The sequence below is a fragment of the Micromonospora sp. NPDC057141 genome, from assembly GCF_042670805.1.
Classification (GTDB): domain Bacteria; phylum Actinomycetota; class Actinomycetes; order Mycobacteriales; family Micromonosporaceae; genus Micromonospora.
Map to the genome: position 1 here is coordinate 1 of NZ_JBHUVA010000029.1, position 57,671 is coordinate 57,671.

At 75.5% G+C, this 57,671-nt stretch carries 42 protein-coding genes and 1 pseudogene (1 of these 43 running past the window's edge); 25 read left to right on the forward strand and 18 right to left on the reverse strand.

All coding sequences use genetic code 11. The annotated features are described in order from the left end of the window. Nucleotides 1–166: 166 nt before the first annotated feature. The gene (locus ACFT41_RS16930) at nucleotides 167–1,255 is read left to right on the forward strand and encodes a lytic polysaccharide monooxygenase (RefSeq protein WP_377587819.1); all 1,089 of its coding nucleotides are present in this window, start codon (nucleotides 167–169) and stop codon (nucleotides 1,253–1,255) included. Nucleotides 1,256–1,323: 68 nt separating this feature from the next. On the opposite strand, the gene ACFT41_RS16935 is transcribed toward ACFT41_RS16930, so the two are convergent. Next, a complete protein-coding gene (locus tag ACFT41_RS16935; RefSeq protein WP_377587818.1) occupies nucleotides 1,324–2,703 on the reverse strand; it encodes a rhodanese-like domain-containing protein in 1,380 nt (459 codons plus the stop codon). 268 nt (nucleotides 2,704–2,971) lie between these two features. On the opposite strand from ACFT41_RS16935, the gene ACFT41_RS16940 reads away from it, so the two are divergent. From ACFT41_RS16940 to ACFT41_RS16960, 5 genes are all read left to right on the forward strand, one after another. After that, nucleotides 2,972–4,381 (forward strand): rhodanese-like domain-containing protein, encoded by a 1,410-nt coding sequence (locus tag ACFT41_RS16940; RefSeq protein WP_377587817.1) that lies wholly within the window; start codon nucleotides 2,972–2,974, stop codon nucleotides 4,379–4,381. Further along, nucleotides 4,378–5,007: a rhodanese-like domain-containing protein gene (locus ACFT41_RS16945; RefSeq protein WP_377587816.1), complete on the forward strand. Its 630-nt coding sequence runs from the start codon at nucleotides 4,378–4,380 to the stop codon at nucleotides 5,005–5,007. The genes ACFT41_RS16940 and ACFT41_RS16945 overlap by 4 nt, the downstream gene beginning before the upstream one ends. Further along, nucleotides 5,004–5,912, forward strand: a complete 909-nt coding sequence (locus ACFT41_RS16950; protein WP_377587815.1) for a sulfite exporter TauE/SafE family protein — start codon at nucleotides 5,004–5,006, stop codon at nucleotides 5,910–5,912. Before ACFT41_RS16945 ends, ACFT41_RS16950 begins: the two co-directional genes overlap by 4 nt. A 99-nt stretch (nucleotides 5,913–6,011) precedes the next feature. After that, nucleotides 6,012–7,670 (forward strand): FAD-dependent oxidoreductase, encoded by a 1,659-nt coding sequence (locus tag ACFT41_RS16955; protein WP_377587814.1) that lies wholly within the window; start codon nucleotides 6,012–6,014, stop codon nucleotides 7,668–7,670. Next, complete coding sequence (locus ACFT41_RS16960; protein WP_377587813.1) at nucleotides 7,667–9,106, forward strand: ATP-binding protein; 1,440 nt, start codon at nucleotides 7,667–7,669, stop codon at nucleotides 9,104–9,106. Before ACFT41_RS16955 ends, ACFT41_RS16960 begins: the two co-directional genes overlap by 4 nt. Before the next feature lie 116 nt (nucleotides 9,107–9,222). Here the strand turns inward: ACFT41_RS16960 and ACFT41_RS16965 are convergent, their stop codons facing one another. Then, entirely contained in the window at nucleotides 9,223–10,518 is a 1,296-nt protein-coding gene (locus tag ACFT41_RS16965) for an NB-ARC domain-containing protein (protein ID WP_377587812.1), read from the reverse strand. A gap of 210 nt (nucleotides 10,519–10,728) precedes the next feature. Here ACFT41_RS16965 and ACFT41_RS16970 point away from each other — a divergent pair, with 210 nt between their 5' ends. Beyond that, complete coding sequence (locus ACFT41_RS16970) at nucleotides 10,729–11,757, forward strand: trypsin-like serine peptidase (protein ID WP_377587811.1); 1,029 nt, start codon at nucleotides 10,729–10,731, stop codon at nucleotides 11,755–11,757. A 149-nt stretch (nucleotides 11,758–11,906) separates the two neighbouring features. Continuing rightward, complete coding sequence (locus ACFT41_RS16975) at nucleotides 11,907–12,140, forward strand: hypothetical protein (protein ID WP_377587810.1); 234 nt, start codon at nucleotides 11,907–11,909, stop codon at nucleotides 12,138–12,140. Between the two features lie 49 nt (nucleotides 12,141–12,189). Here ACFT41_RS16975 and ACFT41_RS16980 read toward each other — a convergent pair whose 3' ends face one another. From ACFT41_RS16980 to ACFT41_RS16995, 4 genes are all read right to left on the reverse strand, one after another. Beyond that, nucleotides 12,190–12,627 (reverse strand): SRPBCC family protein, encoded by a 438-nt coding sequence (locus ACFT41_RS16980; RefSeq protein ID WP_377587809.1) that lies wholly within the window; start codon nucleotides 12,625–12,627, stop codon nucleotides 12,190–12,192. 5 nt (nucleotides 12,628–12,632) lie between these two features. Further along, a complete protein-coding gene (locus ACFT41_RS16985) occupies nucleotides 12,633–12,851 on the reverse strand; it encodes a hypothetical protein (RefSeq protein ID WP_377587808.1) in 219 nt (72 codons plus the stop codon). A gap of 79 nt (nucleotides 12,852–12,930) precedes the next feature. After that, nucleotides 12,931–13,485 carry a TetR/AcrR family transcriptional regulator gene (locus tag ACFT41_RS16990; protein WP_377587807.1) on the reverse strand — a complete coding sequence of 185 codons (555 nt, stop codon included), beginning with the start codon at nucleotides 13,483–13,485 and terminating at the stop codon, nucleotides 12,931–12,933. Nucleotides 13,486–13,716: 231 nt separating this feature from the next. Beyond that, nucleotides 13,717–14,028, reverse strand: a complete 312-nt coding sequence (locus tag ACFT41_RS16995; protein WP_377587806.1) for a hypothetical protein — start codon at nucleotides 14,026–14,028, stop codon at nucleotides 13,717–13,719. 188 nt (nucleotides 14,029–14,216) lie between these two features. Between ACFT41_RS16995 and ACFT41_RS17000 the strand changes: the two genes are divergently transcribed. After that, nucleotides 14,217–14,486: a hypothetical protein gene (locus tag ACFT41_RS17000; protein WP_377587805.1), complete on the forward strand. Its 270-nt coding sequence runs from the start codon at nucleotides 14,217–14,219 to the stop codon at nucleotides 14,484–14,486. Next, the gene (locus tag ACFT41_RS17005) at nucleotides 14,483–14,626 is read left to right on the forward strand and encodes a hypothetical protein (RefSeq protein WP_377587804.1); all 144 of its coding nucleotides are present in this window, start codon (nucleotides 14,483–14,485) and stop codon (nucleotides 14,624–14,626) included. The genes ACFT41_RS17000 and ACFT41_RS17005 overlap by 4 nt, the downstream gene beginning before the upstream one ends. A 140-nt stretch (nucleotides 14,627–14,766) precedes the next feature. Here ACFT41_RS17005 and ACFT41_RS17010 read toward each other — a convergent pair whose 3' ends face one another. Together ACFT41_RS17010 and ACFT41_RS17015 are read right to left on the reverse strand one after the other, a co-directional pair. Beyond that, nucleotides 14,767–15,210, reverse strand: coding sequence for a phage tail protein (locus tag ACFT41_RS17010; protein WP_377587803.1), 444 nt, complete (start codon nucleotides 15,208–15,210; stop codon nucleotides 14,767–14,769). Nucleotides 15,211–15,234: 24 nt separating this feature from the next. Further along, entirely contained in the window at nucleotides 15,235–15,483 is a 249-nt protein-coding gene (locus ACFT41_RS17015) for a phage tail sheath C-terminal domain-containing protein (RefSeq protein ID WP_377587802.1), read from the reverse strand. Nucleotides 15,484–15,979: 496 nt separating this feature from the next. On the opposite strand from ACFT41_RS17015, the gene ACFT41_RS17020 reads away from it, so the two are divergent. Continuing rightward, the gene (locus ACFT41_RS17020) at nucleotides 15,980–16,429 is read left to right on the forward strand and encodes a hypothetical protein (RefSeq protein ID WP_377587801.1); all 450 of its coding nucleotides are present in this window, start codon (nucleotides 15,980–15,982) and stop codon (nucleotides 16,427–16,429) included. Beyond that, nucleotides 16,426–16,782, forward strand: a complete 357-nt coding sequence (locus ACFT41_RS17025) for a DUF5615 family PIN-like protein (RefSeq protein ID WP_377587800.1) — start codon at nucleotides 16,426–16,428, stop codon at nucleotides 16,780–16,782. The genes ACFT41_RS17020 and ACFT41_RS17025 overlap by 4 nt, the downstream gene beginning before the upstream one ends. Before the next feature lie 27 nt (nucleotides 16,783–16,809). Here the strand turns inward: ACFT41_RS17025 and ACFT41_RS17030 are convergent, their stop codons facing one another. Together ACFT41_RS17030 and ACFT41_RS17035 are read right to left on the reverse strand one after the other, a co-directional pair. After that, a complete protein-coding gene (locus tag ACFT41_RS17030; RefSeq protein ID WP_377587799.1) occupies nucleotides 16,810–17,574 on the reverse strand; it encodes a DUF4157 domain-containing protein in 765 nt (254 codons plus the stop codon). A 446-nt stretch (nucleotides 17,575–18,020) separates the two neighbouring features. Next, a pseudogene (locus tag ACFT41_RS17035) lies at nucleotides 18,021–18,314 on the reverse strand (AAA family ATPase); the annotation flags it as partial. A gap of 71 nt (nucleotides 18,315–18,385) precedes the next feature. Here ACFT41_RS17035 and ACFT41_RS17040 point away from each other — a divergent pair. The 6 genes from ACFT41_RS17040 to ACFT41_RS17065 all read left to right on the forward strand — a co-directional run bounded on the left by ACFT41_RS17040 (nucleotide 18,386) and on the right by ACFT41_RS17065 (nucleotide 26,141). Beyond that, entirely contained in the window at nucleotides 18,386–18,688 is a 303-nt protein-coding gene (locus tag ACFT41_RS17040) for a hypothetical protein (protein WP_377587798.1), read from the forward strand. Between the two features lie 64 nt (nucleotides 18,689–18,752). Continuing rightward, entirely contained in the window at nucleotides 18,753–19,751 is a 999-nt protein-coding gene (gene rfbB / locus ACFT41_RS17045) for a dTDP-glucose 4,6-dehydratase (protein WP_377587797.1), read from the forward strand. A gap of 130 nt (nucleotides 19,752–19,881) precedes the next feature. Beyond that, on the forward strand, nucleotides 19,882–22,671 hold the full coding sequence (locus ACFT41_RS17050) for a DEAD/DEAH box helicase (protein WP_377587796.1): 2,790 nt from the start codon (nucleotides 19,882–19,884) through the stop codon (nucleotides 22,669–22,671). 11 nt (nucleotides 22,672–22,682) lie between these two features. After that, nucleotides 22,683–24,056, forward strand: a complete 1,374-nt coding sequence (locus ACFT41_RS17055; protein ID WP_377587795.1) for an SWIM zinc finger family protein — start codon at nucleotides 22,683–22,685, stop codon at nucleotides 24,054–24,056. Between the two features lie 383 nt (nucleotides 24,057–24,439). Then, on the forward strand, nucleotides 24,440–25,207 hold the full coding sequence (locus ACFT41_RS17060; protein WP_377587794.1) for a TetR/AcrR family transcriptional regulator: 768 nt from the start codon (nucleotides 24,440–24,442) through the stop codon (nucleotides 25,205–25,207). A gap of 61 nt (nucleotides 25,208–25,268) precedes the next feature. Beyond that, nucleotides 25,269–26,141: a S1 family peptidase gene (locus ACFT41_RS17065; protein ID WP_377587793.1), complete on the forward strand. Its 873-nt coding sequence runs from the start codon at nucleotides 25,269–25,271 to the stop codon at nucleotides 26,139–26,141. 162 nt (nucleotides 26,142–26,303) lie between these two features. On the opposite strand, the gene ACFT41_RS17070 is transcribed toward ACFT41_RS17065, so the two are convergent. The 4 genes from ACFT41_RS17070 to ACFT41_RS17085 form a co-directional block, all read right to left on the reverse strand. After that, the gene (locus ACFT41_RS17070; RefSeq protein WP_377587792.1) at nucleotides 26,304–26,864 is read right to left on the reverse strand and encodes an NADPH-dependent FMN reductase; all 561 of its coding nucleotides are present in this window, start codon (nucleotides 26,862–26,864) and stop codon (nucleotides 26,304–26,306) included. Between the two features lie 58 nt (nucleotides 26,865–26,922). After that, the gene (locus ACFT41_RS17075) at nucleotides 26,923–27,936 is read right to left on the reverse strand and encodes an ROK family protein (protein ID WP_377587791.1); all 1,014 of its coding nucleotides are present in this window, start codon (nucleotides 27,934–27,936) and stop codon (nucleotides 26,923–26,925) included. Between the two features lie 6 nt (nucleotides 27,937–27,942). After that, a complete protein-coding gene (locus tag ACFT41_RS17080) occupies nucleotides 27,943–28,296 on the reverse strand; it encodes a DoxX family protein (RefSeq protein WP_377587790.1) in 354 nt (117 codons plus the stop codon). A gap of 96 nt (nucleotides 28,297–28,392) precedes the next feature. Continuing rightward, entirely contained in the window at nucleotides 28,393–28,824 is a 432-nt protein-coding gene (locus tag ACFT41_RS17085) for a type II 3-dehydroquinate dehydratase (protein WP_377587789.1), read from the reverse strand. Between the two features lie 265 nt (nucleotides 28,825–29,089). Here ACFT41_RS17085 and ACFT41_RS17090 point away from each other — a divergent pair, with 265 nt between their 5' ends. Genes ACFT41_RS17090 through ACFT41_RS17100 form a run of 3 tightly spaced genes read left to right on the forward strand, consistent with a single transcriptional unit; the run spans nucleotide 29,090 to nucleotide 32,206 of the window. Continuing rightward, nucleotides 29,090–30,253: a DegT/DnrJ/EryC1/StrS family aminotransferase gene (locus ACFT41_RS17090; protein ID WP_377587788.1), complete on the forward strand. Its 1,164-nt coding sequence runs from the start codon at nucleotides 29,090–29,092 to the stop codon at nucleotides 30,251–30,253. Continuing rightward, nucleotides 30,250–31,470, forward strand: a complete 1,221-nt coding sequence (locus tag ACFT41_RS17095) for a Gfo/Idh/MocA family protein (protein ID WP_377587787.1) — start codon at nucleotides 30,250–30,252, stop codon at nucleotides 31,468–31,470. Before ACFT41_RS17090 ends, ACFT41_RS17095 begins: the two co-directional genes overlap by 4 nt. A gap of 37 nt (nucleotides 31,471–31,507) precedes the next feature. Then, entirely contained in the window at nucleotides 31,508–32,206 is a 699-nt protein-coding gene (locus ACFT41_RS17100) for an HAD-IA family hydrolase (RefSeq protein WP_377587786.1), read from the forward strand. Nucleotides 32,207–32,480: 274 nt separating this feature from the next. Here ACFT41_RS17100 and ACFT41_RS17105 read toward each other — a convergent pair whose 3' ends face one another. The 3 genes from ACFT41_RS17105 to ACFT41_RS17115 all read right to left on the reverse strand — a co-directional run bounded on the left by ACFT41_RS17105 (nucleotide 32,481) and on the right by ACFT41_RS17115 (nucleotide 35,033). After that, complete coding sequence (locus ACFT41_RS17105; protein WP_377587785.1) at nucleotides 32,481–33,089, reverse strand: class I SAM-dependent methyltransferase; 609 nt, start codon at nucleotides 33,087–33,089, stop codon at nucleotides 32,481–32,483. Nucleotides 33,090–33,195: 106 nt separating this feature from the next. Next, nucleotides 33,196–34,209: a 3-dehydroquinate synthase family protein gene (locus ACFT41_RS17110; protein ID WP_377587784.1), complete on the reverse strand. Its 1,014-nt coding sequence runs from the start codon at nucleotides 34,207–34,209 to the stop codon at nucleotides 33,196–33,198. Next, complete coding sequence (locus ACFT41_RS17115; protein ID WP_377587783.1) at nucleotides 34,200–35,033, reverse strand: hypothetical protein; 834 nt, start codon at nucleotides 35,031–35,033, stop codon at nucleotides 34,200–34,202. The genes ACFT41_RS17110 and ACFT41_RS17115 overlap by 10 nt, the downstream gene beginning before the upstream one ends. Nucleotides 35,034–35,265: 232 nt before the next feature. Between ACFT41_RS17115 and ACFT41_RS17120 the strand changes: the two genes are divergently transcribed. From ACFT41_RS17120 to ACFT41_RS17130, 3 genes are read left to right on the forward strand one after another with little or no spacing between them, the layout of a single operon-like run. Beyond that, nucleotides 35,266–49,557 (forward strand): SDR family NAD(P)-dependent oxidoreductase, encoded by a 14,292-nt coding sequence (locus ACFT41_RS17120; RefSeq protein ID WP_377613908.1) that lies wholly within the window; start codon nucleotides 35,266–35,268, stop codon nucleotides 49,555–49,557. A gap of 34 nt (nucleotides 49,558–49,591) precedes the next feature. Then, nucleotides 49,592–51,214: a bifunctional 3-(3-hydroxy-phenyl)propionate/3-hydroxycinnamic acid hydroxylase gene (locus ACFT41_RS17125; RefSeq protein ID WP_377589308.1), complete on the forward strand. Its 1,623-nt coding sequence runs from the start codon at nucleotides 49,592–49,594 to the stop codon at nucleotides 51,212–51,214. 23 nt (nucleotides 51,215–51,237) lie between these two features. Beyond that, nucleotides 51,238–52,125: an SAM-dependent methyltransferase gene (locus tag ACFT41_RS17130; protein WP_377589309.1), complete on the forward strand. Its 888-nt coding sequence runs from the start codon at nucleotides 51,238–51,240 to the stop codon at nucleotides 52,123–52,125. A 54-nt stretch (nucleotides 52,126–52,179) separates the two neighbouring features. Here ACFT41_RS17130 and ACFT41_RS17135 read toward each other — a convergent pair whose 3' ends face one another. After that, nucleotides 52,180–52,938 (reverse strand): thioesterase II family protein, encoded by a 759-nt coding sequence (locus ACFT41_RS17135; protein ID WP_377589310.1) that lies wholly within the window; start codon nucleotides 52,936–52,938, stop codon nucleotides 52,180–52,182. Between the two features lie 286 nt (nucleotides 52,939–53,224). Here ACFT41_RS17135 and ACFT41_RS17140 point away from each other — a divergent pair, with 286 nt between their 5' ends. Next, a protein-coding gene (locus tag ACFT41_RS17140) for an SDR family NAD(P)-dependent oxidoreductase (RefSeq protein WP_377613909.1) crosses the window boundary here: on the forward strand, nucleotides 53,225–57,671 show its 5' portion. It continues 1,058 nt past the right edge of the window; 4,447 of the gene's 5,505 nt are visible here — the first part of the coding sequence; it begins with the start codon at nucleotides 53,225–53,227; its stop codon lies off the right edge, out of view.

Below are 57,671 nucleotides of genomic sequence, written 5' to 3' on the forward strand. Positions count from 1 at the left end.
TCCGTGCCCCGCGCCGCAGCGCGCCGACCCGGTTCATATTGACACTTTTCGATACATGTGGGAGTCTGCCAGGCAGAGCCGCAGTGGGAGCCACCCAACCAGGCGCGGGAGCGGGCAACTCCCGGCCGTCCGGGCGTCGTCGTCCGACCTCTCCCTGGAGGGCTCCGTGTCCCATCTCGTCCGACCACGTCGCATCCCCCTCGTGGCGTGGCTGCTCGCCGTCGGCGCGGCCGCCGCGCTGCTGCTGACCACCGCCCTGGCCAACCCGGCCGCCGCCCACGGCTCCACCGTCGACCCCGCGTCCCGCAACTACGGCTGCTGGGCCCGCTGGGGCAACGACTTCCAGAACCCGGCCATGGCCACCGAGGACCCGATGTGCTGGCAGGCCTGGCAGTACAACAGTTCGGCCATGTGGAACTGGAACGGCCTCTACCGCGAGGGCGTCGCCGGCAACCACCAGGGCGCCATCCCCGACGGTCAGCTGTGCAGCGCCGGCCACACCGGCGACGGCCGCTACAACTCGCTCGACGCGCTCGGCGCGTGGAAGACCACCAACGTCGCCAACAGCTTCCAGGTCAAGCTCTGGGACCAGGCCAGCCACGGCGCCGACTACATCCGGGTGTACGTCACCAAGCAGGGCTTCAACGCCCTTACCAAGCCGCTGGCCTGGAGTGACCTGGAACTGGTCGGCCAGATCGGCAACACCCCGGCATCGCAGTGGCCGACCAAGGAGAGCCAGGGCGTGTCGATCCAGATCCCGGCGAACGCGCCGGGCCGCACCGGCCGGCACATCGTCTACACCATCTGGCAGGCCAGCCACTCGGACCAGTCCTACTACCTGTGCAGCGACGTGAACTTCGGCGGCACGACCACCCCGCCGACGACCGCGCCCCCGACGACGGCCCCGCCCACCACCCCGCCCGCGACCACTGCGCCGCCGACCACGCCGCCGGCCTCCGCCGGTTGCTCGGCCGTCTACAAGTCGACCGGGCAGTGGTCCGGCGGCTTCCAGGGCGAGGTCGAGGTGACCGCCGGCAGCAGCCCGATCCGGGGCTGGACGGTCACCTGGACGTGGCCTGGCGGCCAGCAGATCGCCTCGTCCTGGAGCGCCACGGTCACCACCAGCGGGTCGACCGTGACCGCCAGCAACGCCAGCTACAACGGCGTGCTGGCGGCCGGGGGTAAGGCCAGCTTCGGCTTCACCGGCTCGGGGGCGGCCAGCACCCCGACCCTGAGCTGCACCGCGACGGCCTGACCGACGGCCGGGCCGCCCCGTCTGGACTTTCTTGGGGCGGCCCGGCCCGCGACAGGTCCCGTCGGCGGTCAGACCCCCGCGTGCATGGTCTGCCAGGCGCCGTAGCCGCCGAGCAGGTCGGAGACATCGGTCCGGCCGGTGTTGCGCAGGAGGCTGGCTGCGACGGAGGAGCGGTAGCCGCCGGCGCAGTGCACGACGACGGGCTGGTCGGTGGGCACCTCGTCGAGGCGGCGGGTCAGTTCGGCGAGGGGGATGTGCAGGGAGCCGGTGATGGCGCCCTGTTCCCGCTCGCCGGCGTTGCGTACGTCGAGGACCACCGGTGGCTCGGCTCGCTCCAGCGCCTCGCGGAGTTCGGTGGCGGTGACCCGGCTGGCGTGGGTCATGTCGGTGACCATTTCCAGGAAGGCGCCCTCGGGCTCTCGCAGGTAGCCGAGGACCTGGTCGAAGCCGATGCGGGCGAGGCGTACGACGATCTCCTCCTCGCGGTCCTGTGGGGCGACGACGAGGACCTTACGGTTCGGGGCGACCACGCTGCCGGCGGTCTCGGCGAATCGGCCGTCGGCCGGGATGTTGATGGCTCCGGTGAGGTGTCCGGCGGCGTATTCCTGGGGGTCGCGGGCGTCGATCACTGCCGCGCCGTCGGCGCGGGCCTGGGTGAACTCGGCGGCGGTGAGTGGCCGTGCCGGCTTGTTGTGGTCGAACAGTTCGCGGGCCTTGCGGTTGAGTACGGCGTCGAAGGCGAAGTAGCCGGGCGCCGACGGCTGGCCGCCGGTGACGAGGGTGAGGAACTGCTCCTGGCTCATCGGGGCGCAGGCGTAGTTGGTACGCCGCTGGTCGCCGATGGTGGACTGTCGTTCGGTGGAGAGGTTCTTGCCGCAGGCGGAGCCGGCGCCGTGGGCGGGGAAGACGCGTACCTCGTCGGGGAGGCTCATCAGTTTGCGTTGCACGCTGTCGTAGAGCATGGTGCCGAGTTCTTCGGCGGTGACGCCGAGGGAGGCGAGTAGGTCGGGGCGGCCGACGTCGCCGATGAACAGGGCGTCGCCGGTGAGGACGCCGTGCGGTACGGGGTCGTCGGCGTGCTCGTAGACCAGGATGCTGATCGACTCCGGGGTGTGGCCCGGGGTTTCCATGATTTCCAGGGTGACGTCGCCGAGGCTGATGCGGTCGCCGTCGGTGAGCTTGCGGATCGGGTATTCGGCTTCGGCGCGGTGGCCGTAGCCGATCCAGGCGCCGGTGGCGGCAGCGACTTCGAGGTGGCCGGCGAGGAAGTCGGCGTGGAAGTGGGTGTTGATGACGCCCTCGATGGTCAGGCCGTGGGCCCGTGCGTCGGTGAGGTACTCGTCGATGTCGCGGCGGGGGTCGACCAGCACGGCCCGGCCGGTGCTCTCGTCGGCGATCAGGTAGGACGCCTGGGACAGGCAGTCGAGGTAGTACTGCGTGAACAACATGGGCCGGTCTCCTCTGCGGTGATGGTCGGCGATACACCGACTGTAGCGCATACCCCCCGGGGTATATTCCCGGGCCGAAGGTCCCGTTCTCCGGGGGCTGAGGCCAGGGCCGGGCATTGGCGGAATGGGTACCCCCCGGGGTATGTTGGGACCGGCGGTGCGGGGCCCGCATGGTGACGGCTGGCGCGGGTAAGCCGTGGTCGTGCCCAACCGGGGCGCGATCTGTCGACATCATACCCCTGGGGGTATGAATGGGAGGAGTGTGGCTATGGCGATCGACGTGTCCGTCATCGCGACCTCGTCGCTGGGCGACCGCAGCTACCTGGCCTCGGACGGCCGGGCGGCGATCGTCGTCGACCCGCAACGGGACATCGACCGCGTCATGTACCTCGCCGGGGCGAAGGGGGTGCGGATCACCCACGTGGTCGAGACCCACCTCCACAACGACTACGTCTCCGGCGGCCTGGAACTGGCCCGCCTGACCGGCGCGCACTACCTGGTCGCCGCCGCCGACGACGTCCGGTTCGACCGGATTCCGGTCGCCGACGGCGACACGGTGGAGGTCTCCGACGCGCTGCGGCTGCGGACGGTGGCCACGCCGGGCCACACCTTCCACCACCTGTCGTACGTCCTCGACGCGGCCACGGACGGCGGGTGGCAGCCGGTCGGCGTCTTCACCGGCGGTTCCCTGCTGTTCGGCACCACCGGCCGCACCGACCTGCTCGGCCAGCGGCACGCCCACGAACTCGCCCACCGCCAGCACGCCTCGGCCCGGCGGCTGGCCGACCTGCTCCCCGACGGGACGCAGGTGTGGCCCACCCACGGCTTCGGCAGCTTCTGCTCGGCCAGCCAGGCCGACGCGCCGGACTCCACGATCGGCCGCGAACGGCGGGCCAACCCCGTGCTGCGGCTCGCCGCCGCCGACTTCGTCACCGAGACCCTCGCCGGGCTGGACGCCCACCCGGCGTACTACGCCCACATGGGCGTGGCCAACGCCGCCGGGCCCGCGCCGGTCGACCTCACCCCGGTGGCCCGCGCCGACGCCGCCGAGCTGCGCGACCGGCTCGCTGCCGGACAGTGGGTGGTCGACCTGCGACACCGCAAGGCGTACGCCGAATCGCACCTGGCGGGCACGGTCGGCCTCGGCCTCGACGGGCCGATGTCCACCTGGCTGGGCTGGCTGATCGACTGGGGCGCCCCGCTCACCCTGCTCGCCGAGACACCGGAGCAGATCGCCGATGCCCAACGGGAGCTGGCGCGCATCGGCATCGACCGGCCCGCCGCCCAGGCCACGGGCGTGCCCGAGCGGTGGGCGACCCGGCCGGAGCAGCTACGGCAGCTGCCCATGGCCGACTTTCCCGCGCTCGCCGCCGCCCGCGCCGGACGACCGCCGGCCGGCCTGCCCGCGCCGGACGTCGTCCTCGACGTCCGGATGACCAACGAGTGGACCGCCGGCCACCTCGACGGCGCGGTGCACATCCCCCTGCCCGACCTGCCCGACCGCCTCGCCGACGTGCCCGCCGGCACGGTGTGGGTGCACTGCGGCTCCGGCTACCGCGCCACCGTCGCCGCGGCCCTGCTGGCCAACGCCGGCCGGCAGGTCGTCGTCATCGACGACCTGTTCGAGCGGGCCGAGACCCGACCAACCGAGACCGACAACAGGAACGAGGAGAGATGAGCACTTCGGAAACCGCCCGCCCGACCGCGCCCGACGCCGCCCACACCGCCACGCTCGACGCCGCCGGCCTGCGCGAGCTGCTCGACTCCGGCCGCGCGCCCCGCCTGCTCGACGTGCGCACCCCGGCCGAGTTCGAGACCTCGCACATCCCGGGCGCCTACAACGTCCCGCTCGACCTGCTGCGGGAGCACCGCGAGGAGCTGCGCAGCCACCTCGACGAGGACGTGGTGCTGATCTGCCGCTCCGGTGCCCGCGCCACCCAGGCGGGGCAGACCCTCGCCGGGGTCGGGCTGCCCCACCTCAAGGTCCTCGACGGCGGGATGCTGGCCTGGCAGGCCGCGCACGCGCCGGTCCGGCAGGGCGTCCCGCGCTGGGACCTGGAACGGCAGGTCCGCCTCGTCGCCGGCTCGATCGTCCTGGTCGCCGTCCTGGGCTCGGTGGTCGTGCCCGGCCTCAAGTGGGTCGCCGCCGCACTCGGCGCGGGCCTCACCTTCGCGGCCGTCACCAACACCTGCGCGATGGGCATGCTGCTGGGCAAGCTGCCCTACAACCGGGGCGCGAGCTGCGACCTGGACACCATCGTCGGCCAGCTCCGCGAGGGCTCGACCGCCGGGCGGCGGTCGTGACCGGCAACCTGGTCCTGACCGTCGGGCTGGCCGTCCTCATCGGGGTCAGCCTCGGACTGCTCGGCGGCGGCGGCTCCATCCTCGCCGTGCCGCTGCTGGTCTACGTCGCCGACCTGCCCGCGAAGGAGGCAATCGCCACCTCGCTGCTCGTCGTCGGCGCCACCAGCGCCGTCGGCGTCCTGCCCCACGCCCGGGCGCACCGGGTGCGCTGGCGCACCGGCCTGGTCTTCGGCCTCGCCGGCATGACCGGCGCGTACGCCGGAGGCCGCCTCGCCGCGTTCATCCCGGCCGCCGTCCTGCTCACCGGGTTCGCCCTGATGATGCTCGCCACCGCGGTCGCCATGCTCCGTGGCCGGCGCGGCAGCGTTGGCAAACCGGTGCCGCACGAGCTTCCCGTGCTGCGGGTGATCCTCGACGGCGTGGTGGTCGGGCTGGTCACCGGCCTGGTGGGGGCGGGCGGCGGGTTCCTGGTGGTGCCCGCGCTGGCGCTGCTCGGCGGCCTGCCGATGCCGGTGGCCGTCGGCACCTCGCTGGTGGTCATCGCGATGAAGTCGTTCGCCGGCCTGGCTGGATACCTGTCCAGCGTCAGCATCGACTGGGGCCTCGCCGCCGCCGTGACCGCCGCCGCCGTGGCTGGCAGCCTCGCCGGCGGCCGGCTCGCCGGGCGCATCCCCGAGGACGTGCTGCGCAAGGCGTTCGGCTGGTTCGTGGTGGTGATGGGCGTCTTCGTCCTGGCCCAGCAGCTGCCCGCCGGGCTGCGGACCAACCCGGCGCTGTGGATCGGCCTCGGCATCGCCGTCGCCGTGGCGGTCACCGCCACCGCCACCCGGGGCCGCCGGGCCGCCTCCGCGAAAGGGTCGACGCCGGCCGACGCCGAGGTGGCGCACGTCGGCCCGCCGTCCTGATGTGATGGCGGGCCGCGCCGCGCGTGGCCCCGCCCGGCCGGGTGCGGGGACGGGGCCGCGGGCAGCGGAGCCGTAACGCCAGGGTGGTTTGATGGGCGGATGGCGCACCCGGTGATCCTCTCGATCGACGACGACCCGGCGGTCTCCCGGGCGGTCGCCCGCGACTTCCGCCGCCGCTACGGCGACCGGTACCGGGTGGTGCGCGCCGGCTCCGGCCCGGAGGCCCTCGACGCGCTGCGCGAGATCAAGCTGCGCGGCGAGCAGGTGGCGGTGCTGGTCGCCGACTACCGGATGCCCGAGATGAACGGCATCGAGTTCCTCGAGGCCGCCATGGACCTCTTCCCCGCCGCGCGCCGGGTGCTGCTGACCGCGTACGCGGACACCGGCGCGGCCATCGACGCGATCAACCTGGTCGACCTCGACCACTACCTGCTCAAGCCGTGGCACCCGCCGGAGGAGAAGCTCTACCCGGTCGTCGACGCGCTGCTGGAGGCGTGGTCGGCCAGCCCGGAGGCAGCCACCACGGAGATCAGGGTCGTCGGGCACCGCTGGTCCGCCCCGTCCTTCGCGGTGCGCGACTTCCTGGCCCGCAACCTGGTGCCGTACCGGTGGCTGCTGGCCGACGAACCCGAGGGCGGGCGGCTGCTCGCGGCGGCCGGCGCGACCGCCACCGACGTGCCGCTGGTCGTCACCGCCGACGGCAAGGCCCTGGTGGCGCCCACGGAGACCGAGCTGGCCGGCCTGGTCGGCCTCAACGTCGTCCCGGCGGCGGACTTCTACGACCTGGTGGTCGTCGGCGGCGGGCCGGCCGGGCTCGGGGCGGCCGTCTACGGGGCGTCCGAGGGGCTGCGCACGGTCCTGGTGGAGCGGCGGGCCACCGGCGGGCAGGCCGGGCAGAGCAGCCGGATCGAGAACTACCTGGGCTTCCCCGACGGCGTGTCCGGGGCGCAGCTCACCGACCGGGCCCGCCGGCAGGCGCTGAAGTTCGGCGCCGAGCTGCTGAGCACCCGGGAGGTCGTCGGGCTGGAGGAGGCCGGCTCGGCGCGGCTGCTGCGCTTCGACGACGGCTCCACCCTCGCCGCGCACGCGGTCGTGCTGGCGACCGGCGTGTCGTACCGGATGCTCGACGCCCCTGGCCTGGCCGACCTCACCGGCCGGGGCGTCTTCTACGGCTCGGCCGCCACCGAGGCGCCGAGCTGCGTCGACCAGGACGTCTACATCGTCGGCGGGGCGAACTCGGCGGGCCAGGCGGCCGTCTACTTCTCCCGGTACGCCGCCCGGGTGCACGTGCTGATCCGGGGCACGGACCTCACGGCGTCGATGTCGAGCTACCTGATCGAGCAGCTCGACCGCATCGACCGGATCACCGTGCACCCGCACACGGAGGTGGTGGCGGGCGCGGGCGAGGAGCACCTGCAACGGCTGACGCTGCGCGACACCCGCACCGGCGAGCGGCGGGACGTCGACGCGTCGTGGCTGTTCGTGTTCATCGGCGCGGAGCCGCGTACCGAATGGTTGGAGGGCGTCGTGGTCCGCGACGGGCAGGGGTACGTCGTCACCGGGCCGGACCTGGTGGCCGGGGGACGCCGGCCGTCCGGCTGGTCGCTGCCCCGCGACCCCTACCACCTGGAGTCCAGCCTGCCGGGGGTGTTCGCGGCCGGCGACGTGCGGGCGGCGTCGGTCAAGCGGGTCGCCTCCGCTGTCGGCGAGGGCGCGATGGCGGTGTCGCTGGTGCACCGCTACCTGGAGGCGCAGTGAGCGGCCTGAGCCCCGCCGAGGTGCGGACGCTGTTCCTGTTCGAGTCGCTCGGCGACGAGCAGGTGGCCTGGCTGGCCGAGCACGGCCGGGTCGAGCGCCGCGCCGCCGGGGCCGCCGTCTACGTCGAGGGCGAGCCGGCGGGCTGCTTCTTCGTGCTGCTCGCCGGCGAGGTGCGGCTGTGCCGGACGATCCACGGCGAGGAGGTGGAGATCGTCCGCACGGCGCAGCGCGGGGTGTACGGCGGGGCCACCCAGGCGTACCTGGACGACCAGGAGGGCTACCGCAACGGGATGTGGGCGGTCACCGACGCGGAGTTCTTCGTGCTGCCCGCGGAGACGTTCGCCCACGCCGTGCGGTCCTGGTTCCCGATGGCGATGCACCTGCTGGAGGGGCTGTTCATCGGCATGCGGGACACCCAGACGGTCGTCGGGGAGCGGGAGCGGCTGGTGGCCCTGGGCTCCCTGTCGGCGGGCCTGACCCACGAGCTGAACAACCCGGCGAGCGCGGCCGTGCGGGCCGCGTCCGCGTTGCGGGACCGGGTCGCCGGGATGCGGCACAAGCTGGCGATGATCGCCGACGGCCGGCTCGACGGGCGGCGGCTGCACGCCCTCGTGGCGTTGCAGGAGGAGGCGGTCGAGCGGGCGGCGAAGGCGTGCGCGCTGTCGCCCCTGGCCACCAGCGACGCCGAGGACGAGCTGACCGACTGGCTGGACGACCAGGGGGTCGCCGCCGGGTGGGAGCTGGCCCCGACGCTGGTCGCCGGCGGGCTGGACGTCGCCTGGCTGGACCGGGTCCGCGCGGAGCTCGGGGCCGACGACCTGGAACCGGCGGTGCGGTGGCTGACCTACACCGTGGACACCGAGCTGCTCATGCGGGAGATCGCCGACGCGGCCACCCGGGTCTCCAGGCTGGTCGGCGCGGCCAAGCAGTACTCGCAGCTCGACCGGGCCCCGTACCAGGTGGTGGACGTGCACGAGCTGCTCGACGCGACGCTGGTGATGTTCAAGGGGAAGCTCCCGGTCGGGGTCCGGGTGGTCCGGGAGTACGACCCGGGGCTGCCCCCGGTCCCCGCGTATGCCGCCGAGCTGAACCAGGTGTGGACCAACCTGATCGACAACGCGCTCGCCGCGATGGGCGGCGAGGGCACGCTGACCGTCCGCACTGGCCGGGTCGACGACCTGCTGACCGTCGAGGTGGCCGACACCGGCCCCGGTATCCCGGCGGCGGTGCGCCCGCGCATCTTCGAGCCGTTCTTCACCACGAAACCGGTCGGCGAGGGGACCGGCCTGGGGCTGGACATCTCGTACCGGATCGTGGTCAACAAGCACCACGGGGACATCCGGGTGACGAGCGAGCCCGGTCACACGGTGTTCCGCGTGCTGCTGCCGATCACGCCGGCCCCCGGCGTCGCCCCGGAGGCCGCCCTGCGGCCGTGACGCGGCCGTGACGCGGTAGCGTGCCGGCCAACATCAGGTGACAGGACGTAGTCTCCGCTCGCCGGCTGCCGGCACCTCCTCGGCTTCCTTTGCTCTGCACCCGCATGCGCAACGCTTTACGCAGCGCGACCGACCGTCGGTCGCCGCGTCATTCGCCTTCTCGCTCGCGTGCAGCTCAGCCGGGGTGCTGCGTCCGTGGGTGCAGAGCAAAGGAAGCGCGAGATGTCGTGTGGGGTCGGAGGAGGGATACCCGGAGTCAGATTGTGGGAGCGCCCCAAAGCGGGCTCGCGGTCACTGCGGAGCGTGTGCAACGGAGGCCCGCGCGTCGCGGGGCTCTGCGGGGCCGCCACCCGTGCCGGTGCCAGGGCCGGCCTCACCACGGTGGCCGTGGCCAGGGCGGTCGTGCGGTGGGCGGTCATCCGTTCCGCGGCGACCCGCAGGGCCAGCGGCCGGCCGCCGCAGCGCCGGACCAGGTCGTACGCGGACTCGGGGTCGGCGTCGACCCGGTCACCGATCAGCCCGCGTAGCAGCTCGACGCCCGCCTCGGCGCTGAGCGGGCCCAGCTCCAGCCGCCGTGCGCCGTGCCGCACGACGAGCTCGGCCAGCCCGTCCCGGCTGGTCACCAGGACGAGGCAGCCGGGCGAGCCGGGCAGCAGGGGGCGCACCTGCTCGACGGCGCTCGCGTTGTCGAGCAGCACCAGCATCCGGCGACCGGCCATCCGGGTGCGGTAGCGGGCGGCCAGGGCGGCCGGGGTGGCGGGCAGGTCGGCGGTGGCGACGCCGAGGGCGTTGAGGAAGGCCGCGAGCACCTCGGCCGGTGCCGGCGGCTGCCCGGGGCTCTCGCCGCGCAGGTCCGCGTAGAGCTGGCCGCCGGGGAAGTGGCCGGCGACCCGGTGCGCCCAGTGCACGGCCAGCGCGCTCTTGCCGATCCCGGTCGAGCCGGTGAGCAGTACGGTCATCATCGCCGCGCGGGTGGCGCCCTCGGCGAGCAGGCCGTCGAGCGCGGCGCGGACCGGGCCGCGCCCGGTGAACGGCAGCACGTCCGGGGGCAGCTCGCGGGGCACGGGAGCGGCGTCGGCCGGTGCCCACGGGGCGTGCGGCGGGGGGCCGGCCGGGCCGTCGTCGTGTGACTGCCAGTGGTTGGCCTGGCGCCACAACGTGGCGAACTCGTCGACGTCGCCGCCGAGCACCCGGACGACCTCGCCCACCACCTCCCACCGGGCCAGGCGGGGGCGAACGAAGGCCGCGTGGATCGACGTCGGATTGATGCCCCGTGGCCGCCGCTCGGCGCGGGTCAGCTGCTGCAACCGGCGCATGCTCGGCTGGCCGGCGGCGAAATGCAGGGCGTGTAGTCGGTCGTAGAAGTCGGCAAGGGGACCCGCTGGTACGAGGGGGCGGGTGAGCCGGCCCATTGGCGTTCTCCCCACATCTTGGCGCTGGTTCGGAGGGAACCTCCGAGCTCCACTACTGTCCGATGTCGACTCGTTGCGGTCAGTCAGGTCGCGGACACACTGTCAGCGACAGAGTTGACGGCTCCGGGTGCTTCCGCAGCCGTTTCCTGGCCCCGCATGCTGTGCCGGGCGTTTAGACAAGCGCCAATGTATTTTGTGGGAGGAGAACGAATGCACTTTCCGGACATCCGGCGGGTGGCCACGGTCGCCGCGTCCGCCGCGCTCGTCGCGGCGACGGTCCTGGTGGGCACCGGGCCCGCGCAGGCCGCCCCCGCCAGCGGGGCGTCGGTCAGCACGGTGGCGGCGACCACCTCCACCGCTGCGGCCCGCAGCGGGCTGACCTCCGCCGAGCAGGCGAGCGACTACTGGACCGAGGAGCGGATGCGCACCGCGATCTCGGCGGACGTGCTGGTCAAGAAGGCGGGGGCCGTGGCCGGCAAGGGCCTTGGCCCGACCGGTGCGGCCCGCTCCGTGCCGCCCGCCGCGCCCACCGTGGCGACCGCGGCCAGCCGCGCCAAAGCGTCGGCCGACGGTGACATGAGCGCCAACGTCGCCGCGTCCACCACCGTCGGCAAGGTCTTCTTCTACAACCCGGCGGACGGGAGGAACTACGTCTGCTCGGCCGGTGCCGTGAACAGCACCTCCAAGCTGCTCGTCATGAGCGCCGGGCACTGCGTGCACGGCGGCAGGGGCGGCCAGTGGATGCAGAACTGGGTCTTCGTCCCGCTCTACAACTACGGCGCGGAGCCGTACGGTCGGTGGTCGGCCAAGTACCTGACCGCGTTCAACGCCTGGATCAACGACAGCAACCTCGACCGGGACGTCTCGTACATCACCGTGTACCCGAACGCGTCGGGCCAGCGGCTGGTCAACGTGGTCGGCGGCAACGGGCTCTCGGTCAACTACAGCTACACCCAGGCCGTCACCATTCTGGCCTACCCGGCGGCGCCGCCGTACGACGGCGGGTGGCAGCAGTACTGCCAGGGCACGACGTACCGGCCCGGCAGCGAGAACAAGATCGCCCTCAACTGCGGCTTCACGGGCGGCTCCAGCGGCTCGGTCTGGTTGCGCCTCTACAACGACGTGTACGGCTACGTCAACGGCATCATGAGCACGTTGAACAGCGCCGGGGTGAACAAGAGTTCGTACTTCGACACCGCGGTCATGGACGCCTACAACTCGGTCGCGGCCCGCGTCTGAGTCATCCGATCGGGTGGTGCCCGCCCCCGGCCGGGATCCGACGGATCCGGTCGGGGGCGGCGCGCGTCCAAGCGGTGTGGTCGACCGGTCGCCGGGACGTCGGGTCCCAGGCCCGTGCCGTCGACCGGGCCGGCGGAGAGGAGCGCGAGATGAGGCAGGGCTGGGGTGCGGCGGTGGCGGTGGCCGTCGCCGTGGTCGTGGTCGCCGTCGTGGTGGCCGGGGTGGCTGCCCGCCGGTCCGGGCCGGGGGAGCAACCGGCGGCACCGCCGGCCTCCGTGGGTGACACCGGTGCGTCCAGCACGCGGCTGCCGTCCCCGGACGACTCCTACTGGGACCCGGGCCGGATGGGCAGCGCGGAGCCGGCCCCGATGCCCTCCGACTGACGGGACGGGCCGGCACCCCACGGGCGTGGGGCGCCGGGGGAGCGACCGGTCAGGTGGTCGACTCCGCCGCCGTCCGGAGCGCGGCGAGCCAGCCGGTCAGGGACGAGGTGAGGGCGGCGCGCATGCCGTCCGGGTCCGCCGCGACGGGCGGGCCGTCCCACGACTCGGTGGTGCGTACGGCGACCCCGGCCGGGGTCTGCGCGAAGGTCCACACGTGGACGCCGTCGATGCCGTGGGCGGGGCCGCCCCAGGCGATGCGGCGCAGGGGCTCGACCTCCCCGATGGTGGACACGATCGACAGCCCGTGGGTCCGCCAGGCGAAGGAGCTGCCGACGGCGACCGGCCCGGACAGTCGGGCCTCGTCGATGTCGTGCTGCCAGGTCGGCCAGGCGTCGATGGCGGTGTGCAGCCGCCACACGGTGTCGAGGGGGGCGTCGACGACGGTCGAGAGGTCGACGACGACTGCGGCTCCGCGGTTGATGTCCATCGTGATCACTTCCAGAGGGAGAGGGCGACGGCGGCGGTGGCGACGGGGACGAGCAGCCAGGGCTCGGCGAGCACGAGCAGGGCGGTGAGGATCAGGGAGACGTACAGCAGGGCCTTGGCGGCCCGGCGCCGGCGGCGGCGGGCGAGCTTCCTCGCGGTGGCCGGCTGGTCGGCCGGCGGCGCGGTGGCCACGGTCGGCTGGTCGGTGACGGGTCCGTTGCTCATCTCGACTCCTCGATAGAGTGGTTGATTGCTCACTGATGGGTCGGCGAAAGGCGCGGCGGCCGGTGCTCCGCCGCGCCCGTCAGTGGCGCAGGCCCGCCGACAGCGTCCGGGCCCACGGGGCGTCCAGCGTGTCGGCGCCCATGGTCACCACCACGTTGCACATCGCGCCCTTGGCGAAGAAGTCCTGCACCTGCGCCTCCGTGCCGCCGGAGACGCTGCGGGCGTATTCCACCAGGCGGGCGTAGCCCCGTTGCACGGCCCGGCGGATCTCCGGCACCGACACCGCCGCGCACTGGGCGTGCATCTGCACCAGCAGCAGGTCCTGATCGCGGATGAGCAGGGCGTAGGTGCCCCCCATGGCGGACAGCACCGCCTCCGGCGAACTGTCCCCGGCTGTCGCCGCGCCCTCGCTCAGACTCTCCCGGAACCGCTCGAAGCTGCGCTCGACCACCGCGGCGAACAGCGACTCCTTGTCCGGAAAGAGCCGGTACAGGTACGCCTGGGAGATGCCGGCGCGCTTGGCGACCTCCATCGTCGTGGTGCCGAAGTAGCCCCGGGCGGCGAACGCCCCGATGGCGGTGGAGAGCACGTCCTCGCGCCGTTCGTCGGCGGTGGAGAGCGTCCGGGCTCGCATGGTCGGTGGCATGTGAGTAGTCAACCACACTCTCGGGTGGCTGGCAAGGGGCGACGTCGGGAAGCCGGCATGCGCCCGTGGCGTGGCCCCCGAAGCGCTGCGGAGCGTGACGAGGGGCGGCCCGGCCGTACGCCCGGCCGGAGTCACCGCCGGGCGGGATTCCCAGCGCTCGGGGTGCGGATACTGCGGATTTCCGACGCCGGCTGTCCGATCGCGGGCAGCCACTCGGGCTCATCGAGGATTACCATCAGTGGTGTTGCTGGTCACGGGCCGGTTCAACGGCCGTCGACCTCCGAGGAGGTGCGCGATGCCGACGAGGTTCGCCCCTGGCCAGTCGTCGAGCCTCCCGAGGGCGAGGCTGATCACCTCGCTGGACGCGCGGCCCCGGTCCCCCGCCCTGGTCGTCGCGCCCGCCGGAGCCGGCAAGACCACCCTGCTCGCCCAGTACGCGGCCACCTCGGCCCGGCCGGTGGGCTGGCTGCGGGCCGCCACCCGCCGGCACCCGATGGTGGTCGTCGGCGAGGCCGAGCGGCTGACCGGCACCGCCCACACCCTGGTCCGGGCCGGCACCCTGCTGCTGGCCGGGCACACCGGGGAAGCGGTGCGCGCCCTGGACCGGGCCGCCCTCACCGACACCGCCCCCACCGGCAGCGCCTCCACCGCCGCCGGCCTGCCGGCTGCTGCGCGCCGCCGTCGCCCTGGCCGGCGGGGACCGGGAGGCCGCCGCCGCGGTGACCGCCGCCGGGCTCGACGCCGACCGGGCCGGCCTGCCCTGGCTGGCCCGGCTCGCCCGCGCCGTGCCCGCGCTCGGCGGCGCCGAAGCCGACCTCAAGGAGGCCGCCGCCGTCGTCGAGGAGTGCGACCGGCTGGGGGACCGCTGGGGCGCGCTGCTCGCGGCCGGCTGCGCCGCCCTGGCCCGTTCCCTGCACGGCGGCCCCGAGGTGGAGGAGGCCGTCCGGCTGCTCGACCACGCCCGGCAGGTCGACGCCCGATCCGGATGATCATCCGGCTCAGCAGCACCACCGTCAGGTACGGCGGGTTCTCCCGCACCCGGTCGTCGCGCAGCGGCACCAACTCGTCCCGGGCGGTCGCCAACCGCATCACCCCGTCGCGGTGCACCGTGCCGGCGTCGTCGACGTAGCCGCGCGGCAGCTCCAACGGGAACTCCGTGCGCAGCGTCTCGCGGCGCGGGGCGACGGCGGGCGGCTCGCCCGGCTCAGTCTGGGCGGAGGCCTGCCCGGGGCCGGGCGGCGGGACCAGGGGGACGTGCGGCGCATGGGGTTACTCGACCTCCATCGCCTCGTACGTCACCACGAGCTTCTCGGTGAGCACGCTGGTGTCGCCGGCCTTGAGCGAGCTGATCTCCAGGCTCTTTGCCCACGCGTTCGTCAGCTTGTAGCGCTTGATCGGGAAGCCCTCGTAGTCGAAGACGATGATCGCCCCGCCCTTGCGGGCGTCGCCCATCTTTCCGAAGCGGCAGTCCTTGATCCACCGCTCGAAGCTGTTGTCCGCCGTCAGACCCCGGGTCAGCGTGACCTCGCCGGCCTTCGGCGCGCCGGGCGCCTTGCGTACGACGAACTTGCCGTCGGCGGTGTTCGACTTGTACGCGATGACGTCCTGCTCCATCTTGAGGCCGGTGACCTCGGTGATCTGGCGGATGATGATGCTGTCCACCTCCAGCCCGAACGAGTGGCCGACGGCGGAGTCGAAATCGGGGAGCGGCACGACTGCCTCCTGACGCTGCGGGGACTACTCGTTGACCAGGCTGGTGCCGCCGGACATCTGCGCCAGCTGGAAGATCACGAACTCGGCGGGCTTCACCGGGGCCACGCCGATCTGGCAGACCACCTGGCCGGCGTCGATGCTCTCGGCGGGGTTGGTCTCCTGGTCGCACTTGACGAAGAACGCGTCGTCGGGGGTGAGCCCGAACAGCGCGCCCCGCCGCCACTCGTTGACCAGGAACGCGCTGATCGTGCGGCGCACCCGCGCCCAGAGCATGTGGTGGTCACCGACTCGAACGTCTCGACCACCTGACCGCCGCGCCTGACCACCAGGTTGAACCGGTCCTCGCCCGCGCCCTCCGGCGGGTCGGCGACCTCGACGCTGATGTCGTCGGGGGTGCCCTCGGGCAGGGCACGGGCCACCACCCGGTAGATGCCGAGGATCGCCGTCGGCTCCGGGGCTGCCGGCAGCGCCTCGCCGCTGGCCCGGGGCGTCGGAGTCACCCGCCGGTCGGGTCGGTGGGGGCGCGGCCGGGCGCGCCGGAGCGCGTTGCGCCCCCTGCTCCTCGGCCGGTGCCTTCACGCTGCACCTCCCGGGCCGGGATGATGCCACTCAGTTCACCGTGGAAATGAGCGTCTGCTACTCCGGGTCACTGGTCACTAACCATGCGGTCTACCGGAAGGGCCACAAAAGTTGCCCGATGGGGCAGCGACGCGATCCCACGGCGGCAAAGGACTCGGCCACTTCCGGTCGACTCGACTACGCTGTAGTCATGAGTAGTCCGCGTTCCGTCCGGTTCGACGAGGGAGTGCTCGCGCGGCTGGACCGCTACGTGCGGGACCACCCGGGCACCTCGTCGTCAGCCGTGGCGAACATGTTCATCGACGAGTCGCTGCGCTCCTACGAGCATCCGGGCGTCGTGTTCCGGGCCGGGCCGACGGGCCGGCGGGCCGCACTGGCGGGAGGCCCGGACGTGTGGGAGATCGTCGCCGCGCTGCACGCCGTACAGGACGAGGCGCCCCAGCTCGAGGGGGATGAGCTGACCGTCGAACTGGTGGCCGTGACCGGGCTGAGTGCCGCACAGGTCGGGACCGCGCTGCGCTACTACGCCGCCTACCCAGAGGAGGTCGACGAGCGCGTCACGAGCAACCACGAGGCGGCGAGGCGCGAGGAAGAACTCTGGTCGGCCCAGCAGCGCATCCTCCGGCGGCCTCCCGCATGAGGGGTCTCCTGCTCGACGAGATGTATCCGCCGGCGCTGGCGCAGAAGCTCTGCGCGCAGGGGCACGACGTGGTGGCGGCGCTCGACGTAGAGGTCGGCCTCGCGTCACGGTCGGACGACGACGTGCTCGCCTGGGCCGCCCGCAACGACCGCTGCGTGGTCACCGAGAACGTACGCGACTTCGCCCGGCTCGCACCGATTGTCCCGCACGCAGGCATCGTCTTCGTCTCGGCGCAACGCTTCCCGCGTACCGGTCGAGGGCTGGCGCTCCTCGGGGACACCCTCGACCAGGTCCTCGCCGCCGGCCACCTACCCCCGGAGGGCGGCGTGACCTGGCTCAGCGCATCCTCGTGAGACACCGGCACCGAACTGCCCGGCGACCTACTCGGCGGGCTCCTCTTCCTCCTCGGGCGTCTCCTGCCGCTGCACGTACGTCTGCGCCGACTCGTCCTCCTCCGGCAGCTCCTCGCGCTGCACCGCCGGGTGGTCGTGCCCCTCGTGCCCGACGGCCCGCTGCACACCAGCGGCAGCGGCCGAGGCGGGAGCCGGAGCGGCGACGGCAGGGCCGGACATCAGCCGGTCGGCGTTGGCGACCGCCTCGCGTTCGAACCGGTCGGACGGGTCGCTGACCTTCACCCCGCCGCCGTGGTCGGTGCCGTCGACCGGGCCGCTGCGCTGCTGCACCACGTGGGTCAGCTCGTGGGCGAGCATGTGCTGCCCGGCCGGTGACGCCGGGTCGTAGCTGTCGCGCTGGAAGACGATGCTCGACCCGACGGTGTACGCCTGCGCGTTGACCGACCGCGCCGACTCGTGCGCCGCCCCGTCGGTGTGCACGCGGACGTCGCCGAATTCCTGCCCGCCGAAGCGGGCCTCCATGTCGGTGCGCACCTCGGGTGCGAGCGGCGTGCCACCGCCGGAGTTGACGACGCCGTGCACGGGGGAGCGCTCCGGCTCCAGCAGCTCCCCGACGGCCTGGTTGCCGACGGCCCGTTGCAGCCCGAGCAGCCCCGACGCGCCGAGCACGTCGGGTCGGCCGGCGTGCGCGGCGGCGTACGTGAGGTGGTCGGTGTCGCGCTCGGGACCGGACGGCCGGTCACCGGCGGGGCGTACGGCCGCCTCGGAGTCGAACTCGCGGTGTCCGCGCATGGGTTACCCCCTGTGGACGGGTGCACCTCGACCGTGCCCCGGAAGGCCGCCGCCCGGCAGCGTGGGAGGGCCGGACGTGCGGGCAGCTCCCACTGCCCGAAGGGGAAGTCAGCCGGCCAGCCGGAGGTAGGGGCCGAACTCGCTCCACAGGGTGAGCCGGCCCAGCTTGCGGTACTCCCGCCCGACCGCCCCGACCAGCTCCGCCATCCCACCGGCCGTCCCGCCCCGGCGGCGAGGTAGCCAGCGGTGACCGCCGCCGAGCGGATGTGCCCGCCGGCCAGCTCGAACGCCTCCGCGAGGAAGCCCAGGTCCACGTCGTCGGCGCGGGGCACCCGGTCGCCGAGGCAACGGTCCCACAGCGCCCGCCGGGCCGCCTCGTCGGGCACCGGGAAGTCGACCACCACGTCGAGCCGCCGGGTGAACGCCTCGTCGAGGTTGGCCCGCAGGTTCGTCGCGAGCACCGCCAGCCCGTCGAACGTCTCCATCCGTTGCAGCAGGTAGGCGCTCTCGATGTTGGCGTACCGGTCGTGGGCGTCGCGCACCTCCGAGCGCTTGCCGAAGATCGCGTCGGCCTCGTCGAAGAGGAGCACCCCGTTGACCCCGGCCGCCTCGCCGAAGATCGCCTGGAGGGCGCGGGTCAGGTCGCCCTCGTCGATCGTGCCCCCCTCCGGCGGCGGGACGGTCTTGTCCACACTGGCTGTCGGCCTGGAGGCTGGCCACCGCCGTGGCGATGTCGGCATCGACGGCCGTCAGCGCGAGCCTGGGGTCGTAGAGGCCAGGGTCGTAGGCGCCGTCATCGGTGCCGCCGAACGTGGCCAGGCCGAACCGGGCGTCGGGCTGCTGGGACCGGACGCTCCCGCAGGGCGACGAGGGGCGGCTGGAGCTGGTGGTGGACGGCACGACGGTGCTGACGGTGGCGCTGAACAACTTCCGCGACCTCGACTACCACATGGTCTCCCCGATCGAGGTCCGCGCCGGCCGGGTGATCAGCCTCCGGTCGACCTGCCGCAAGGCGGGGACCACGCTCGACGGCGCGGGGGGCGGTGGCGGCAACTGTCGGGACTACGCCCTGCTCAACGGCTATACCCGCAGCGGGAGCACCCCGGCGGCCTGATCGACGTCCGGGGCGGGTGGCCGGGTTCGGCCCGGGTTCCAGCCGCGTCGGCTAGCGTCGCGGCATGGAGCACATGCTGGTCACCGGGGGTGCGGGGTTCGTCGGCGCCAACTTCGTCCGCCGGGCGCTGGCCGCCCGGCCGGGCCTGCGGCTGACCGTCCTCGACGCGCTCACCTACGCCGGGAACCGGGGCAGCCTCGCCGAGGTGGCCGACCGGATCACCTTCGTCCACGGCGACGTCCGCGACGGCGACCTGGTCGACGCCCTGGTCCGGGACTGCGACACGGTGGTCCACTTCGCCGCCGAGTCCCACGTGGACAACTCGTTGCAGGACCCGACCCCGTTCCTGCGCACCAACGTCGAGGGCACGTTCGTGCTGCTGGAGGCGGTCCGCCGGCACGACCGGCGGCTGCACCACGTGTCCACCGACGAGGTGTTCGGCAGCCTGCCGCTGCACGGCGGCGGGGCGTTCACCGAACAGAGCCGGTACGACCCGTCCAGCCCGTACTCGGCGACCAAGGCGGCCTCGGACCTGCTGGTCCGGGCGTGGGCCCGGTCGTTCGGGCTGCGGGCGACGCTGTCGAACTGCGCGAACAACTACGGGCCGTACCAGAACGTGGAGAAGTTCCTGCCCCGGCAGATCACCAACGTGCTCCGCGGGCAGCGGCCCAGGCTCTACGGCTCCGGTGTGAACGTGCGGGAGTGGACCCACGTCGACGACCACAACGACGCCGTCCTGCTGATCCTCGACGCGGGGGTTGCCGGGGAGACGTACCTGATCGGCTCCGGGGCGCAGTGGAGCAACCGGGCCCTGCTGGAGCTGACCCTGACGCTGCTCGGCCGGCCCGCCGCCGACTTCGACCAGGTGCCGGACCGCCCCGGCCACGACCTGCGGTACGCCTGTGACAGCTCCCGGATCCGCCGGGAGCTCGGCTGGCGGCCCCGGCACCCGGACCTGGCCGACGGGCTGGTCGCCACCATCGACTGGTACCGCGACAACGAGTGGTGGTGGGGGCCGCAGAAGGCCGCCACGGAGGCCCGCTACGCCGCCATCGGGCGGTAGCACCCCGTCGTGCGTCGGTGGCGCACGGGCCAGGCGCACCTCTCTCGTATCTGCTACGGTACGACGTACGCTAGCTTTGTCACCCCCTCGGCGGGCGCACGCCGCCCGCCCGGTCAGCTGAGGAGGCACGGTGCGACTCGGGCGGTTCGCGGTCGTCTTCGAGCCGGGCGACCCGCCCCGGACCGGCACGGTCAGCTTCTACGACCCCGCCGGGCACGCGTTGCCCGGGGAGTTCGACGCGCTGGGGGAGTGCGGCGAGCTGGACCTCGCCCTCCCCCTCGACGGTCCCGTGGCCGCGTGGACGGTGCCCGTCTGCGCCGTTCCGGTCGGCGACGCGGTCCGGCAGCTCGTCGCGCCGCGCGACGCCGACGACCTCGCCCCCGCCGCCGCGTTCTGGTCGGCGGTGGCGGTCACCGGCCTGCACCTCGCCGCCCGGGGGCGGATCCTGCCCGGCGTCTCCCCGCAGGGCTGGGACGCCTGGCGGGTGGGCCCCTTCGACGTCGCCGACGTGGAACGCATCCGGGCCCTCGCGGCGGCGATGCTGCCCGAGGCCCGGGCGATACCGGTCGACTCCGGCGCAAAGCAGCTCGCGCTGCCCGAGCCGGAGGGGTTGATCCGCGCCTTCCTCGACGCGGTGGCCGACACCCTGCCGCGCATCCCCGCCGCGACGTGGCTGACCGGAGACGTCCGGTTCACCGGCCTGGAGCCCGAGCCGGTGGACGACCTGCGCGACTGGGCGCGGGAGGTCTCCGCCGGCGTCGACACCGGCCTGCGGGTGGCGCTGCGGCTGGAGGGCCGGGGCGACTTCGACACCACGCCGCTCGTCGCGGTCGTGCGGATGCGCAGCCTCGCCAACCCGACGCTGGTCAGCGACGCGGCGGCCCTGTGGGAGGGCGACGAGCACGGCCTCGGCGAGCGGGCCACCTTCGAGGCGATGCTCGCCGTGCGCCGCGCCGCCGCCGGGTGGCAGCCGCTGGAGCGGCTCCTCGACTCCGCCGCGCCGGTCGAGCTGGAGCTGCCCGACGAGGACCTCGTCGACCTGCTCGGCGGCGCCGAGGCGCGGCTCGCCGCCGCCGGCATCGACATCGAGTGGCCGCCCGAGCTCTCCCGCGAGCTGAACGCCCGGGTGCTGGTCAGCTCCCCGCCGGAGCAGCCCGCCGAGGTGGCCGAGTTCTTCCGCTCCGCCGCGCCGATGCCGCTGAGCTGGCAGCTCACTCTGGCCGGCGACGCGCTGACCGGCGCCGAGATGGACCTGGTGGCGAAGTCCCGGCCGATCGTGCGGCTGCGGGACCAGTGGGTGGCGGTCGAGCCGGAGCTGGCCCGCAAGGCCCGCGAGCGGCAGCTCAAGCCGCGCAAGGCGTACGACGCCCTGGCCGCGACGCTGATCGGCGACACCGAGGTCGAGGGCGAGCAGGTCGAGGTAGTCGCCGACGGCTGGCTGGGCGCGCTGCGCGAGCGCATCGCCGAGCCCGACGGCGGCCCCGAGCCGCTGGAGCCGCCGGCCGCGCTCGACGGCACGCTGCGCGAATACCAGCAGCGCGGCCTGCGCTGGCTGGAGCGGATGACCTCCCTCGGCTTCGGTGGCTGCCTCGCCGACGACATGGGCCTCGGCAAGACCGTCACCGTCATCTCGCTGCACCTGCGCCGCCAGGCGGATCCGGCGACCGCCGGGGCCACCCTGGTCATCTGCCCCGCGTCGGTGCTCGGCAACTGGGAGCGGGAGATCCGGCGGTTCGCCCCCGGCACCGCCGTCCGCCGGTTCCACGGCACCGCCCGGTCCCTCGACGGGCTGACCGGAGGATTCGTGCTGACCAGCTACGGCACCATGCGCGTCGACGCCGGCAGCCTCGCCGGGCACGAGTGGGGCATGGTGGTCGCCGACGAAGCGCAGTACGTCAAGAACCGGCTCAGCGGCACCGCGAAGGCTCTGCGGGCGATCCCCGCCCGGGCCCGGGTCACCCTCACCGGCACACCGGTGGAGAACAACCTCTCCGAGCTGTGGGCGATCCTCGACTGGACCACCCCCGGCCTGCTCGACAAGGTCGGGGCGTTTCGGTCCGCCTGGGCCCGGCCGATCGAGGTGGACCGCGACGGCACCGCCGTGGAGCGGCTGTCCCGGCTGGTCCGTCCCTTCCTCATGCGGCGGCGCAAGTCCGACCCCGGCATCGCCCCCGAACTGCCGCCGAAGACCGTCACCGACCACCTCGTGTCGCTCACCGGTGAGCAGGCGACGCTCTACCAGCGGGTGGTCGCCGACGTGCTGGCCGAGATCCGCGCCAGCACCACCAACATCGCCCGCCGGGGCCTGGTGCTCAAGCTGCTGGTCGGCCTCAAGCAGGTCTGCAACCATCCCGCGCACTACCTGAAGGAGCCGCACGGCAGGCTCACCGGCCGGTCGGAGAAGCTGCAACTCCTCGACGACCTGCTGGAGACCATCCTCGCCGAGGACGGCGGCGCGCTGGTCTTCACCCAGTACGTCCAGATGGCCCGGCTGCTCGAGCGGCACCTGGCCGAGCGGGGCGTGCCGGCGCAACTGCTGCACGGCGGCACGCCCGTGCCGCAGCGCGAGGAGATGGTGCGCCGGTTCCAGGCCGGCGAGGTGCCGGTGTTCCTGCTCTCGCTCAAGGCGGCCGGCACCGGCCTCAACCTGACCCGGGCCGACCACGTCGTCCACTACGACCGGTGGTGGAACCCGGCCGTGGAGGAGCAGGCCACCGATCGCGCGTACCGGATCGGGCAGACCAGGCCGGTGCAGGTGCACCGGCTGATCGCCCAGGGCACCCTGGAGGACCGGATCGCCGCCCTGCTGGAGTCCAAGCGGGAGCTGGCCGACGCGGTGCTCACCGGCGGCGAGACCGCCCTGACCGAACTGTCCGACGCCGAGCTGCTCCGGCTCGTGCGGCTGCGCCACGAGGGATGAGGGGCCGCGACGTGGACTTCGACTTCGAGTTCGACGAGGCCGACGACGAGCTTGGGCCCGACGACGACACGGAGCTGTCCGCCGACGAACGGCGGGCGCGCAGCTTCCCCAGGTTCGGCCCCGGCAAGCGGATCGGCAAGAAGTTCGCCGACAGCTGGTGGGGCAACGCCTGGATCGAGTCGATGGAGCGCACCGCCCTCGACCCGGAGCAGCTCAAGAAGGGCCGCCGGTACGCCTTCGCCGGGCAGGTCGGGTCGATCACCGTCAGCCCCGGCCGGATCTCCGCCGCGGTGCACGACGGCGACCAGTACACCCCGCACGACACGGTCGTGCGCATCGGCACCCTCTCCGAGGCCGGGTGGGACCGGCTGCTCGACCGGGTCGCCGCGAGGGCCGGGCACATCGCCGCCCTGCTCGACCGGGACATGCCGCACGACCTGGTGCAGACCGCCGACGACGCCGGGGTGCGCCTGCTGCCCGGCTACGGCGACCTCGAGCCGGAGTGCGACTGCCCGTCCTGGGACCACCCGTGCCGGCACGCCGCCGCGCTGGCGTACCAGGCGGCGTGGCTGCTCGACCGGGGCCCGTTCGTGCTGCTGCTGATGCGCGGCCGAGGCGAGGCGGAGCTGATGGAGGACCTGCGCCGGCGCAACGCCCGCCGGTCCATCGCCGCCGACGCCGCCGACGACCTGGCCGGCACCCCGGCCGAGGAGGCGTACGCCGCGCCGCCCGTCGGGCTGCCCGACCCGCCCCGGCCGGTGACCGGCGAGCCCCTCGCCCTCGCCCCGCTGCTCGCCGGGCACGAGGCGCCCGGCATCGACGCCGAGGCGCTGGGGGTGCTCGCCGCCGACGCGGCGTACCGGGCCCGGCACCTGCTCGCGGGCGTGGCGTCACCGGCGTCGTCGCGCCCGGGCGCGACCGGGGAGGGGCCGCTCGCCCCCGAACCCGGCGCCTGGTCCGACGCGGTGCGGCTGGCCGCCCGGATGCCCCGCTCCTCGGCGGCGAAGCGGCTCGGCGAGGCCAGCGGCCGGGCTGCGGAGCTGCCCCGGGCCATCCGGGCCTGGGAGTACGCCGGCGCGGCCGGCGTGGACGTCGTCGACGCGGTGTTCAGCCCGCCGAGGGAGCTGGTCGCCGGGGCCACGGACGCGCTGCGCGAGGCGGGCGAGGGCGACGGGGCCGCGCCCGAGGTGAAGAACTGGCGCAACCGGTGGACGATCGGCGGCGACGTGCAGGTGCGCTACGGCCGCGACGGGCGCTGGTATCCGTTCCGCAGGCGTTCGGGGCAGTGGTGGCCGGCGGGGCCGCCCAGCCCCGACCCGGCGGACGCGCTGCTCGACCTTGGCGAAGGGCCGCTCTCGAGGACTGGTCGTGGCGGTCGAAGCTGATGAGCGTTTCTCGGCTCGACAATGACATTGGGGTGGCAGGCAGGCCCGCGCCGCCGTACCGGGGACATGCCCTTTGGCTCCTAGGGAGCTGCCCCGTCTATGCTCCCGCGCCCCGCGCGTGCGCGTGCCGGTAGCACGAACGGGGCAGCTCCGTAGGAAACCACAGGAGAGCGGGCCGACCCTGCTGAGGACACCCTGTGGAAGGCCCGTCCCGTCGCGCTGGTCCCCGCGGCCGACGTCGGTGATGACGGAGAACCTGTCCAGGTGCGTACCCGCGTTCGACCTTGGGCAACGGCGCCTGGGGCGCATGCCCGGCCTGCCGGCGGCCGGTTCGCCGCTCGCCCCGTACGAGGTACGGTATGCGCCGCTAGGATGGCGGCACTATGTCGAACGCGCGCAAGGGCAAGGTCGATCCCGCCCGCAGCCTGGCCATCCTCTGGCGCACCCGGGAGCCGGCGAGCCGCAGCGCGGGGCCGGGGCTCAGCGTCGACCGGATCGTCCGGGCGGCGATCGCGATCGCCGACGCGGAGGGGATCGACGCGCTGACCATGCGCCGGGTCAGCGAGGCGCTGGGCGCCGGGACCATGTCGGTCTACACGTACGTGCCCGGCAAGGCCGAGCTGCTCGACGTCATGGTCGACACGCTCTACGGCGAGATGAGCCGCCCGGCCGACGTGCCTGGTGGCTGGCGGGCCCGGCTGGAGCAGATCGCCCGGGAGAACCTGACGCTCTACCGCGCCCACCCGTGGCTGCTGCGCGCCGAGACGACCCGGCCGGTCCTCGGCCCGAACCTGCTCGCCAAGTACGACTACGAGCTCGGCGCGGTGGCCGACATCGGGCTCGACGACGTCGAGATGGATGCGGTGCTCACCCTGGTCCTCGGCCACGTCAGGAGCGCGGCGCGGGCCGAGCTGGACGTGGTGAACCTGGAGCGCGAGACCGGCATGACCGACGGCCAGTGGTGGCAGTCGCACGCGCCCTGGCTGGAGCGGTTCATGCAGTCGGGCAGCTATCCGACGGCCGCCCGGGTCGGCACCGCGGCCGGCGAGGCGCACGGCGCGGCGTACGGGCCGGAGTACGCGTTCGAGTTCGGCCTGCAACGGGTGCTCGACGGCATCTCGGTGGTGGTCGCCGAGCGCCACGGCACTTGAACCGGGCGAGCCCGGGCGGGAAGCTGTACGCATCCACGCACGCCGATACATGGAGGTTCGGATGCGCCGCTTCCCCCTGCTCGCCCTCCTGCTCGCCGTACCCCTGCTCGCGCCACCGGCGGCAGCCCACGCCGCCCCCGCCCCCGCCCCCGTCGCGCCGCCCGCCGCCCCCGCCCCGGTCGACGCCGGCACGGCGCCGGCCGGCACCGCGTGGACCGTGGACCCGGCCACCGGCCGGACCACCGTCGCCGCCGACGACACGGTCGGCGAGAGCCAACTGGCCGCGCTGCGCGCCCGGCTGGCCGGAACCGGAGCCGTGGTCCGCCGCGAGCCGGGCCGGCTCAGCACCCTCATCGCCGGCGGACAGGCCGTCTACGCCGCCGGCGGCGGCGGCGGGCGCTGCTCGCTCGGGGCCAACGTGCGCAGCGGCAGCACCTACTACTTCGTCACCGCCGGCCACTGCACGTCGATCGCCGCCACCTGGTACGCCAACAGCGCCGGCACCAGCCTGCTCGGCTCCCGCGCCGGCACCAGCTTCCCCGGCAACGACTACGGCATCGTCCGCTACGCCTCCACCACGATCGCCCACCCCAGCGCCGTCCACACCTACCCCGGCACGGTGACCGTCACCGGCACCGCCGCGCCCGTCGTCGGCATGGCCGTCTGCCGCAGCGGCTCCACCACCGGCGTGCGGTGTGGCTCCATCACCGCGCTCAACGCCACCGTCAACTACGCCGAGGGCTCGGTCACCGGGCTGATCCGCACCAACATCTGCGCCGAGCCCGGCGACAGCGGCGGCCCGCTCTACGTCGCCGCCACCGGCAGGATCGTCGGCATCCTCTCCGGCGGCAGCGGCAACTGCACCACCGGCGGCACCACCTACTACCAGCCGATCAACGAGATCCTCGGCGCGTACGGGGTGACGATCCCGTGAGCCGGCGGGCCGGGCGGCCGCACGCGGCGAAGTACGGGTTGCCCGGCCGCCGCGCCCGTCGCCGCTCACCGATGCTGCCCCATGCCCGCAGTCTGCGCCCGCCCCCGGGCCACCGGCCGTCCCGGTCGTCCGCCCTGGTGGGGGAGGGTCTGCGCGGCCGGTTCAGCGCCCCCGCAGCACGCGCAGCGCGCCGGCCCAGGCGACCACCTGGTCGAGCATCTCGCCGACCGCCTTCGCCTGCGCCGGGGCCGGCCGGAACTCGGTGAAGTCGACGAAGTCCGTCACCAGGGAGAGCGACACCTGCGACCGGACGTCGGCGACCTCGACCTGGGAGAGGACCAGCCGCAGGTGCTCGGCCGCCCGGGTGCCCCCGTGCACCCCGTAGCTGACCAACCCGGCCGCCTTGTTCCGCCACTCCCGGTACAGGAAGTCGATCGCGTCCTTGAGCACCCCGGGCATGGAGTGGTTGTACTCCGGGGTGACGAAGACGTACGCGTCGAAGGCGGCGATCCGGGCGGCCCACCGGCGCACCGCCGGGTCACCGGACGGGGCCATCGACGGCGGCAGCGGCGTGTTCAGGTGCGGCAGGCCGTGATCGGCGAGGTCCACCAGCTCGGCGGTCGCGTCGCCGCGCTGGGCGGCGATGTCCCGTACCCAGGTGGCGACCGCCTCCGCCTTGCGGCCCGGCCGGGTGCTGCCGACGACGACACCGATTCTGATCATGTGTTTCCTCTCGGGTGGGGCACCGAGCCGGTGCGGCTTCAGCGGGGCGCGGTCGCGTTCACGTGGGCACGGCCAGGTCCCGGGCCAGCGCCACCGCGCCGTGCAGCGAGGAGAGCCCGCCCAGGGCGGCGGCCCGCACGGCGGGCGCCGGCCGGCCCGGCCGGGCGAGCCGGATCACCTCCCGGCCGACCAGGTCGACGAAGCCGGGCAGCCCGGCGGCGAAGCCGCCGCCCAGCACCGCCACCGCCGGGTCGAGCAGCTCGCCCAGGCTGACCACGGCCGCCGCGAGGGCCGTACCCGCCGGCCGGACCGCGTCGTGGGCCCACGGCCGGTCCCGCTCCAGCCCGTCGCGCAGCTCGGCGAAGCCCACCTCGCCGCCCCGGGCCGCGCCGGCCCGGCGCAGCGTGGCCGGCCCGGAGGCGACCGCCTGGAGACAGCCGTGCCGACCGCAGTCGCACCGGGGCCCGTCGACGTCGACGACCAGGTGGCCGACCTCGGGGGAGCCCCGGCCCGGCACCGGCAGCAGCCGGCCGCCGAGCACCACGCCACCGCCCACGCCGGTGCCGACCCCGAGATAGACGACGTCCTGCGCGCCCACGTGCCGGGCCTCGGCGAGCGCCGCCAGGTCACCGTCGTCGGCCCAGGCGGTGCGGCTGCCCGGGAAGAGCCGGCGCAGCGTCTCGTCGAAGGGCAGCCCCGCCCAGCTCGGCCGGCCCGGCCACACGACCACCCGGCCGGTCGGTCCGGTGGTGCCGGGCATCGCCACCCCGACCGCCGCGAACCGCAGCCCGGACTCCGCGCGCAGCGCGTCGACCGCGTCGGCCAGTGCCGCCACGTCGGCCTCGACGCCGCCCCCGGGCCACGTCAGAACCCGCTCGTACGCCCGGACGCCCGCTCGTGTCGCGACCCGTGCGACGTGGACCTCCTCGGCGCGCGCGACCTCCTGGAGGTCCGCCACGATCTCCTCGGCGCGCAGCGCGACCTTGGTGCCGCCGATGTCGACGCCGAGGACGCCGACGCCGCCGTCACGGCTGCCGCTGCTGCCTTCGTTGCCGCCGCTGCCCCTGGGCACCGGTGCTCAGCCCTGGAGCACGTGCAGCGCCGCGAGCGCGGCGGCCGCCACCCCGAACGCGATCGGCATCACCGTCACCGAGAACGGGTCCCGGGCGCGCACGTGGTAGACGGCGGCGCCGATCATCAGCGGGACGAGGCCGACCGCCGCCGCGATCCCGGCCGGCGGCCAGAACAGCCCGACGAGCAGGCCGACGACCGCCGCCAGCTCCAGCACCCCGATGATCCGGGTGAGGCCGGCGGAGACGCCGAGGTGGTCCATCCGCTCGCGGGTCTTGCGCTCGCCGACGAGCTTCTGCACGGCCGTGGCCATGAACACGGCGGCCAGGATGATGCTGAGGGTGATGGTGGGAGTCCGCACGGAAACATCCTTAGTGGAGGGGATGACGGGTCGCCGGCGACCCTACCGGGCGGCCCGGTCCCGGCGGGCGTGTCGGGCGGGCTCGTCCCGGCTGCCTCAGCCGACCGTGGCGACCAGGGCGCGGGCGGCCAGCCGGTAGCCGAGCGGGCCGAGCCCGACGATGACCCCGCTGGCCAGCGGGGCGAGCACCGAGTCGTGTCGGAAGCTCTCCCGGGCCCACACGTTGGACAGGTGGACCTCCACCCACGGCCGGGGATAGTTGGCCAGCGCGTCGCGCAGGCTCCAACCCGCGATCATCAACGCCCCCGGGTTCACGATCGCGCCCACCGTGTCGTAGTGCTCCTGCACCGTACGCACCAGGGCGCCCTCGCAGTCGTGCTGCACGGCCACCACGTTCCAGCCCCGCGCGGCGACCTCCTCGCCGACCGCCCGCTCGATGTCGGCCAGCGTGTCGGTGCCGTAGATCTCCGGCTGGCGTCGACCGAGGATGCCCAGGTTCGGGCCGTTCAGCAGGAGCACGTCGGACACAGCTCACCTCGCGTGGGGCGACCCGGCGGGGCCGGCGACAGATTCCCCGCAGTCTTACTACGCGCCCGCCGACCACGGGCCGGCCACCGCCGCCCGACCGGTGAACTAAGGGGTGGGTAGGGGCCCGCTAGGGGAAGTGAGCAGGCTGCCGGGTCGGTTAGCGTCCACCGCGAGCCGATGACGTGCCAGCTGGAGACCGCTGCGTCCAGCCGCCGCGGGACGGCCGAGGAACCGCTGGTCCTCCTGGATTGGGAAGTGGGAAGTCATGAGTGGTCAGCCGTCGACGGTGCCGGAGTTCCCCGAGTGGCCGCAGTTCGGTGACGAGGAACGAGCCGGCCTGATCCGCGCCCTCGAACAGGGCCAGTGGTGGCGGATGGGCGGGAGCGAGGTCGACACCTTCGAGGCGGAGTTCGGTGCGTACCACGGCACCCCGCACGCCCTCGCCGTCACCAACGGCACCCACGCCCTGGAGGTCGCCCTCGAGGTGCTCGGCGTCGGACCCGGCACCGAGGTCATCGTCCCGGCCTTCACCTTCATCTCGTCGTCGCTCGCGGCGCAGCGCCTCGGCGCGGTCGCCGTGCCGGTCGACGTCGACCTCGACACCTACTGCGTCGACCCGGCCGCCGTCGCCGCCGCCGTCACCGACCGCACCAAGGTGATCATGCCCGTGCACATGGCCGGGCAGTTCGCCGACATGGACGCGCTCGACAAGATCGGCGCCGATGCCGGGGTGGCGGTGCTCCAGGACGCCGCGCACGCCCACGGCGCGCAGTGGCAGGGCCGGAAGGTCGGCGAGCTCGGCTCGATCGCCGCGTTCAGCTTCCAGAACGGCAAGCTGATGACCGCCGGCGAGGGCGGCGCGGTGCTCTTCCCCGACGAGGAGACCCGCGAACGGGCCTTCCTCGTGCACAGCTGCGGCCGGCCGCGCACCGACCGCGACTACCTGCACCGCACCACCGGCTCCAACTACCGGATGGGCGAGTTCACCGCCGCCGTGCTGCGCGCCCAGCTCGCCCGCCTCGCCGGCCAGATCGACGTACGCGAACAGCGCTGGCCGCTGCTGGCCGGCCTGCTCGCCGAGATCCCCGGCGTCGTCCCGCAGACCATCGACCCGCGCACCGACCGCAACCCGCACTACATGGCCATGTTCCGCGTCCCCGGGATCACCCCGGAGCGCCGCCGCGCCGTGGTCGACGCGCTCATCGCCCGGGGCGTGCCGGCGTTCGTGGCGTTCCGTGCCCTCTACCGGTGCGAGGGGTTCTGGGCCGCCGGCGCTCCCGACGAGACCGTCGAGCAGATCGCCGCCCGCTGCCCCAACGTCGAGCAGATCCACGCCGACTGCATCTGGCTGCACCACCGCACCCTGCTCGGCACGGAGCAGCAGATGCACGACATCGCCGCCGTGCTGGCCGACGTCCTCGCCGGATGACGGCCCCGCCGCCGGCCGCCGCGTCGTCCGGCCGCCCGGCCGAAGCCGCACCGCCCGGCCGCCCGATCAGGGTCGCCGTGGTCGGCCTCGGCTGGGCCGGGCGGGAGATCTGGCTGCCCCGGCTCGCCGCGCACCCGGCCTTCGAGGTGACGGCCCTGGTCGACCCGCAGCCGGCCGTCCGGGACTCCGCCCGCGACACCCACGCGGTGCCCTTCGCGTACGCCGACGTCGACGACCTGCCCGCCGGCGCGGCGGACCTGGTGGTGGTGGCCGTGCCCAACCACCTGCACGCCGCCGTCGCCGCCCGGCTGCTGCGCCGGGGCGTACCCGTGTTCCTGGAGAAGCCCGTCTGCCTCAGCTCCGCCGAGGCGGCGCTGCTGGCCGACGCGGAGCGCGCCGGCGGCGCGGTGCTGCTGGCCGGCAGCGCCGCCCGGTGGCGCGCCGACGTGCGGGCCCTCGCCGACGCCGCAGCCGAACTCGGCCCGATCCGGCACGTCGACGTGGCGTGGGTCCGCGCCCGGGGGGTGCCCGACGCGGGCGGCTGGTTCACCCGCCGCGACCTCTCCGGCGGCGGCGCGCTCGTCGACCTCGGCTGGCACCTGCTCGACACGGTGCTGCCGCTGCTCGGCCCGGCGGCCCGGATCACCCACGCCGTCGGCAGCGTCTCCGCCGACTTCGTCAACGACGCCGCCGCGCACGCCGCCTGGCGGGACCCCTCCGGAACGGTCGGCGCGTCGCGGGGTGGTGGCTCGGCCGGCCGGTCGCGGGGCGACGATTCGGCCGGCGCGTCGTGCGGGGATGTCGAGGACACCGCCCGGGGGTTCCTGCTCACCGCCGACGGCGCGTCCGTTGCCGTGCACGTCTGCTGGGCGTCGCACGAGGCGCTGGACCGCACCACCATCACCGTGCAGGGCGTCGCCGGCACGGCCACCCTGCGCTGCACGTTCGGGTTCAGCCCCAACCGGGAGCCGACGCCGGTGCTCACCCGCACCCGCGACGGCGAGACCGTCCGGCTGCCGCTGCCCGCCGAGCCGATCGGCGCCGAGTACGACCGGCAGCTCGACGCCCTGCCCGGCCTGCTCGCCGCCCCGGCCAGCCGGGGCGCGGCCGTCGCCGAGGCACACCGGACCATCGGCATCATCGAACGGATCTACCGCACCGCCCGGCCCACCGAGCCGGAGCGGGAGCACGCGCTGGCGGGCCAACGCGACCGGTGAGAACCACCGGCGACCTCACTCGCTCCGGGGAGCAGCCATGACCCATCCACCGTCCACCGTCGACGTCACCCTCCCGCCACCGCCCGCCCGGGGCCCGATCCGCGCGGTCGTGTTCGACCTCGACGGCGTCGTGGTCGACAGCTCGGCCGTCATGCGCGAGGCGTTCAGCATCGCGTACGCCGAGGTGGTGGGCGACGGGCCCGCGCCGTTCGAGGAGTACAACCGGCACATGGGCCGGTACTTCCCGGACATCATGCGGCTGATGGGGCTGCCGCTGGAGATGGAGGAGCCGTTCGTCCGGGAGAGCTACCGGATGGCGCACCTGGTGCCGCTTTTCCCCGGCGTAGGGGAAACCCTGGCGGAGCTGCACGACCGGGGCGTCCGGATGGCCATCGCCACCGGCAAGAGCGGCCCCCGGGCCCGCTCGCTGCTCGACACGCTCGGCGTGCTGGGCCTGTTCGACCAGGTGATCGGCTCCGACGAGGTGGTCCGCCCGAAGCCCGCCCCGGACATCGTCCTTGCGGCCCTCGGCCACCTCGACGTGCCGCCGGAGCAGGCCATGATGGTCGGCGACGCGATCATCGACCTGCTCAGCGGCCGGGACGCCGGCGTCACCACGGTCGCCACCACCTGGCACGGCGGGGACATCGCCGCCCTGCTGGCCGCCGGCCCCGACGTGGTCGCCCACTCGCCGGGCGACCTGCTGGCGTACTGCCCGGCGGCCCTGGTCCCCTGACCCGCGCGCCCTAGCTGGGCCCCAGGGCGGTCGGGCGCGGTCGGCATGCCGGCGACATAGCGGTATCGAGTCGGCCTGGACCCCGCGATGTCGCCGACATGGCGGGCGACCGCCGGACCGGACCCCGCCGGGCCGGCGGCGTGGCGTTCGGCGGGCGTGGCGGTCGGTCAGGGGAGCCGGTACACGGACACGTGGGAGCGCGAGTCGGCGGTGAACTCGCCGCCGGCCCAGTCCGCGTGCCGCGACTCCAGCTCGAAGCCGGCCAACTGCGCCATCAGGTCGAGTTCCGTCGGCTGCGGTACAGCCTCGCCTCGGTGCCCTCGCCGAACTGGAAGTGGTGCGACACGACGTGTTGGCGCAGCACGTCGTAGGTGTCCAGGCCGAGGTAGCCGGGCTCGCAGTGCCAGACCGTGGCCTGTCGACCCGGCGGAAGCTGGCGCAGCTCGGGCACCCACAGCTCGATCACGAACCGGCCGCCCGGGTCGAGGTGGCGGGCCGCGTTGCGGAAGCAGGCGACCTGCTCGGCCTGGGTGAGCAGGTTGGCGATCGTGTTGAAGACCAGATAGACGAGCGTGTACGCCCCCGGCGCGACGGCGGTGGCCATGTCGCCGACGACCACGGGCAGCGTCGCCTCGTCCACCTTCGTCCGCAGCTTTCCGAGCATGGCGGTGGACAGCTCGATGCCGGTGACGGGCACCCCGCGCTCGGCGAGCGGCACGGCCACCCGGCCGGTCCCGACGGCGAACTCCAGCGCCGCCCCTCCACCCGCGAGCGCGGCGAGCCGGTCCACGGTCGGCCCCAGCACCTCGGGGGCGAACATGCCGACCCCCGGCGTGTCGTAGCGCTCGGCGGCGTCGGCGTCCCAGATGCCTTCCTGCCTCATGGGCCGACGATCGCCCCACGGCTGACCCGCTGTCCACCCGATTACGGCTGACGCTTGTTAGCGAGGGGCGCCTGTACAACAGAATGCGTTGACAAGGGGCCCTTCCTTACCCCAGAGCGGCGCGGACGAGCTCCGGTGGGACGTCCGCGACCAGCTCCGGGCCCACCGGGCCGTCGAGGACGAAGGAGAGCCCGCTGGTCGCCTTCTTGTCGCGGCGCATGAGGGCGATCAGCTCGTCGTGGTCCACCCCGGCGGGCAGCTCCGTGTCCAGGCCGTAGCCGGCGACCACGGCGTGGTGCTCGGCGACCCGGTCGGGGCCGACCCGGCCGAGGACGCCGGCCAGCCGGCCCGCGAAGACCGTGCCGATGCCGACGGCCTCGCCGTGCCGCAGCCGGAAGCCCGTGGCGACCTCCAGCGCGTGCCCCAGCGTGTGGCCGTAGTTGAGGATGTGCCGCAGCCCGGAGTCGCGCTCGTCGGCGGCGACGACCCGTGCCTTGAGCGCCACGCAGGCGGCGATCTGCTCGGCGACGGACCGGCCGCGCAGGTCGCCCGCGCCGATGAAGTGGGCGCGGGCGATCTCCCCGTAGCCGTTGCGCCGTTCCCGCTCCGGCAGCGTCGTCAGGTGTTCGGTGTCGCAGAGCACCGCGCGGGGCTGCCAGTAGACGCCGACGAGGTTCTTGCCCTCCGGCAGGTTCACCGCCGTCTTGCCGCCCACGCTGGCGTCCACCTGGGCCAGCAGCGACGTCGGCAGGTGAATGACGGCGATCCCCCGGTGGTAGAGGCCGGCGGCGAGGCCGACCACGTCGGTGGTGGTGCCGCCGCCGCAGGAGACGACGGCGTCGGTGCGGGTCAGCCCGAACTCGGCGAACGCCCGGCACAGGTGTTCCACCGTGGCGAGGGTCTTGTCGTGCTCGCCGTCGCGGGCCGGCACCACCCGGTGCGGCACGCCCGGGTCGGGCGTCCACTCGGGTGGCCGCGCGGAGACCACGACGACCCGCCGCGCGCCGATCCGCGCCACCTCCGCCGGCAGGCGGTGGCGCACGCCCGGGCCGATCAGCACCGGGTACGCGCGCTCGCCGAGCGCCACCTCGATCCGCGCCGGATCTCCTGTCACGTGCATGCGGCTGCTCTCCCCTCTGCTACACCGGGTGTGGGCGAACGGCGGACCATCGTCAGCCGCAGCGCCAGCGCGGCCAGCGCGTCGACGTCCGGGGCGATGCCCCACCGGTCGTGGCTGAGCTGCGCGTGGTGGGCCAGCAGGAAGCCGCGCGGCGCGTCCGGGTGGTCCCGACCGGCCACGTCGGCGACCCGGCCCAGGTAGCGCCGCCACGCGGCCTCGGCCGCCCCGCCCGGCGGCAGGTCGTCCGCCGTCAGGACGATCTTGTCCGCCCCGGCGGCGGCCTGCGCGGCCAGTTCCCGCCGGTGCGCCCCGCTGAGCGCCGCGCCGCGGTCCTGCCAGTGCAGGAAGAGGAAGGCGGTCCGGTCGGCCGCCGGCAGCAGCCCGGCCAGGTGCCGCAGGTGCGCCACGGCCAGCGGCAGCTCCGCGCCGGGCAGCCACGGCGCGTCCCCGGCGAGCAGGGCCAGCGCCAGGTCGCTGCCGGCCTGCGCGAGGGGTCCGCCCCGGGCGGCGTCGCGGACCGCGTGCGGCTCGACGGCGAGGGAAACCCCTCGGTCGTACGCTCGCAGCCCGGCCCGGACCGCGTCGAGCCCCGCCGCCGTCGCGCAGATGCCGAGGCGCAGCCGCTGCCCGGCGGCGGAGCCGGACGAGACGACCGGGGCGCCGGTGGGGCCGAGCCGGTCGTAGAACCAGTCGAATCCCGGGTCGGCGCGGCGGGCGGCGGCGACCAGCCCGGCGACGACGGTGCCGACCAGCTCGGCCGCCCGGGCGTCCGGGCAGCCGCCGGCCGGCACGGCCAGGTGGGCGCACAACCACGAGCGTTCCAACGACGGCACCTCGACTGACGGAGGGTGGGGCACGGGCACGACGGTCTGCGGGGCTCGCCCCATCATCTCCTCCGCCGCAGGTCGCGCCGGTCGCTCGGCGGCCGGAACTGGGGACGACTTAGGGGTGTGACAGGGGTAGGTCGCCGGCAGGCCGCTGGGAAGACTTGTGCCGTTACGGCGAGCGAGGTCTACGCCGCGGATGAGGAGTCTCGCCGAGCGGACGGATGGTGACATGCTTCGGAGCGACCTGGTCCAGCCGTTGCCCGGTCTGCTGAGGAGACACGCGGGGGAGTTCGGCGACCGGGTCGCGTTCCGCGACGACCGCCGCGCGGTCCGGTACGCCGACCTGGAGGCGCGTACCGCCCGGCTGGCCGGGCATCTCGCGGCGGCAGGGGTGGGCCGGGGCGAGCGGGTGGCGTTCTGCCTGGGCAACCGGGTGGAGACGGTCGAGACGTGGCTGGCGGTCACCCGGGCCGCCGCGGTCGGCGTACCGCTGAATCCGCGCTGCACCGACGCGGAGCTGGCGCACCTGCTGGACGACTCCGGCGCGGTGCTGGTCGTCACGGATCCGGAGCACCTCGACCAGGTGTTGCGGCTGCGCGCCGACCGCCCCGGCCTGCGGGTCTGGGTCACCGGCGACGACCCGGCCCCCGACGGCGTGGCCGCCTGGGGCGAGCTGGCCGACGCCGAACCGGGCGTGGCGGCCCGTGACGACCTGGGCCTCGACGAGGTCGCCTGGATGCTCTACACCTCCGGCACGACGGGCCGGCCCAAGGGCGTGCTCTCCACCCAGCGCACCTGCCTGTGGTCGGTCGCGTCCTGCTACGTGCCGATCCCCGGCCTCACCGGCGGCGACCGGGTGGTCTGGCCGCTGCCGTTGTTCCACAGCCTGTCCCACATCGGCTGCGTGCTCAGCGTCACCGCCGTCGGGGCGAGCGCCCGGCTGGTCGACGGCTTCTCCGCCGACGACGTGCTGCGCGCCGTCGCCGAGGACTCCGCGACGGTGCTGGCCGGGGTGCCGGCCATGTACCACCACCTGGTCGCCACCGCCCGCAGCTCCGGCTTCCGCGCCCCGGACCTGCGGGTGTGCCTGGTCGGCGGGGCGATCACCACCGGGGCGCTGCGCCGGGCGTTCGAGGAGGCCTTCGACGCGCCGCTGCTCGACGCGTACGGCAGCACCGAGACCTGCGGCTCGATCGCCGTCACCCGGCCGGACCGGCCCCGCGTCGAGGGTTCCTGCGGGCAGCCCGTGCCCGGCGTCGAGGTGCGCCTGGTCAGCCCGCAGACCGGCGTGGACGTCCCGGTCGGCGCGGAGGGCGAGGTGTGGGTACGCAGCCCGAGCGTGATGCTCGGCTACCACGGCCTGCCGGAGGTGACCGCCGCCGCGCTGCGCGACGGCTGGTACCGCACCGGGGACCTGGCCCGCCGCGACGCCGACGGCAACCTCTTCGTCACCGGCCGGCACCAGGAGCTGATCATCCGGGGCGGGGAGAAGATCCACCCGGCGGAGGTGGAGGAGGCGCTGCGGTCGGTGCCCGGCGTCGCCGACGTGGCGGTCACCGGCCGGCCGCACGAGGTGCTCGGCGAGGTGCCGGTGGCGTTCGTCGTCCCCGGCCCGGACGGCGTCGACCCCGACGCCGCGTACGCGGCCTGCCGGGAGCGGCTGTCCTACTACAAGGTCCCCGACGCGCTGTACGAGATCGGCCAGGTGCCCCGCACCGCGTCCGGCAAGGTCACCCGCCGGCTGCTGCTGGAGCGGCCGGCCCGGCTGCGCGCGGTCAACGGAGGCCACCACGACACGCTGAGCCGGGTCACCTGGCAGCCGCTGGACCTGCCCGCCGCGGCGCAGCCCGCCCCGGAGCCCGGCCCCGAGCCGCGCCGTTGGGCGGTCGTCGGGGCGGGCGGCGCGGCGCTGGCGGAGGCGCTGGCCGTGGCGGCACCGGGGGAGGTGTTCCGGGCGTACCCGGACCTCGCCGCGCTGGGCGACGACCCGGACCTCCCCGACGTGGCGCTGCTGCCGGCCGGCGTCGCCGCCCCGCCGGACCTCGCCGGGCGGCTGGGTGACCTGCTCGCCGACGCGCGGTACGCCGGCACCCGGCTGGTGCTGCTGACCACCGGTGCGGTCGACGCGTCCACCGGCGACCGTCCCGACGACCCCGACCTGGCGCCGGCGGCCGTGCAGGCGTGGGCGTGGGGGCGCTGCCTGCGTGCCGCGTACCCGGATCGGGTCGTGCTGGTCGACCGGGACGCCGAGGACCTGTCGCTGGCCCTCGTCCCGGCCGCCGTGGCTGCCGGAGTCGCGCAGGTCGCGCTGCGGGCCGGCGCGGCCCGACACCCGGCCCTCGGGCCGGTCCCCGCCCGCGCGCCGCGTCGGCCGGCGACGGTGGCCGACCCGGCCGCCCCGGCGGTGGTGACCGGGGTCGACGGGCCGACCGGGGCGGCGCTGGCCCGGCACCTGGTCGCCGCGCACGGCGCCCGCCGGTTGCGGCTGGCGCCCGCCGGTCGGCCCGACGACGCCGCCCTGCGCCGCCTCGTCGCGGACCTCACCGCCGCCGGCGCGCAGGTCGCCCCGTTCGACGCCGACGCCGCCGCGCAGGTCGCCCGGGCGGACGCCGCCGACGAACCGGTCGGCGCGGTCTTCCTCTGTCCGTCCGCCGCCGACCTCGCCGACGACGCCGCCGTCGCGGCGCTGCTCGCCTTCGCCGAGGTGCTCGACGCCGGGACCCGGCACGCCGCCGCCACGGCGTTCACCGTCGCCGTCCCGGCGGCCCTGCTGCTGGGCGCGGCCGGCCGGGAGCGGGCGGCGGCGGCCGTAGCGGCCCTGCACGCCCTGGTCGCCCGCCGCCGTGCGGCGGGCCTACCCGCCCGGCTGATCGGCACGACCGGCCCCGCCGACCCGACACGGGGGACCGGCCCCGCCGACCCGACACGGGGGACCGGCCCCGCCGGCCCGACGCAGCCGGCCGACCCCGCCGGCCCGACGCGGGGGACCGGCACCGCCGCAACGGTGCGGGCGGCCGAGGCCGGTGCTCCGACGGGCGGGAGCGCCGCCGACCTGGCCGCGTTCGACGTCGCCCACGACGGCGACGACCTCGTGCTGCTCGCCGTCCCGGCCGACGCGACCCATCCGGCCTGGCGGCTTCCCGCCCCCACGGCGGGCGACGGCGCCGACGCGCCCGACGCCGCCGAGCTGCGCCGCCGGCTGGCCGGCCGCACCACCGCCGAGGGCGACCGGCTCCTGCTCGACCTGGTCCGCGCCGCCACCGCCGACGTCGCCGGCCTGCCCGGCCCGGCCGCCGTCCGGCCCGGCCGCGCCTTCAAGGAGTTGGGCTTCACCTCCGTCGGCGCGGTCGCCCTGCGCGACCGGCTGGCCCGGGCCACCGGGGTACGGCTGTCCGCCACGGCCGCGTTCGACCATCCGAGCCCGGACGCCCTCGCCCGGTACGTCGCCGCCCGGCTGCGCGGCGGCCCCGTCGCGCCCGCCGGGCCGGTGGCCGCGCCCGACGCCGCCGATCCCGTGGTCATCGTCGCGATGGCCTGCCGGCTGCCCGGCGGGGTCGCCTCCCCGCAGGAGCTGTGGGACCTGGTCGCCGAGGGCCGGGAGGGGCTCACCGGGTTCCCCACCGACCGGGGCTGGGACCTGGCGCACCTGTTCTCCGACGACCCCGACGACCCCGGCACGTCGTACGTGCGGGTCGGCGGGTTCCTGCCCGACGCGGCGGACTTCGACGCCGCCCTGTTCTCGATCAGCCCCCGCGAGGCCCTGGCGATGGACCCGCAGCAGCGGCTGCTGCTGGAAACCTCGTGGGAGCTGTTCGAGCGGGCCGGCATCGACCCCACCTCGCTGCGGGGCAGCGCCACCGGCGTCTTCACCGGCGTCATGCACCACGACTACGCCGCCAACCTGTGCCAGGCCCCGCCCGGCACCGAGGGCTACCTGGGCGTCGGCACCGCCGGCAGCGTCGTCTCCGGGCGGGTCGCGTACGCGCTCGGGCTGGAGGGGCCGGCGGTCACCGTGGACACTGCCTGCTCGTCGTCGCTGGTGTCGCTGCACCTGGCCGCCCAGGCGCTGCGCGCCGGGGACTGCGACCTCGCGGTGGCCGGTGGCGTCGCGGTGATGGGCACCCCGCAGGCGTTCGTCGAGTTCAGCCGGCAGCGCGGGCTCGCCCCCGACGGCCGGTGCAAGGCGTTCGCCGACGCCGCCGACGGCACGGGCTGGTCAGAGGGCATCGCCGTGCTGCTGCTGGAACGCCGCTCCGCCGCCCGCCGCAACGGCCACCCGGTGCTCGCCGTGCTGCGCGGCAGCGCGATCAACTCCGACGGGGCGTCCAACGGGCTGACCGCCCCCAACGGCCCCGCCCAGGAACGGGTCATCCGGCGGGCCCTCGCCAACGCCGGCCTCACGCCGGCCGACGTGGACGCGGTCGAGGCGCACGGCACCGGCACCCGGCTCGGCGACCCGATCGAGGCGCAGGCGTTGCTCGCCACGTACGGGGCGGGACGCGGCGACGCCGAGCCGCTGCGGCTGGGCTCGTTGAAGTCGAACCTCGGCCACACCCAGGCCGCCGCCGGTGCCGCCGGGGTGATCAAGATGGTGCTCGCCCTGCGGCACGGCACGCTGCCGGCGACCCTGCACGTGGACGCCCCGACGTCCGAGGTGGACTGGGCCGGCGGCGCGGTGGAGCTGCTCACCGAGGCGCGCCCGTGGCCGGCGGTGGACCGGCCGAGGCGGGCGGCGGTCTCGTCGTTCGGCATCAGCGGCACCAACGCCCACGTCATCATCGAGGCGCCCGCCGCCGACGAGGAGGCCGCAGCCGCCGCCCCGGCCGCCGAGCCCGGGCCCCGGGACGCCGGCAACGGCGACCTGGCCGCGGTGGGCGCCGCCGGCCGTCGGCTGCCGGTGCCGTGGCCGCTGGCCGCCGCCACCGGCGAGGCGCTGCGCGACCAGGCGGCCCGCCTGCTCGCCTGGCTCGACGGCCCCGGCGCGCACGTCGACCCCGCCGACGTCGGGCACGCCCTGGCCACCACCCGCGCCGCCCTGGAACACCGGGCCGTGGTGCTGGCGGGCGATCCGGCCGCCGCCCGCGCCGGGCTGACCGCGTTGACCCGGGGCGAGGCGGAATCCGGCACGGCCGCCGTGCTGACCGGCCGGGTCGTCGACGGCCGGCTCGGCCTGCTCTTCGGCGGGCAGGGCGGCCAGCGCCCCGGGATGGGCCGCGAGCTGCGCGCCGCGTACCCGGTCTTCGCCGACGCGTTCGACGCCGCCTGCGCCGAGCTGGACCGCTGCCTGGCCGGGCCCGCCCCGCACCCCGTCGCCGACGTGGTCGCCGCCGCCGACGGCACCGACCTCGCCGCACGCCTCGACCACACCCTCTACACCCAGCCGGCCCTGTTCGCCTTCGAGGTGGCCCTGTACCGGCTGCTGGAGTCCTGGGGCGTACGCCCCGACGCGCTGCTCGGCCACTCCGTCGGCGAGCTGGCCGCCGCGCACGTCGCCGGGGTGTTCTCCCTCGCCGACGCGGCGGCGCTGGTGGCCGCCCGCGCCCGGCTGATGCAGCAGCTCCCCGACGGCGGCGCGATGGTGGCCGTGGAGGCCGACGAGGCCGAGGTGGCCGCCCACCTCACCGACCGGGTCGGGCTCGCCGCCGTCAACGGCCCGTCCAGCGTCGTCCTCTCCGGCGACACCGACGCGGTGCTGGCCGTCGCCGCGACCCTGCGCGCCGCCGGCCGGCGCACCAGCCGACTGCGGGTGTCGCACGCGTTCCACTCGCCGCGCATGGAACCGATGCTCGACGCGTTCCGCGCGGTGGCCGCCGGCCTCACCTACCGCACCCCGCACCTGCCGGTGGTGTCCAACCTGACGGGTGAGCCGGTCGACCCGGCCCGGCTCTGCTCGCCCGGGCACTGGGTGGACCACGTACGGGGCACCGTCCGCTTCCTCGACGGAATGCGTGCCCTGCGCGGGCTGGGGGTCACCACGTTCCTGGAGGTCGGCCCCGGCGGGGTGCTCACCGCGATGGCCCAGGACTGCCTCGCCGACGACGACGCCGACGAGCTGGCCTTCGTCCCCGCCGTGCGGACCGTCGACGGCGAACCGGACGCGCTGGCCGCCGCCGTGGCGCGGCTGCACGTGCGGGGCGTCGCCGTGGACCCCGCCGCCCCCGCCGGCGGCGGGCCGCGCCGCCGGGTCGACCTGCCCACGTACGCGTTCCAACGCCGGCACTACTGGCTGCCGTACCCGGCCGTGGCCGCCCCGGCCGACGACGGGTCGGCCCCCGCCGCCGGCCTGTACGCCGTGGACTGGCTGCCCGCCGCGACCCCGGCGACGCCGGTGCCGGCCTGGGCGCTCGCCGACGGGACGCCGCCGGCCGGCCCGCTGCCGCCGCTGCTGGTGCTGCGGGTCGGCGACGGCGACGGCGACCCGGCGGCGCCGGTGCCCGACCGGGCGCACGCCGTCGGCCTGGCCACCCTCGGCGTGCTCCAGCGTTGGCTGGCCGACCCCCGCGCCGAGACCACCCGCCTCGCCGTCGCCGTCCGCGACGGCGACCCCGCGCACGCGACCGTCGCCGGGCTGGTCCGCGTCGCCCAGGCCGAGCACCCCGACCGGTTCCTGCTGCTGCACCTCGACGCGACCGACGACGCGGGGATCCGGGCGGCCCTGGCCGCCGGCCCCGACGAGCCCGAGGTCGCCGTCCGCGACGGCCGGGCCCTGCTGCCCCGGCTGCGCCCCGTCGAACCCGCCAGTGGTTCGCCGGCACCGGCGGCGGACTCCGGCGGGCCACTGCCCCCGGTGCCGACCGGCGGAACGGCCACGCCCGCCGGCGGGCCGCTGCCGGCGGCGTCGTACCCCCTCGGGCCGCTGCCGGCGCTGGCCGGCGGGACCGTCCTCGTCACCGGCGGCACCGGCGGGATCGGTCGGCTCGTCGCCACCCACCTCGCCACCGTCCACGACGTCGCCGAGCTGGTGCTGCTCAGCCGCACCGGCGGGCACGCCGACTGGATGGACGCGCTGACCGCCGCCGGGACGACCGTGCGGGTCGTCGCCGCCGACGTCGCCGACCGGGCCGCCCTCGACGCGGTGCTCACCCCGCTCGCCGGGCGGCTCACCGCCGTCGTGCACGCCGCCGGGGCCACCGACGACGCCCTGCTCACCGGCCTCGACGCGGCCCGCTGGGCGCGGGCGCTGCGGTCGAAGGTGCACGGCGCGTGGCACCTGCACGAGCTGACCGCCGGCCTCGACCTGGCCGCGTTCGTGCTGTTCTCCTCCGCGTCGGCGGTGTTCGGCAGCCCCGGGCAGGGCAACTATGCGGCCGGCAACGCGTTCCTCGACGCCCTCGCCGCGCACCGCCGCGCCCACGGGCTGCCCGCCACCGCCCTCGCCTGGGGCCTGTGGGCCACGCCGGAGGGGATGGCCGGCCAGCTCACCGCCGCCGACCTGGCCCGCCTCGCCCGGGGCGGCACCCGCCCCCTGGACACCGCCGCCGGCCTGGCCCTGCTCGACGCCGCCCTGCACGCCGGCCGGCCCGCGCTGGTGCCGATCGGGCTGGACCTGGCCGCCGTCCGGGCCGCCGGGGAGGTACCCGCCCTGCTGCGGGCGCTGCTGCCCCCGCCGCCGCGCCGGGCCGTCGACGCCGACCCCGCGCCCGCGTCCGCCGCCGGGTTCGCCGACCGGCTCGCCGGGCTCACCGAACCCGAGCGGGCCGCCGCGCTGCTCGACCTGGTGCGCGCCCGGTGCGCCACCGTCGTCGGGCACGCCGGCGGCGAGCAGATCGAGCCGCGCCGCCCGTTCAGGGACCTCGGCTTCGACTCGCTGATGGCCGTGGAGCTGAGCAACCGGCTCTCCGCCGGCACCGGCGTCCGGCTCGCCCCGCACGCCGTGTTCAACCATCCCACCCCGGAGCTGCTCGCCGCGCACCTGCACGCCCGGCTGCTCGGCACCACCGCCGCCGAGGTCACCGCCGCCACCACCACCGTCGCCGCCGACGAACCCGTCGCCGTCGTCGCCATGGCCTGCCGGTTCCCCGGCGGCATCGGCTCACCCGAGCAGCTGTGGCGGCTGCTCGCCGACGGCACCGACGTCATCGGCGACCTGCCCACCGACCGGGGCTGGCCCGACCTGTACGACCCGGTCCCCGGCACCCCCGGCCGTACCTACGTGCGCTCCGGCGGGTTCCTCACCGGCATCGCCGACTTCGACGCCGCGTTCTTCGGCATCAGCCCCCGCGAAGCCCTGGCCATGGACCCGCAGCACCGGCTGCTGCTGGAGACCTCCTGGGAGGCCCTGGAACGCGCCGGCATCGACCCGGGCACCCTGCGCGGCAGCCGCACCGGCGTGTTCGCCGGCACCCACGGCCAGGACTACACCGACCGGATCGCCTCCGGCGTCGCCTCCGACGACGGGGAGACCACCGCCGACGAGGGACACCTGCTCACCGGCACCGCCGCCAGCGTCCTCTCCGGCCGGGTCGCGTACGCGCTCGGGCTGGAGGGGCCGGCCGTCACCGTCGACACCGCCTGCTCGGCGTCGCTGGTCGCGCTGCACCTGGCCGCCCAGGCGCTGCGCGCGGGCGACTGCGACCTGGCCCTCGCCGGCGGCGTGTCGGTGCTGTCCAGCCCCGCCGGGCTCACCGGGTTCAGCCGCCAGCGCGGCCTCGCCGCCGACGGCCGGTGCAAGGCGTTCGCCGAGGACGCCGACGGGTTCGGCATGTCCGAGGGCGTCGGCGTGCTCGTCGTGGAACGCCTCTCCGACGCCCGCCGCCGCGGCCACCCCGTCCTCGCGCTGATCCGGGGGACCGCCGTCAACTCCGACGGGGCGTCCAACGGGCTGACCGCCCCGAACGGGCCGTCCCAGGAGCGGGTCATCCGGGCCGCGCTGGGCGCCGCCGGGCTCGGCCCCGCCGACGTGGACGCCGTCGAGGCGCACGGCACCGGCACCCCGCTGGGCGACCCGATCGAGGCCGAGGCGATCCTCGCCACCTACGGCCAGCGCCCCGCCGACGCCCCGCCGCTGCTGCTCGGCTCCGTCAAGTCCAACCTCGGGCACACCCAGGCCGCCGCCGGCGTCGCCGGGGTGCTGAAGATGGTCCTCGCCATGCGGCACGGCGTCCTGCCCCGCACCCTGCACGCCCAGCGGCGCACCACCCGCGTCGACTGGGCCGCCGGCGCCGTGGAGCTGCTCACCGAGGCCCGCCCGTGGCCGCGCGCCGACCGGCCCGCCCGCGCCGGGATCTCCTCGTTCGGCATCAGCGGCACCAACGCCCACGTCGTCGTCGAGGCGGTCACCGAGCCGGAGCCGGCCGCCGACCCGCCCGTCGCCCCCGCCGCCCTGCCGTGGCTGCTGTCCGCGCGTACCCCCGAGGCGCTGGCCGGGCAGGCCCGCCGGCTGCGCGCCCACCTCGCCGGCCACCCCGACCAGCCGCCACTCGACGTGGCCTGGTCGCTGGCCACCACCCGGGCCGCGTTCGACACCCGGGCCGTGGTCGTCGGCACCGACCCCGACCGGGTCGCCGCCGCCCTCGACGCGCTCGCCGCCGGCAGCCCCGACCCCGATCTGGTACGCGGCGACGCCACCGCCACCGCCGCCGGGAAGGTCGTGTTCGTCTTCCCCGGCCAGGGCTCCCAGTGGCCCGGCATGGGCCTCGACCTGCTCGACCAGGCACCCGTGTTCGCCGAGCGGATGGCCGCCTGCGACGCGGCCCTGCGCCCCCACCTGGGCTGGTCGGTGCTGGACGTGCTGCGCCAGGCCCCCGACGCGCCGAGCCTCGACCGGGTCGAGGTGGTGCAGCCGGCCCTGTTCGCGGTGATGGTGTCGCTGGCCGAGCTGTGGCGCTCGTACGGCGTGCGGCCCGCCGTCGTCGTCGGCCACTCGCAGGGCGAGATCGCCGCCGCCTGCGTCGCCGGGGTGCTCTCCCTGCCCGACGCGGCGAAGGTGGTGGCGCTGCGCAGCCGCGCGATCCGGGCGCTGGCCGGGCACGGGGCGATGGCGTCCGTGGCGCTGCCCGCCGACGTGGTCCGCGACCGCATCGCCCGCCACGGCGACCGGGTCGCCGTCGCCGCCGTCAACGGGCCGGCCGCCGTCGTCGTGTCCGGCGAGGAGGCCGCCGTCGAGGAGGTGCTCGCCGAGCTGGCCGCCGACGGGGCCCGGGTGCGTCGCATCGCCGTCGACTACGCCTCCCACTCCGCGCAGGTGCAACGGATCCGCGCCGAGCTGGCCGAGGTCCTCGCCGGCATCGCCCCCGGCCCGGCCGCCGTGCCGCTGTTCTCCACCACCGACCTGCGCTGGCTCGACGGGCCGGAGATGGGCCCCGACTACTGGTACCGCAACCTGCGCCAGCCGGTCGAGCTGGACCGGGCCGTCCGGGAGCTGGCCGCCGGCGGGCACGACACGTACGTCGAGTGCAGCCCGCACCCGGTGCTCACCGTCGGGATCTCCGAGACCCTCGCCGAGCACGAGGCCCCGAGCATCGTCGTCGGCTCGGTGCAGCGCGACCAGGGCGACCGGGGCCGGTTCCTGCTCTCGGCGGCCCAGCTGCACGTGCGCGGCGTCGCCGTGGACTGGCGGCCCGCCCTGGCCGGCGGCCGGCGCGTCGACCTGCCCACCTACGCGTTCGCCCACCGCCGCTACTGGCCCCGGCCCGCCACGGGCCCCGGCGACGTCGGCGCGGCCGGCCTCGACGCCGCCGGGCACCCGCTGCTCGGCGCGTCCGTGGCGCTGGCCGAGGCGCGCGGGCACCTGTTCACCGGCCGGCTCGCTGCCGGCGCACCGGCGTGGCTGGCCGACCACCGGGTCGGCGGGACCGTCCTGGTGCCCGGCACCGGCCTGGTCGAGCTGTGCCTGCGCGCCGGCGACGAGGTCGGCTGCCCCGTCCTCGACGAGCTGGTCATCGAGGCCCCGCTCGCGCTGCCGGCCGGCGCCGCAGGGGGCCCGGGACCCGGCCCGGCCGGCGCCGCTGGCACCCCGGGAGCCGGCCGCGCCGCGACCCAGGTGCAGCTCACCGTCGGCGCGGCCGACGACACCGGCCGCCGCGCCGTCGCCGTGCACTCCCGCCCCGCCGACGCCCCGCCCGGCGCCCCGTGGGCGCGGCACGCCAGCGCGACCCTCTCCGCCGAGCAGCCCGCCCCGCCCGCCGGGCTCACCGCGTGGCCCCCGCCGCACGCCCGCCCCGCCGACCTCGCCGGCTTCTACGCCGGGCTCGCCGCCGACGGCTACGCGTACGGGCCGGCATTCCAGGGGCTGCGCGCCGTCTGGACCGGCGACGACGAGGTGTACGCCGAGGTGGAGCTGCCCGCCGGGCAGCGCGCCGACGCCGACCGGTACGGCCTGCACCCGGCCCTGCTCGACGCCGCCCTGCACGCCGCGCACTTCGGTGGCATCGGCGACGCCGGGCCGGACCGGCTGCTGCTGCCGTTCGCCTGGAACGGCGTCGCCCTGCACGCCGCCGGCGCGTCCGCGCTGCGGGTCCGGCTCACCCGGATCGCCCCGCACGCCGTCGCGCTGACCGTCGCCGACGCCACCGGCGCACCGGTGGCCGAGGTGGCGTCGCTGGCGATGCGCCCCATCTCCCGCGCCGAACTCGGCACCCGCGACGCCGCCGTCGACGACGCGCTGTTCCGCCTCGACTGGCAGCCCCTCGCCGCCCCGGAGACCGCCGCCCCGGCCCGGGTCGTCGCGCTCGGCCGGGCCGTCGGCGCGTTCCCGCACCACGCCGACCCGGCGGCGCTCGCCCGCGCCGTCGACGGCGGCGCGGCCCCGCCCGACGCCGTCCTCGCCCCGCTGGGCCGGGCCGATGCCCTGCCGGCCGGTTCCCTCCCGGCCGGCACGCCGGGGACCGCCGGCCCGGACGGAACCTGCACGCCGGGGACCGTCGGGGGAACCGCCGACCGGGCGCGGGCCGTCGCCGCCGAGGCGCTCGCCCTCGTCCAGGGCTGGCTCGCCGACCCCCGCTGGGCGGCCACCCCGCTGGTGCTGCTCACCCGGGGCGCGGTCGGCGTGCACAGCCCCGCCGAGGTCGACGACCCCGACGCCGCCACCGCCTGGGGCCTGGTCCGCTCCGCCCAGTCCGAGCACCCCGACCGGTTCGTCCTGCTCGACGCCGACGCCCCGCCCAGCGACGCCGAGCTGACCGCCGTCCTCGCCGCCGCCGAACCCCAGGTGGCGCTGCGCGGCGGCACCCCGTACGCCCCCCGGCTGGCCCGCCGCGTGGAGGCCGCGACGCTCACCCCGCCGGCCGGCGCGACCGCCTGGCGGCTCGACGCCCCGACGCGCGGCAGCCTGGAGAACCTCACCCTCGCCCCCACCGACGCCGCCGACGCGCCGCTCGGCCCCCTCGACGTGCGGGTGCGGGTCCGCGCCGCCGGCCTCAACTTCCGTGACGTGCTCAACGCGCTCGGCCTCTACCCCGGCGACCCCGGGCCGCCCGGCGGCGAGGCGGCCGGCGTGGTCACCGAGGTCGGCGCGGACGTCACCGACCTGCGCCCCGGCGACCGGGTCCTCGGCGTCTTCGTCGGCTGCTTCGGCCCCGTCGCCGTCACCGACCGCCGGCTGCTCGCGCCGATGCCCGACGGCTGGACGTTCGCCCAGGCCGCGTCCGTGCCGGTGGTGTTCCTCACCGCCTACCACGGGCTGGTCGACCTGGCCGGGCTGCGGGCCGGCGAGTCCGTGCTCGTGCACGCCGCCGCCGGCGGCGTCGGCATGGCCGCCGTGCAGCTCGCCCGCCACCTCGGCGCGCAGGTCTACGCCACCGCCAGCCCCGGCAAGTGGCCCGCCCTGCGGGCGATGGGCGTCCCCGACAGCCACCTGGCGTCGTCGCGCACCCTCGACTTCGAGCCGCACTTCCTCGCCACCAGCGGCGGGCGCGGCGTCGACGTGGTGCTCGACTCCCTCGCCCGGGAGTTCGTCGACGCGTCGCTGCGGCTGCTGCCCCGGGGCGGCCGGTTCGTCGAGATGGGCAAGACCGACCTGCGCGACCCCGACCGGGTCGCCGCCGACCACCCCGGCGTCGCCTACCAGGCGTACGACCTGACCACCGTGGACCCCGACGAGATCCAACGGATTCTCGTCGAGCTGATGGGCCTGTTCGCCGCCGGGAAGCTGACCCCGCTGCCGGTGCGGGCCTGGGACGTCCGGCAGGCCCCCGACGCGTTCCGCCACGTCCAGCAGGCCCGGCACGTCGGCAAGGTGGTGCTCACCGTGCCGGCCCCGTGGGACCCCGACGGCACCGTCCTGCTCACCGGCGGCACCGGCCTGCTCGGCGGCCTCGTCGCCCGCCGCCTCGTCACCGGCCACGGCGTACGGCACCTGCTGCTGGCCAGCCGGGGTGGCCCCGACGCACCCGGCGTCGCCGAGCTGACCGCCGAGCTGACCGCCCTCGGCGCCACCGTCACCGTGGCCGCCGCCGACGTCGCCGACCGCGCCGCCGTGGCCCGGCTCGTCGCCGCCGTGCCCGCCGCGCACCCGCTCACCGCCGTCGTGCACCTCGCCGGGGGTCTCGACGACGGCGTGGTCACCGCGCTCACCCCCGACCGCCTCGACACCGTCTTCGCGCCGAAGGTGGACGCCGCCCGGCACCTCGAAGAGGCCACCCGCCACCTCGACCTCGCCGGGTTCGTGCTGTTCTCCTCCGGCGCCGGGGTGTTCGGCGTGCCCGGCCAGGGCAACTACGCCGCGGCCAACGCCTACCTCGACGCCCTCGCCGCCCGGCGGCGCGGCGCGGGCCTGCCCGCCCAGTCGTACGCGTGGGGCCTGTGGGAACAGGCCAGCGCGATGACCGCGAAGCTGGACCGCGCCGACCCCCGGATCACCGCCCGCGACGGCCAGCTCACCCTCGGCTCCGACCTCGGCCTGGCGCTGTTCGACGCTGGGCTGGCCGCCCCCGAGGAACACCTCGTGCCCACCCGGGTCGACGTGACCGCCCTCGCCGGCCGCGCCACCGTGCCCGCCCTGATGCGCGGACTCGTCCGACGCGTTCGCCCCCGGGCCCGCGCCGAGGCCGCCCCCGGCGGCCGGGACCTCGCCGGCCGGCTGCGCGCCCGCACCGCCGGGGAACAGTCGGCCCTGCTGCTGGACCTGGTCCGGGCCGAGGCGGCCACCGTCCTCGGCCACGCCACCCCGGACGCCATCAGACCGGCGCAGGCGTTCAACGAGATCGGCTTCGACTCGCTGACCGCCGTCGAGCTGCGCAACCGGCTCACCGAGGCCACCGGCCACCGGCTGCCCGCCACCGCGATCTTCGACTACCCGGACCCGACCGCGTTGGCCGGCTTCCTGCGCGCCCAGCTCGTGCCCGACGGCGGCGAGGCGGCGCCGGCCATCCTCGCCGAGCTGGAGAACCTGGAACGGTCCCTGGCCGAGACGGTCGTCGAGGCGGAGCTGCACACCCAGGTCGCGGCCCGGCTGGAGGTGCTGGTCGCCAAGTGGCGCACCATGCGCGGCGCGTCCGCCACCGACGACGACCTGGACCTGGATCTCGACCAGGCCAGCGACGACGAGATCTTCAGCCTGATCGACACGGAACTCGGGCTGTGATGCCCGACCCGACGCGCGGACCCGAGGGACGGCGATGACCGACGTACTGATCGTGGGCTACGGCCCGGTGGGCCAGGTGGCGGCGATCCTGCTCGCCCAGCGCGGCTGCACCGTGCAGGTGGTGGAGAAGTGGACCACCCCGTACAGCATGCCCCGCGCCGTGTCCTACGACGGCGAGGCCAGCCGCATCCTCGCCGCCTGCGACCTCGGCGACACCCTCGACCCGGTGTGCGAGCTGTCCGGCGAATACACCTGGAAGAACGGCTTCGGCCGCACCCTGCTGCACGTCAAGGTCGCCGAGGACGGCCCGACGGGCTGGCCCGACTCGATCTCCTTCTACCAGCCCGGCCTGGAGGCCGCCTTCGCCGAGCGCGGCGCGGCCCTGCCCGGCGTGCGGGTGCTGCGCGGCGTCGAGGTGACCGACCTCGCCGACCACGGCGACCGGGTAGAGGTGAGCGCCGTCGACACCGACGGGACGCCCCGTACCTTCACCGCCGACTGGGTGCTCGGCTGCGACGGCGCGAACAGTTTCGTCCGCCGCTGGCTCGGCGCGACCGTCACCGACCTGGGGTTCGGTTACGACTGGCTGGTCTGCGACGTCGTGCTCCACGAGCCCGTCGAGTTCAAGCCCAACAACCTCCAGATCTGCGACCCGGCCCGCCCCCGCACCGCCGTCTCCGCCGGCCCCGACCACCGGCGCTGGGAGTTCATGCGGGTGCCGGGGGAGACCCTGGAGGAGTTCCAGAGCGAGGCCAGCGTGTGGCGGCTGCTCGGCCTGTTCGACATCACCCCCGACACGGCCCGCCTCGACCGGTACGGGGTCTACACCACCCAGGCCTGCTACGCCGACACGTGGCGCTCCGGCCGGGTGTTCCTCGCCGGGGACGCCGCGCACGTCATGCCGCCCTTCCTCGGCCAGGGCATGAGCTCCGGCTTCCGCGACGTGATCAACCTGGCCTGGAAGCTGGACCTGGTGCGCCGGGGGATCGCCGACGCCACCCTGCTCGACACGTACGAGGTGGAACGCAAGGCGCACGTGCAGCACGCGATCCGGATGTCCATCGACTCCGGCAAGGTGATCTGCGAGACCGACCCGAAGCAGGCCGCCGGCCGGGACTCGGTGATGCTCGCCGCGCTGCGCCGCCGTACCCAGGCCAAACACGCCCGGTCGCTGCGCGAGGCCATCGTCGACGGGGTGCTGCACCGGGGCCCCGACGGTGCCCCGGCCCCGCGCGCCGGTGACCCCGTACCCCAGGGGCGGGTGGCCGCCGGCGGGCGGACCGGGCGCTTCGACGACGTCGTCGGCGGCGGCTTCGTGCTGATCACCCGAGCCGACCCGGGAGCCCTCGATCCGACCGCCGCCCTCGACGCCGACGCCACCGCGTTCCTCGACGCCCTCGGCGTCCGCCGGGTCACCGTCCGCCCCGCCGACGCCGACGCCGACGCTCCCGCGGCGGCCACGGACGTCGACGCGGCCCCCACCGACGTGGTCGACCTCGACGGCGTCCACCTCACGTACCTGGCCGGCGCGGACGCCGACGCCGTGCTGGTCCGGCCCGACTTCTACGTCTTCGGCGTCGCCGCCGGCGCGGCCGGCCTGGCCGCCCTGGTGGACGACCTGCGCCAGCAGGTCTCCGCCCGGGTGCCGCAACCCTGACCAACCCTGCGCAAGGAGCTGACATGCTGGAGAATCTCCGCACCCTCGGCCGGGTGATCCGCACCCTGGCCACGAAGGACCCGGTGACCCGGGTCCGCCGTTTCTACGAGATCCAGTCCCCGGGCGTGGAGTTCGCCGCGCGCACCACCCGCTACATGAACGTCGGCTACTGGGAGGACGGCGTCACCAGCCTCGACGTGGCCGGCGAGGCGCTGGCCGCGAAGCTCGCCGACGCCGCCGGCTTCAAGCCCGACGACACCGTCCTCGACGTCGGCTTCGGCTACGGCGACCAGGACTTCGCCTGGCTGCGCGACCGCCGCGTCGCCAAGGTGCACGGCATCAACGTCACCCCCCGGCACGTCGAGCACGCCCAGCGGCGCGCCCGCGGCGAGGGCCTGGCTGAACAGGCCGAGTTCCAGCTCGGCAACGCCCTCGCGCTGCCCTTCGCCGACGACACCTTCGACCGGGTCGTCGCCCTGGAGTCGGCGTTCCACTTCTATCCGCGCAGCGCCTTCTTCGCCGAGGCGTTCCGGGTGCTCAAGCCCGGCGGCACCCTCGCCACCGCCGACATCATCCCGCTGAGCAACGACACCGCCCGCATGTCGATCAACTCGGGCCCGCTGAGCTTCATCAAGTTCAGCATCCCCGACGAGAACTGGCACGACCGCGCCGGCTACGCCGAGCAGCTCGCCGCCGCCGGCTTCGTCAACCCCGACGTGCAGTCCATCCAGGACCGCACCTGGGAGGGCTGGCGGCGGTTCCAGGCCGGCCGCCCGTCCGACCCGGCGTTCCAGGCCGAGGCCGACCGCAGCGCCGTCAAGGGCATGGCCAACCACTGGCGCGACGAGACGCTCATCAAGAAGGAACTGGCGCTGCTCGACTACGTCATCGCCGTCGCCCACAAGCCGTGACCCGACGCGGCCCCCGTCGGTGTCCGGCGGGGGCCGCGCCACAAACGGTTGCGGTCAGGCCACCGGCGTACGGGCCAGGGCCGCCGAGATCGTACGCAGGATCGCCGGCTGGTGCTGCGCCAGGAAGAAGTGCCCACCCGGGAAGACCTGAAGGTCGAACGCGCCGGTGGTGTGCCGCTCCCACGCCCGGGCCTCGTCGACCGTCGTCTTCGGGTCGGCGTCGCCGGTGAACACCGTCACCGGGCAGCCCAGCTTCGGCCCCGGCGTGTACTCGTACGTCTCCGCCGCCCGGTAGTCGTTGCGGATCGCCGGCAGCGCCGCCCGCAGCATCTCCGGGTCGCCGAGCACCGCCGAGTTCGTGCCGCTGAGCTTGCGCACGTCGGCGAGCAGCCCCTCGTCGTCGAGCAGGTGCACCGTCTCGTGCCGGGGGCACGACGGGGCCCGCCGCCCGGACGGGAACAGGTGCGCGGCCGGCGCGCCCGTCTCCGCCTCGATCAGCCGCGCCACCTCGAAGCCCAGGCTCGCGCCCATGCTGTGCCCGAAGATCCCCAGCGGCTGGTCCAGCCACGGCCGCAGCACCCCGAACACCTGCCGGGCCAGCTCCGGCAGGTTGTCCACGCACGGCTCCTGGCGGCGGTCCTGCCGCCCCGGGTACTGGATGGCGAGCACGTCCACGGCCGGCGACAGCGCCCGCGACACCGGGAAGTAGAAGCTCGCGGACCCACCGGCGTGCGGCAGGCAGACCAGCCGCCGCGCCCCGGCCGGCGCCGGGTGGAACCGGCGGACCCACAGGCCGTTGTCTGAGTCGGTCATGTGTAAACGCGGTCCTTCCAGCGGTGGTGCCGGGATCAGCCGGCACCGGTGCGATCAAGCGGACGCTAATCGGATCCACCGGGGGCGGCCACCCCTAGCGGACCGCCGCGCGGGTTAGGGGTTGTCGCAGGTCATCGCGACGCCATAGCTTTCCCCGGCAGAGGGGACCCGGGGGCTGCCGGCCGCATTGTGCAAAGGACGTAGAACCGATCTGGCCTGAGGAATTCGCGCATTCGTTCCGTCGCCTACGTCAGGTCTCCGCCGGCCACCGTGATGGGTCAGGTTGATGGACACCGAAGAGAAGCTCCGGGAGTATCTGAAGAGGGTCACCACCGACCTGCGGCGGACCCGGCAACGCCTCCGCGACGTCGAGGACGCCGCCGGGCAGCCGATCGCCATCGTCGGGATGGCGTGCCGCTTCCCCGGGGGGATCACCTCGCCCGACGCGCTGTGGGACCTCGTCGCCGCGTCCGGCGACGCCGTCGGCCCGTTCCCCACCGACCGGGGCTGGGACCTCACCGACCTGTACGACCCGACCCGGGAACGCCCCGGCACCTCCTGTGTCGCCGAGGGCGGCTTCGTCCACGACGCCGGTGACTTCGACCCCCGGTTCTTCGGCATCTCCCCCCGGGAGGCCCTCGCCATGGACCCGCAGCAGCGGCTGCTGCTGGAGGTGTCCTGGGAGGCGTTCGAGTCCGCCGGGGTCGACCCGACCGGGCTGCGCGGCGGCCGGGTCGGCGTGTTCGCCGGCCTCACCCACGGCGACTACGCCGCCGGGGCGGCCGACGTGCCCGACGGCGTCGTCGACTACCTCGGCCTCGGCAACGCCGGCAGCATCAGCTCCGGCCGGGTGGCGTACGCCCTCGGGTTCGAGGGCCCGGCCGTCACCGTCGACACCGCCTGCTCGTCGTCGCTGGTCGCGCTGCACCTGGCGGCGCAGTCGCTCCGCTCGGGCGAATCCGACCTGGCGCTGGCCGGCGGCGTCACTGTGCTGCCCACCCCCGCCGTCTTCGTCGACTTCACCCGGCAGGGCAACCTGTCCAGGGCGGCCCGGTGCAGGGCGTTCGCCGACGGCGCCGACGGCACCGCCCTCGCCGAGGGCATCGGCGTCCTCCTCGTGGAACGCCTGAGCGACGCCCGCCGGCTCGGCCACCGCGTCCTCGCCGTGGTACGCGGCAGTGCGGTGAATCAGGACGGCGCGTCGAACGGGTTGACGGCGCCGAACGGTCCGGCGCAGCAGCGGGTGATCCGGCAGGCGCTCGCGTCGGCCCGGTTGTCCCCGGTGGACGTGGACGTGGTGGAGGCGCACGGCACCGGCACCACCCTGGGTGACCCGATCGAGGCGCAGGCGCTCCTCGCCACGTACGGCCAGGATCGGGGGGACGCCGCCCCGCTGCTGCTCGGCTCGGTCAAGTCGAACTTCGGCCATCCCCAGGCGGCGGCGGGTGTCGCCGGTGTGATCAAGATGGTGCAGGCGATGCGGCACGGTGTGGTTCCCGCGACCCTGCACGTGGATGCGCCGTCCGCCAAGGTGGACTGGTCTTCGGGCGCGATCGCCCTGGTGACCGAGCCGACGCCGTGGCCGGCGGTGGACCGGCCGCGTCGGGCGGCGGTGTCGTCGTTCGGGATCTCCGGCACGAACGCGCACGTCATCGTGGAGCAGGCGGAGCCGGTCGAGGTCGACTCGTCCGGGCCCGTCGACCTGCCGGTGGTGCCGTGGCTGGTGTCGGCCCGCTCGGCGGAGGCTCTCGCGGGGCAGGCGGCGCGGCTGGCTGGGCATGTCCGCGAGCACCCCGGCCTGCCGCCGGCCGATCTGGGCTGGTCCCTGGCCACCTCCCGGGCCGCCCTCGAACACCGGGCGGTCGTCCTCGGGACCGACCGCGGCACCCTCCTCTGCGGCCTGGACGCGCTCGCGGCCGGCGGGGTGGCTCCCGGCCCGGTGACGGGTGAGGTCACCTCGGGTCGGCGGGCGTTCCTGTTCACCGGTCAGGGTGCGCAGCGCCCGGCGATGGGTCGGGAGCTGTACGACGGGTTCCCGGTGTACGCGGACGCCTTCGATCGGGTGTGTGCGTTGTTCGCCGGTCGGCTCGACCATTCGTTGCGGGAGGTGGTGTTCGCCGAGGCGGGCAGCGACCTGTCGGCGCTGTTGGATCAGACGGCGTACACGCAGGCGGGCCTGTTCGCGCTGGAGGTTGCCCTGCACGAGCTGCTCGCCTCCTTCGGGGTGACCGGCGACTACCTCGTCGGGCACTCGATCGGTGAGGTGACCGCCGCGCACGTCGCGGGCGTGCTGTCCCTGGCGGACGCGTGCGCGCTGGTGGCGGCGCGCGGTTCGCTGATGCAGGCGCTGCCGGCCGGCGGCGGCATGCTCGCTGTCGGCGCGGCAGAGGACGAGGTACGCGAGCTGGCCGGTGGCGGCGTGGACGTGGCGGCGGTGAACGGTCCGCAGTCCGTCGTGCTGGCCGGCCCGGTGGCCGACCTCGATCGCATCGCCCAGGAGTGTGTGGGGCGGGGTTGGCGGGCGAAGCGCCTGCCGGTGAGCCACGCGTTTCACTCCCGGCTCATGGAGCCGATGCTCGCCGAGTTCCGCACTGTCCTCGATAGCCTCGACTGGCAGGCCCCGAAGCTGCCGATCGTGTCGAACGTGACCGGGCGGGTGGCCGACGCGGCGGAGATCACCAGCCCCGACCACTGGGTGCGGCATGTGCGGGAGGCGGTGCGGTTCGCCGACTCTATCGCCACGCTGCACGGGTCGGGTGTCACCACGTTCCTGGAGGTGGGTCCGGACGCGACGTTGACGGCGATGGCCGCCGACACCCCGGCCGACCGTCCGGTGCAGCTGGTGGCGGCACTGCGCCGGGACCAACCCGACGCGACCGCCCTGGTGACCGCGCTGGCCCGGTTGCACGTCACGGGCACACCCGTGGACTGGGCGGTCTGGTTCACCCACACCGGCGGGAGTCTCCGCACCGTCGACCTGCCGACCTACGCCTTCCAGCGCCAGCGCTACTGGCTCGACGCCGGCCCGGCCGGGGCCGACGCCTCCGGCCTCGGCGTCCGCAACGCCGAGCACCCGCTGCTCACCGCCGAACTCGTCTCCGCCGCCGACGACACCCGCCTGTACGGCGGCCGGCTGTCGGTGCGGACCCAGCCCTGGCTCGCCGACCACGTCGTGTGGGGCTCCGTCGTCGTACCGGGCACGGCGCTCGTGGAGCTGGCCCTGCACGCCGGGGCGCAGGCCGCCTGCGACACCCTGGAGGAGCTGACTCTCGCCGCCCCGCTCGTCCTGCCCGAGCAGGGCGCCCGGGCGGTGCAGCTCAGCCTCGCCGCCCCCGACGAACACGGCCGCCGCCGGGTCGCCATCCACTCCCGGCCCGCCGACGACCCGCGCGGCGACTGGACCCGGCACGCCGACGGCGTCCTCGCCCCCGGCGGCGACGCGCCGGAGGCGCTCACCGAGTGGCCGCCCGCCGACGCCACCGCCGTGCCCGTCGAGCCGATCTACGCCCAGCTCCACCGCCTCGGCGTCGACCACGGGCCGGCCTTCCGGGGGCTGCGCGCCGCGTGGCGTACCCCCGATGCCGTGCTCGCGGAGGTCGCGCTGCCCGACGGCGTCGCCACCGGCGGGTTCGGCCTGCACCCCGCGCTGCTGGACGCGGCGCTGCACGTCGTCGGCCTCACCGACGCCGCCGACGCCGACGACGAGACCGCCGGGGCCCGACTCCCGTTCGCCTGGTCGGGCGTCGCGCTCGCCGCCGTCGGCGCGACCCACCTTCGGGTACGCGTCACCCGCGCCGGCCCGGCCGTGTCCCTCGCCCTCGCCGACGGCACCGGCGCACCTGTCGCCCGGGTCGGCTCGCTCGTCTCCCGGCCCGTCGGCGTCGACCAGCTCGGCCCGGCCGGCCCGGCCGACCTGCCCCTGTTCGACCTGCGCTGGACCGCGCTGCCCCTGCCGCCCCGGCCGGTGACCGGCATCGTCGCGCTCGACGCCACCGGGCCCGGCGGGCGCCCCGACGCCGGCCGCCTCGACCCCCGGTACGTGCTGCTGCCCGCCGGCGACACCCCGCCCGGCGACCCCCTCGACGCGACCCGCACCCGGCTCGCCGACACCCTCGCCGCCGTCCGGGACTGGCTGGCCGCCGACCGGTACGCCGACCGCCGTCTCGTCGTGCTCACCCGCGGCGCGGTCGCCGCCGACGGCACCGGCGACGTGACCGACCTGCCCGGCGCCGCCGTCTGGGGCCTGGTCCGCTCCGCGCAACTGGAACACCCCGGCCGGTTCGTGCTGGTCGACCTCGACCCCGAACCCGACCTCGACGGCGACGGTGACGCCGACCTGCTCGGCCGGGCCCTGGCCAGCGACGAACCCCAGCTCGCGCTCCGCGCCGGCCGGCTCCTCGTGCCCCGGCTCGCCCCCGCCGAACCGGACCCGACGGGTGCCGTCGACCTCCTCCCCGACGGCACCGTGCTCGTCACCGGGGCCACCGGCACCCTCGGTGGTCTCCTCGCCCGACACCTCGTCACCGCCCACAAGGTCCGGCACCTGCTCCTCGCCGGCCGGCGCGGCGGCGACGCCCCCGGCGCCGCCGACCTCCTCGCCGACCTGGCCCGCCTCGGCGCGCACGCCCGCTTCGTCGCCTGCGACGTGGCCGACCGTGACCAGGTCGCCGCGCTGCTCGCCGCGGTCGCGCCCGAACACCCCCTCACCGGCGTCGTGCACGCCGCCGGCATCC

Coding starts and splice junctions, on each gene's coding strand:
- ACFT41_RS16935 (WP_377587818.1), bottom strand. CDS start 2,703: ATGTTGTTCACGCAGTACTACCTCGACTGCCTGTCCCAGGCGTCCTAC.
- ACFT41_RS16940 (WP_377587817.1), top strand. CDS start 2,972: ATGGCGATCGACGTGTCCGTCATCGCGACCTCGTCGCTGGGCGACCGC.
- ACFT41_RS16945 (WP_377587816.1), top strand. CDS start 4,378: ATGAGCACTTCGGAAACCGCCCGCCCGACCGCGCCCGACGCCGCCCAC.
- ACFT41_RS16955 (WP_377587814.1), top strand. CDS start 6,012: ATGGCGCACCCGGTGATCCTCTCGATCGACGACGACCCGGCGGTCTCC.
- ACFT41_RS16965 (WP_377587812.1), bottom strand. CDS start 10,518: ATGGGCCGGCTCACCCGCCCCCTCGTACCAGCGGGTCCCCTTGCCGAC.
- ACFT41_RS16970 (WP_377587811.1), top strand. CDS start 10,729: ATGCACTTTCCGGACATCCGGCGGGTGGCCACGGTCGCCGCGTCCGCC.
- ACFT41_RS16975 (WP_377587810.1), top strand. CDS start 11,907: ATGAGGCAGGGCTGGGGTGCGGCGGTGGCGGTGGCCGTCGCCGTGGTC.
- ACFT41_RS16980 (WP_377587809.1), bottom strand. CDS start 12,627: ATGGACATCAACCGCGGAGCCGCAGTCGTCGTCGACCTCTCGACCGTC.
- ACFT41_RS16985 (WP_377587808.1), bottom strand. CDS start 12,851: ATGAGCAACGGACCCGTCACCGACCAGCCGACCGTGGCCACCGCGCCG.
- ACFT41_RS16990 (WP_377587807.1), bottom strand. CDS start 13,485: ATGCGAGCCCGGACGCTCTCCACCGCCGACGAACGGCGCGAGGACGTG.
- ACFT41_RS17005 (WP_377587804.1), top strand. CDS start 14,483: ATGATCATCCGGCTCAGCAGCACCACCGTCAGGTACGGCGGGTTCTCC.
- ACFT41_RS17015 (WP_377587802.1), bottom strand. CDS start 15,483: ATGCTCTGGGCGCGGGTGCGCCGCACGATCAGCGCGTTCCTGGTCAAC.
- ACFT41_RS17020 (WP_377587801.1), top strand. CDS start 15,980: ATGAGTAGTCCGCGTTCCGTCCGGTTCGACGAGGGAGTGCTCGCGCGG.
- ACFT41_RS17025 (WP_377587800.1), top strand. CDS start 16,426: ATGAGGGGTCTCCTGCTCGACGAGATGTATCCGCCGGCGCTGGCGCAG.
- ACFT41_RS17030 (WP_377587799.1), bottom strand. CDS start 17,574: ATGCGCGGACACCGCGAGTTCGACTCCGAGGCGGCCGTACGCCCCGCC.
- rfbB (WP_377587797.1), top strand. CDS start 18,753: ATGGAGCACATGCTGGTCACCGGGGGTGCGGGGTTCGTCGGCGCCAAC.
- ACFT41_RS17060 (WP_377587794.1), top strand. CDS start 24,440: ATGTCGAACGCGCGCAAGGGCAAGGTCGATCCCGCCCGCAGCCTGGCC.
- ACFT41_RS17065 (WP_377587793.1), top strand. CDS start 25,269: ATGCGCCGCTTCCCCCTGCTCGCCCTCCTGCTCGCCGTACCCCTGCTC.
- ACFT41_RS17070 (WP_377587792.1), bottom strand. CDS start 26,864: ATGATCAGAATCGGTGTCGTCGTCGGCAGCACCCGGCCGGGCCGCAAG.
- ACFT41_RS17090 (WP_377587788.1), top strand. CDS start 29,090: ATGAGTGGTCAGCCGTCGACGGTGCCGGAGTTCCCCGAGTGGCCGCAG.
- ACFT41_RS17095 (WP_377587787.1), top strand. CDS start 30,250: ATGACGGCCCCGCCGCCGGCCGCCGCGTCGTCCGGCCGCCCGGCCGAA.
- ACFT41_RS17100 (WP_377587786.1), top strand. CDS start 31,508: ATGACCCATCCACCGTCCACCGTCGACGTCACCCTCCCGCCACCGCCC.
- ACFT41_RS17105 (WP_377587785.1), bottom strand. CDS start 33,089: ATGAGGCAGGAAGGCATCTGGGACGCCGACGCCGCCGAGCGCTACGAC.
- ACFT41_RS17110 (WP_377587784.1), bottom strand. CDS start 34,209: ATGCACGTGACAGGAGATCCGGCGCGGATCGAGGTGGCGCTCGGCGAG.
- ACFT41_RS17120 (WP_377613908.1), top strand. CDS start 35,266: ATGCTTCGGAGCGACCTGGTCCAGCCGTTGCCCGGTCTGCTGAGGAGA.
- ACFT41_RS17125 (WP_377589308.1), top strand. CDS start 49,592: ATGACCGACGTACTGATCGTGGGCTACGGCCCGGTGGGCCAGGTGGCG.
- ACFT41_RS17130 (WP_377589309.1), top strand. CDS start 51,238: ATGCTGGAGAATCTCCGCACCCTCGGCCGGGTGATCCGCACCCTGGCC.
- ACFT41_RS17135 (WP_377589310.1), bottom strand. CDS start 52,938: ATGACCGACTCAGACAACGGCCTGTGGGTCCGCCGGTTCCACCCGGCG.